Source organism: Pelagibius sp. (assembly GCF_028289705.1).
Lineage (GTDB): Bacteria > Pseudomonadota > Alphaproteobacteria > Kiloniellales > Kiloniellaceae > Pelagibius.
In genome coordinates this window covers 1-41,756 of record NZ_JANQOI010000040.1, presented here as the reverse complement: position 1 = coordinate 41,756, position 41,756 = coordinate 1, and the positions used below count along the sequence as shown (strand labels likewise).

Below are 41,756 nucleotides of genomic sequence, written 5' to 3'. Positions count from 1 at the left end.
GGCCATCGATACGATCTCTGAGGCGCGGGCCACGGCCGGTGCCCTGATCTCTCGTTTCGAGTTCCGCGGTCAGCAGATCGCCACCTCGCTCGAGAACATCGATGCCGCCAAGTCTGCGATCATGGACGTCGATCTGGCAGCCGAGCAGAGCACCCTGGTCTCGAACCAGGTGCTTGTGCAGGCGGCCGTCTCGGCGGTCTCGCAGGCCAACCAGATCCCGCAGTCTCTGCTGCGGGTGCTGCTGTAGGCCCGGCAATCGGGATTGGGGACGGCGCGGCCAGGCGCCGTTCCCACCCGCCCGGCCTGGAATTCAAGCCCGCTTAAGGAGGGCTTAGACAATGGACACTAAACTCTTGGTTTCAACTGCGCTGGTGACGCCTCAGGGCGGCGGCCAGACGCGCTCCAGCACTCCCGTGCAAAACCAGCCCACTGCCGGCCGGACGGCACAGGCGGCCACCGTCGCTCCACCGGAGTCATCGTCGGAGGCCAAGCCTGTCCAGCCTGTCTTCACTGAGCGGAACGCTCAGCAGGCGGTCTTGCGGCAGAGTGCGCCCAACTCGGCCTTGACCACCTACCGCGACCAGGACAGTGGACGCCTGATCGTAAGGGTCTATGACCGCGAGAGCGGCGACGTGCTGGTCGAGTTCCCACCGGAGAAGACCTTCCGTCCTGCCGTCGCGCCGGCCACGGCGACGCCGGCAAAGGCCCGGACGAGCTTCTCGGTTTAAGGTTAACTCGTTGATAATCAACAATTATTAACGAAATTTAAGCGATTGGGGCGCTAGCATTGGACCGATAGGAGGAGTCTGATGGTTGCAGGTACCCAAGGCACGGTTTCCTTTATCGGAAACTCGCCGCTTCTGACCGGTTCGTTTTCCGGTCTGGACACGGCTGCCATCATCGAGGCCTCGATCGCGGTCAAACGCATTCCGATCGACCGGCTCAACAACAGTATCTCCCAAAACGATACCCGGATAGCTGCCTTCAACGAGTTCAAGGGGTTGCTGGAGACGCTGCAGTCGAGCGTCAACGCTCTGCGCAATCCGCCCGGTACCGCCGGGGTGTTGAGCAATATCTTCGAGCAGAAGTCCGCTTTCATCTCCTCCAATACCTCGACGCCGGCGACCGACATCCTGGGGGCCACGGCAACCAACAATGCCGCACACGGCACCTATGAGATCGAGGTGTTGCAGATCGCCGAGGCGCACAAGGTCTCCGGCAGCACCCTGGCGGACGTCAGTACCGCGCTCGGCGTGACCGAGACCCTGACCGTCAAGCTCGCCGGCGCGGCCGCGGAAAAAACCGCGACCATCAACATCGATGCGACCATGACGGCTACCGACGTGGTCTTCGCCATCAATGCGGTGACCGGAACCACCGGCATCCGTGCTTCTGCGCTGAAGATCGCCGACAACGACTATCGCATCGTCTTCACCGCCGAAGACACAAACAAGGACATCGAGGTCACCGGCGACAACGGCGGTGCGACCCTGAATGCCTTGGGGGTTTCCGCCGACAACGGTGCCACGTATACCACCGTCCTCCAGGCCTCCCAGCCGGCGCAGCTCCGTCTCGACGGCATCGCCACGACGATCGAGCGCGATTCCAACGAGATCGACGACCTGATCGACAACGTCACCTTGGATCTCTTCAAGGAAGACACGGCCAACAACACCATCGTCACCCTGGAGATCGAGGCCGACCTCTCCGGTGTGAAGGCCCAGATCGAGTCCTTTGTGACGGCCTACAACGACGTGAAGCTGTTCCTCAACTCCCAGCAGGTGGTCACGGAGGAAGGCGAGGTGGATGCCTCGGCGATCCTTTTCGGCGACAACCTGCTGCGCTCCCTGGGCCGTGATCTCGGCACCGATCTGGCCGATTTGGTCGACGGTCTGGACTCCACGGCCCTGGCCACGCTGCGCAACGTCGGGATCGAGATCAACGAGGACGGCACCCTGAAGATCGACAGCGGCACGCTGGACTCCAATCTGGTGGACAAGCTGGACGAGGTGCGCGACGTCTTTGAATTCAGCTTCGAGGCCAGTTCGCCGGATATCCGCCTGATTGCCCGCAACGAGCTGCTGAACGTCGGCGACTTCACCATCGTCGACCCCGGCGGGGCCATCGATGGGACCAACCTGCAGGTCGGCGGCGTCGACGCCTTTGAGGTCGACGGCGGCGTGCTGCGCGGGCTGACGGGGACGATTTACGAGGGCATGACCCTGGCCTACACCCGGGATACCAGCGATGCCGGGGCGGCGGCCCAGAACATCGATATTTCTACCAGTCTCGGCATCGCCGAGCGGCTCTACCAGCGCCTTGACGACTATATCAATCAGGGCGACGGGCTGATCACTGAAGAGGTGCTGCGGCTCACGTCGCAGAATGAAGACTATGTGGATGAGATCGAGTCGCTGGAGGCGCGCCTGGTCATCTTCCAGAACAAACTGATCGAAAAGTATGCTGCCATGGAACGGGCGGTCGCGGCGGCGGAGGCGGCAGCCAGTCAGCTTGAGGCCTTCCTCAAAGGCGGCGACGACTAAGTGGTCAGCGCGGCGCGCCCCCTTTCTGACAGTCGAGGTTCGGGAACTTGACGCAGCCCAGTAACGCCTTTTCCGCCTATCAGGCGGCATCGAAGATGGTGACCTCCCTTGGCGCCGTCGTCTTGCTCTACGACGCGATGATCAAGGCGGTCGCGGAAGCGAAAGCGGCCATCGAAGAGGATCGGATCGAAGACCGCTTCAATGCGACGCAGAAGGCCTGCAAGATCCTCGTTGGCCTGCAGTCCCACCTGGATTTCGAGAAGGGTGGGGAAGTTTCGCTGATGCTGGACCAGTTCTATCACACCATCTTCCGCGACCTGCAGCAGGTCAACATGAAGAACTCGGCCGCGCTCTGCGAGGGGATCATGACCGCCCTGGGCGAGGTGCGGGCGAGCTGGGCGGAGCTGGCGCGCAACGAGGAACGGACCGGGTCCCCCGACGGCAAGCAGCGCCAGCAGGCCCAGGCCCCCAAGAAGGCCGAACAGGCGCCGGACATCTCGTCCTTGACCCTTTCGATCTGACCCCTGCGGGCCATGGGCTGCCCGGGCGCTGCAGGCCGCGGCCGCGGCAAAGCCGGCGCTTGGAAAGGTTCTCTTAGTAAATGCCGGATTAACTTGTTCGCAAGGGGTTTGGCCCCGGCCCACAAAGGCCGGGCGCCGGGCCGCGGGCATTCCGATGATCCGACGAGCAGGACAGCATGAGCTACGAGCCGGCAGCCGCCGAAGCCAAACAATCCTCTGAAGCCAAGAAATCCGGCAAGCGGGGGCGGCGCGGCGACGGCAAGAGCGGCAAATCCCTGCGCAATCCGGAAAAGATGATCACCGCGGCCCGGGAGAAGCTCGAGGCCAAGCGGCAGAAGGAAGCCGTGAACCTGCTCAAGCGGGCGCTCAGTGCCGACCGTAACAACGGCATTGCCATGGCGCTGCTGGGCAGGGCCTACCACGAGCAGAGAAAATTCCAGGAGGCCCGCAAGCTGGTCACCCGCGCACTGGGGGCCAGCCCCATGGAACCGGAGGTCCATGTCCAGAACGGGCGCCTGCTGCACAGCTATGGCGAGATGGATGCCGCGGCCAATGCCTTCACCCACGCGCTGCAGCTCGATCCGCAGTTCGCGCCTGCCTATCGCGAGCTGGCCATCCTGCTGATCGACGCCGGGGTCCTGGACCAGGCGACCGAGGCGCTGCTGATGGCCATCAAACTCAATCCGCAGGATGCTGTGGCCTTCTATCACCTGGGCCTGATCAAGAAGATGCAGGGCGAGGAGGGCGAGGCCATCGATGCCTATGCCATCGCCGTGGGGATCAAACCCGACTATGCCGAGGCCCATGTGAACCTCGGCAAGATCGCCATCGACCGGGGCAAGCACGAACTGGGCGAGAAGTCCTGCCGGCGCGCCATCGAGGCCGACCCGACCCTGGCCCAGGCCTATGTGAACCTGGGCATGGTGCTGCGCGAGCAGAAACGCCTCGACGAGGCCTATGAGTACGCGCGCAAGGGCGCGGAGCTCGACCCGCGCAGCGGCGCCGCGCAGAGCAACTACGGCAACGTCCTGATGGACCTCCAGCGCTACAAGGAGGCGGTGGTCGCTTTCCGCCAGGCCATGGAGTTCCAGCCGAGCTTCTCGACCAGCTATTTCAACTACGGCAACGCGCTGCGCCTGCTCCACGTCCTCGACAAGGCGCATGAATCCTACAACAAGGCCATCGATCTGGAGCCGGACCGCGGCGAGTTTCACCACAACCAGGGCCTGGTCTATCAGGAACAGGGCGACCATCCGGCGGCGCTGGAGAAGTTCCGCCTGGCCAACAAGCTGTCGCCGGAGCACCTGGGGCTGCAGTTCTCCCTCGCCCGCTCGCTCTGGAACAATGGATTCCGCGAGGAATCCTGGGACTACTTCGATGCCGGCCTGGCAGGTGACCTGCGCAAGCCGAACCGCAAGTTCCAGTTGCCGCGCTGGCGCGGTGAGGATATCTCCGACCAACGCATCTTGGTCTGGCGCGAACAGGGTGTGGGCGACGAGATCGATTTCAGCCGCCGCTACCGTCACATCATCGACTGCGCCGGCGAAACGACAATCGAGGCGGACAAGCGCCTGCTTCCCATCTTCCAGCGCTCCTTCCCGGAAGCGAAGTTCCTGCCGGAGCGCCTGGACGGCAAGCACGACTGGTACCGGGAAGACATGGACCTGCACCTGCCGACCGGCAACCTGATGCAGTACTTCCCCTACAGCCAGGAGGAGCTGGACCTGGCAACCAGCTATCCGACCGACGACATCGAGGCGGCCTTTGCCTGCGGCGAGCGCAGCAAGGACGAGAAGGGCTATCTGGTGGCCGACCCCGAGCGGGCGGCGGAGATGGCCGAGCGCCTCGCGGCCTTGCCGGACGGCATCCGGGTCGGCATCTGCTGGCGCAGCCAATACAGCCACCGCGACCGCGACATCCACTACACCAAGCTGGAGATGTGGGAGCCGATCCTGCGGATTCCCGGGATCACCTTCGTCAACGTTCAGTACGATCAGCGCGAGGACGAGATCAAGGCCGTGGAGGACGAGGTGGGGGTCTCCATCCACCGCTGGTCCGATCTCGACCTCAAGATGGATCTGGAGGGCGCCTTCGCCCTGACCTCCCAGTTGGACATGGTGGTCTCGACCTCCACCTCGCCAAGCCGGATCGGCGATGCCACGGGGGTGGAGGTCTGGATCATGACCGCCGGCGCCAGCTCCCCCCTGCAGCCGCCGCACGGCGAGTTCGGGATCAAGAACAGGCTGCTCTGGCAGCGCCATTGGACCGAACAGTGGTCGGTGCTCATCCAGCGCATCGCCAGGGCCCTGGAGGCGCGTGTGAGCGCTTAGCCTGCGGCAAGGGGGCCGGGACCAGAGAGACAGAATTCAACGCCGGGGAAGAGATTGGGGATCGAAGATGCTACTGACCACCGCAGACGGCTTTGCCACCGTCACCGAGAAGCCGACTCCCCAGGAGTTGGAAGCCTTCTATAACGACCTCTACTTTGGTGAAGACAGCAAGAATCAGTACGCCAAGGACTACACCGACAAGGAAATCCTTCACAAGTACATCGACTGCCGGGAAGCCGGCGCCGTCAGCGGCTTGAGCTCCGGCAGCCTGCTCGACGTAGGCTGCGGGGAAGGCTTTTTTCTCAAGTACTTCAGCGAGCGGGACTGGGCGGTGCGCGGCCTGGACTTCACCGCGCAGGGGGTCGAGCGGCATTTTCCCGAACTGATTGACAGACTCGAGACCGGCAACCTCTTCGAGTTGCTGACCCGCGAGGCGGAAGGCGGCGCGCGCTACGACCTGGTGGTCTGCAACAACGTGCTGGAGCATGTCATCGATCCGCTGAAGCTGCTGGAGGACCTGAAGGGCGTGGTGGCGCCCGGTGGCGTTGTGCGCCTCGCGGTTCCCAACGACGGCTCCTGGCTGCAGCAACTGGTGGTCGAGCTTGGCCATGCGCGCCCGGACTTCTGGGTCTGCCCGCCGGAGCACCTGAGCTACTTCACGGTGGAGAGCCTGCAGGCCCTGCTGGAGCGGGTCGGCTGGCATCTCCGTGAGATCCTGACCGCCTTTCCCATCGAGCTCTATCAGGTGAACGACGCCAGCAACTACGCCAGGGAGCGCAGCCTGGGCCGGGCGGCGCACTTCGCCCGTGTCGACTTCGAAGTGGCGCTCTGCGAACAGTCTCTGGAGAAGCTGCTGGCCTTCCGGTGCGGCTGTGCGGCCGCCGGGATCGGCCGCAATATGGCGGCCTACATGACCCTGGAAGCCTAGCGCATGGACATCGAGTACCTGGGCAACACCGGCTTCCTGGTCGGGCTGCAGTCCGGCGAGACCATCGCCCTGGACTGGTGGTTCTCGACCAACGCCTTCCATGGCGCCTGGGCGCTCTATCCGCCCATCAGCCCGGACTACCGGCGCCATCTGCTGAGCGAGAATCCGCCGGATTACGTTTTCATCAGCCATCTCCATGCCGATCATCTGGATCCCGAGGTTCTCAAGGAACTCGACAAGGAAACGCCGGTCATCATCGGCAAGCGCGCCCAGCCCCATCTGAGCCGCTGCCTGAAGGGCCTGGGGATGAGGAACATCGTCGAGGTTCCCTTCGAGGAAGAGCAGTCCATCGGTTCCTTTTCGGTCGTCCTGTTCGATGATTTCTCGACCGACAGCGACGCGCCGACCGATGAGGTCGGCTACCAGCTCGACAGCGCCATTCTCATCCGCGACCGGGACGGGGTCAGCTTTCTCAATCTGAATGACGACATCCCGACGCGGCGGCAGACCGAAGGCATTGCCAGCAGGTACGGCCAGCCTGACGCCGCCGCCATGGTCTGTTCATCGGCGAGTTCCTATCCGCAGTGCATGCTGAACTACGACGATGCCCAGAAGGCGGAGAAGCGCCGAGAACTGATCCGCAAGACGACGCTGCGCTTCTATGACGCGATGGCGGGGCTGGAACCGCGGATCGCCATTCCCTGCGGCGGCTGCACGCTGAACGGTGCGCTCGCGCCCTTGGCCGAGTTCGCCCAGATCCTGCCCGATGAAGCGGTGATGCAGGAACAGCGTCACCGGCTGCCCACGGGCACCGAGCTCCTATCCATGGAATCGCGGGACCGCCTGGAACTGCGTGACGGAACCCGGTCCCTGGCGCGGGGGAACGGAACGCCGGTTTCCTATCGGGAAGCGGCGGCGGAGGCCGCGGCGAGGCAGCTCGACCACGAGCGGATCTGCATTCCGGAGTCCTTCCGCATCCTCTTGCCCAACATGCTGCGCCGCGCCCGCCAGAACCTCTGGCGGCGGCAGGAGAGCCTCGATCTCTTTCCGGACTGGCTGGTGACGCTGCGGGTCGAGCCCCTGGGCTCGGTTCAGCCCGGCGACACCCTGGGGCCGGTCGAGCTTTCCTACACCTTCGATCTCGCCGCGCCGGAGGCGCCGGCCGAGGCGGACGAGAACCGCCAGCACATCGAGTTCGTTGTCGATGCCCGGCTGCTCTTCATGGTGCTCGTTTCGGGGACTGTCTGGGACAACGTCTACACGGCATCCCTGATTCAGACCCGGCGGCATCCGGATGTCTTCGATCCGAACGTCACCAAGCTGATGTCCTTCTTCGCCGTGTGATCCGCCTTCTGTCCTGGAAGACGGGGCGCCTGGAGGACGGGGCGCCTGGAGGACGGGGCGCCTAGAGGACGGGGCGCCTAGAGGACGTGGCGGACGTCGTAGCGGTCGTTCGGCAGGATATACTGCCAGGCCAGGCGGTTTGCCGTATCGATGAAGATCGGCGCGCGCATGTTGACCGAGGTCTCGAACCTGTCCCCCAGCTTGCGGAAGGTCGCGATCAGCATGATCGCGCAGTCTGCCGGCGCGATCCCGAGACTCTGCTGCGCAGCATCGACATCCTTGGCGTCGATCAGGGCTGTCGTCGGATCGTAGGGCAGCACGATGAAGGAGAGATCCGTCGGCTCCAGCGCCTGCAGCAGCATGAAGCTGGACTGGGTCTCGCTGGGGATCATCGCCAGGCCGAAAAGCTGATAGCCGATGAAGCCGGGGATGGCCTTCGGAAAGGTTAATGATTGGTCAAGGTCGAACTCGATGGTCCCGAAGCGGGTATCGACGGTTCGGGTCTTCCCCCCATCGGACAACGGCGCCGAGGCGGTCGCGTCAGGGGCTGCTGGTGCTGCCGTCCTGGCTGCCATTTGTTCGCGGGGCATGGTTAACTCCTTACTCTCGAAGGCCCTATTATCGCTCTGATGTGGTTACGAAATCGCTATCTCAGGTAATTTAATAGGCTGAGCTCGCTGACCCGAGACAGGGCCAAATAGGAGCCCTGGAGCTGCACCTCGTCCTGGGCCAGGCGGGTGGTTGCCTCGGCGACGTCGACGTCCTCCAGGACGGAGACCAGGTTGCTGGCATAGGTCAGATAGTCGTCGTGGCCGCTTCTGGCGGATTCCAGAACCTTGGAGCTGGCACCGATGCGGCCACGGATATCGCTCAGCCCGTCGACGGCGGACTTCATCATCGTATAGGCCTGCTGCAGGACGGCGCCGTCCAGGTTGGCGCCGGCATAGTCCATGTAGGAGAGGGCGCGCAGCATCTCCTCGAAAGCCGGCTCGTCGCCCGTGATGCCGTAATCCGTCTCGAAGGTCTCGTCGGTGCGGATCGCCATCACCAGGGTGTCGCCCTGGTAGTAGTCGAAGTCGGCGGTGAAGACGCCGGGCAGGCCGGCCTGCGGCGTATAGGCGACGTCGCTCAGGTCGACCGCCGGGGCATCGGTCTGCGATCCGGCAAAGAGGTAGCGGTCCTCGTGCTGGGTGTTCAGGAGCGATTCCATCTCCGCCAGAAAGGTGGCGGAGAATTCCTGCAGAGGAACGTCGCTGATGTTCTCGCCGGAGATGGCGGAGCTCATGATGGCCAGCACCTCGGTCGAGCGCTGCACCATGATCGCGACGGAGGATTCCATGATGCCGAGCCGGGTCAGAGCCTGGTCGATGTTGCGCGTGAACTGCTCGGTGCGCACCACCGAGCGCTCCAGGTTGACCAGTTCGCTGGCATCGGTGGCGATGGTCGAATACTGCTGAGCGCGCTTGCCGCTGGCGATTTCGATCTGCCGTTCGGCGACGCTGCCCTGGGTGCGCATGGTGTAGGACAGCGTCAGCTGGTGCTGGGCGTAGTTGGCGACGCGAAACATCACAAGACCTCCCGTCCTCAGCTCAGGTTCAGCAGGGTTTCGAGCATCTCGTCGACCGCCTGCACCAGCCGCGCCGAGGCGTTGTAGGCGTTCTGGAAGATGGTCATGTTGGCCAGCTCTTCGTCGAGGTTGACCCCGGCCTCCGAGAGGAACTTCGCTTCCAGATCCTCGAAGAAAAAGGACTGGAAGTTCAGCGTGTCGTCGGCCGCGGCCGTCGCCGAGGCGTTGAACGACAGGATCACCCCGGCATAACCGGAGAAGGTGGTGCTGGTGGCCGAGGGTCCATCGGTGATGCTGGCGTAGCTGAAGTTCTCACCGAAGGCATCGGCAAGCTGCTGGGCGATCTCGTTGTCGCCGACCCCCAGGGTCAATGCCGGCGATGTGCCCCGCAGCATGCCGCGAGAGAGATAGGAGGGATCGTCGATGATCGACTGGCGCACGGCCATGGTGCTGGAGATGCCGGTCTGGCTTCCCTGGTTGGCCAGCGCCGGCACGCCGGTGGCGAGCTCCGGGGTCTCGAAGAGGTCGTTCAGGCCGAAGAAGTTCGAGAAGCCCATATAGGTTTCCTGGACCAAGTCGCCGTCGGCATCGAACTGGATGGTGGCATCGCCCAAATCGGCGGCGGGGCCGTTGTCCAGGATGGCCAGCCGGTACCCGGGTTCCAGCTTGATCTCCATGCGGCTGTTGTTCCAGGCCGCGGTGCCGTAGCCGGGCGCCGAGGTCAGATGGCCGTTGATGGCGGTGATGATGGCGGTCGGCGTGGTGGCGCCGGCGGCGATGGTGAGCGGCGCGATGACCGCGTTACCGGTGGCGTCGAGGATTGCGAAGGTCACGTCCGAGCCGAGGGTCAGGGGGTCGCCCGGGGTGTTGATCACCCGCGTGCCGTACATGGCGGCCGCATCGCCGGCGGCCGTGCCAGAACCGAAGGGGGTGTTGGCGCCGCGATTATGGGCCCGGTTGACTTCGTCGCGCATCTGCCCGGCGAGCTGGTCGATCTGTGCGGTCATCGCCGGCAGGGTCTGATCGCGCATCTCGATCAGCGCCTGCAACTTGCCGCCCTGAATCTCGGTGGTCATGTCGCTGCTGGGCGGCGGTGCCGCGCCACCGTTCAGGTAGATGCCGCTGATGGTCGTCGGATAGGTCTCGTTGGCGGTCATGAAGGGGGTGACGGTGTAGGACAGGGTGCTGTTGGAGGTGCCGGAGACCAGCGAGCGCCCGGCGGAGGTGAACAGCCTGACCTGGCCGAAGGAGTCGGTGAACTCCTGCAGCTCCATGTACTCGGCAATGGTCTTGATGGCGACGTCGCGGCGGTCCTGCAGGTCGCCGACCGGTAGGCCCTTCAAGGTGTTGTTGCCGATCTGGGAATTGAGGTCGGAGATGATCTCAAGCTCGGCGTTGATGATATCGACGGCTGCCGCAATCTCCGAATCCGCCTGCGAACGCAATGTCTGAACATTGGTCGCCATATCATTGATATATTGCGCCATTTCCTCGGCTTCATTCACCGCGCCAAAGCGATGAGCGGCGACCTCCGGGCTGGTGGCGACGTCTTCCAGAGCCACCGCCAGATCGCTGATGGAGTTGCCGAGGGCGTTGTTGTTGCCGAGGGAGCCGAACATCGACTGCATGCGGTTGTAGTACTCCGAGGCAACTTCGATGTTGCCCAGGACCGTCGTCTCCCTGACCAGATCGCGGCGCAGGAACTGGTCGATCTGGCGCGCGATCTCCGCTGTTTCGACGCCCACGCCCTGGCCGCCAAGAACCCGGTTCCGCTGGTCGTGGATCTTGCGCGCGTAGTCCGGCGTATTGACGTTGGCGACGTTGTTGGAGGTCACCTGCAGGGCGGTCTGGTTCACCTGCAGCCCAGAGAGGGCGTTGGTAAGGGCGATGCTGAGCGACATGGGCGGCGTCTCGTTCCTGTCTGGTCCCCGGTTTGCGGTCTGTCGGCCGGCGGCCTAGAGGTGCTGGTCGAGCTGCACCGAGACCGGGGGCTGGGCGGCCTGGCGATTGAGGCTGCCGCGTTCGGAGTAGCCGCTGCTCTCGCTCTGCTGGCCCTGGACGGCATTGACGATCGCCGTGGCGATCCGCTCGTTGGCCTTGCGCGCCGCGTTGATCGCCATCTCGTTCTCGTTCATCACGCCGTGCATGCGTTCCATCACGTCGGTCAGTTCCTCGCGCAGCAGCGGGTCGATCAATTCGGCGAAGGCCGGGTTGCTGCGCAGCGGCGAGGTCTGCTTCTCATAGGACTGCACCAGGGACAGCTTGTGGTCCTGCAGCTCGCCGAACTCGCGCACGCGCATGGCCCGCAAGAGGTCTACCTCCCGGCTCATCACCGCGGTGAGGTCTTCGACCAGGCTGATGATCTGCCGCAACTCTTCCGGAGAGGGGGGAGCGGACTGGAGATCCTGCTCGGTCATGATTGCATCTCCTGCATCTTGAGCATTTCACTTTGAACGGCTTCGGCAATGCCCACGCCGCCAGCGCGGGCGATGGCCTTGCCGTATTCCTGAACCATCAGGGAGCGATAGATCTTCTCGCCGGAGCCGCCGCCGAACATGCCTTCGGAACTCAGGCCCTCGAAGACCGGGCCCAGCATCTCGGCGATGAAAAGGGCTTCGAACTCCTCGCCCGCCTTCTTGGCGGCGCGCTGCATGGCCTCCTGGCTCATCTGCCTTTGGCCGGGGCCGGCCTGTTGGACCGGCGCCAGCGGCATGGCGGGAATGACGGGGCTGTCGAGCATGGCTAGAGCACCTCGATTTCCGCCTGCAAGGCGCCGGCGGCCTTGATGGCTTGAAGGATGGAGATCATGTCCCGCGGGCCGATGCCCAGGGCGTTGAGGCCGTTGACCAGCTCCTGCAGGCTGACGCCCGCGGGGACCACCGCCAGGCGGTTGTCGGCGTCTTCGTCGACCTCGATCTGGGTCCGGTCGACGACCTCGGTGTCGCCGGTTGCGGAAAAGGCGTTGGGCTGGCTGACCTGGGGCGTCTCGGTGATGCGGATGGTCAGATTGCCCTGGGCGATGGCGACGGTGCTGATCCGCACGTTCTCGCCCATGACGATGATGCCGGAGGCCTCGTCGATCACCACGCGGGCCGGCTGGTCGGCGCGCACGCGGAGCTGCTCGATATCGGTCATCAGGGCGACGGTGTCGTTGTTGTAGCGGGCGGGGACCGAGACCCGCACGGTGGCCGGGTCGGTGGAGCGGGCCGCGTTCTCGCCGGTGAACGCGTTGATCGCCTCGGCGACCCGGCGGGCGGTGGTCAGGTCCGGATTGCGCAGGGAAAGCTTCACCGAGCGCATCTGCTCCAGTTCGAAGCCCAACTCGCGCTCGATGATGGCGCCGTTGGCGATGCGCCCGGAGGTCGGGACCCCCTTGACGATGGTCTCGGCATTGCCGGCGGCGCTGAAGCCGGCCACGGCGACCTGGCCCTGGGCGACGGCATAGACCTCGCCGTCGGCGGCCAGCAGGGGGGTCACCAGCAGGGTGCCGCCCAGCAGGCTGTCGGCGTCGCCCAGGGCGGAGACCTGAATATCGATACGCGTGCCCTGCCGGGAAAACGGCGGCAGATTGGCGGTGACCATCACCGCTGCCACGTTGTCGCTGTCCAGATCGTCGTCGCGCGCGTTCACGCCCAGGCGCTGCAGCATGCCGATGAGGCTTTCCCGCGTGAAGACCGCGCTGGCCAGGTCGTCGCCGGTGCCGTTGAGGCCAACCACCAGCCCGTAGCCGACCAGCAGGTTGTCGCGCACGCCCTCGAAGTCCGCCAGGTCCTTGATCCGTGACTGCGCCTGGGCCGCCGCCGTCCCGCTGCCGAGCAGCAGGCAGGCAAGGACCCACAGCAGCAGGACCAGGGACGCTCCGGCAGCGGCGAGGGCGCCGCGGGGCCGGGCAGGCTGGGACAGGGGCTGGGCACAGGTCATACGGGCAATCCCAAAGCAGGGTTCTTGACTCGGCCTCATCTATGCGAAAGGCATGCCAAGTAACGGGCCCCGGCCCGCCCGCGAAAAGTGGCGGAATTCCGCGGAATCTGCGTTCCGGCAGCGGCTGGGTGCGCCCGCGATGAGGCAAAAAGGGCTCCGCCGGTGTAGGAAATTTTTGCCGCGTTATCAGAGGTTTAACCGCTTGTTAACCGCCAGCACGCAGTGTCGGCCCAAGTGCACCGACACCAGGGCAAAGAATGAAAATCAACCGTCTCACGGGGCCAAGGACCACATCGAAGCCGCGATCGGCCGCTTCCGCCACCGGCGGCGGCGGCGGTTTCGCCCGGGCCCTGGAGGGGACCGCCACCCAGAGCGCCACCGCCGCCGGGTCGACGCCAGTCCAGGCCGTGAATGCCCTGCTGGCGCTGCAGGAGGTGGGGGATGCCACGGCAGGCCCCGGCCGGGCGCGGCGGCGGGCCGAAGATATTCTCGAAAAACTTGAAGAATTGCGTCTGGCACTCGTATTTGGGGAGATTTCGCCGGAGCGGCTTGAGCGTCTCACGGAGCTGCTGGCCCAGCGCCGGGAGCAGATCGAAGACCCGAAACTGGCGGAAATCGTCAACGAAATCGAAATTCGGGCAGCGGTAGAATTGGCCAAACGGGGCCGCTGACGGGCCTCGGCAGGCCTGACGCCGGGCCCGCGCGCCCGCCGCCGCAGGCGCAAGAAGATTTGATGATTTCAAAGGCTTGCCGGGCAAGGCAAATTCCATATACTCCCGGCGCGTTTTGGTACTCATTAACGGGACCAGGGATGACTGTCAGACTTCCGAAGAACTATCGTCCGAGCGAGGACGAAGTCTTCATGAACGCGCGAATGCGTGAATATTTCCGACGGAAGCTCCTGCAATGGAAGGACGAGCTGCAGCGCGAATCGGGCGAGACGTTGCAGCACCTGCAGGAGGTCTCATTGCATGAGCCCGATATCGCCGACCGCGCCTCTTTGGAAACCGACCGCTCGCTTGAGCTGCGGACCCGCGACCGGGAGCGCAAACTGATTTCCAAGATCGATGCCGCGCTGCGCCGCATCGAAGAAGATTCCTACGGCTACTGCGAAGAGACGGGCGAACCGATCTCGCTGCGCCGTCTGGAGGCCCGCCCCATCGCCACGCTTTCCATCGAATCTCAGGAACGCCACGAGCGCATGGAACGGACCCACCGCGACGACTGAACCGAATCTCCATGACCAGGGGCCAGGCCCCGGGGTAGAGAAATAGGCGAGGGGCCACCGATTGGCGGCCCCTCTTTCCTTTTCGGGCCATGGGGCCACAGGCGCGGCGGACCCCTCTTGCCAAGTCCTAGAACGGCCAGATGATATCGAAGACCTGCTGGCCGTAGCGCGGCTGCTGGATGTCGGAAATCTGGCCCTGGCCGCCATAGGCGATGCGCGCCTCGGCGATCTGGTCGTAGCCGATGGTGTTCTGCGAGGTGATGTCCTCCGGGCGGATGATGCCGGCGACCTGGAGCTCGCGCTTCTCGAAATTCACCCTCACTTCCTGGCGTCCGGCCAGCACGAGGTTGCCGTTGGGCAGGACCTGGGTGACCAGCGCGGCGATCCGCAGATTGATGGTCTCGTTGCGGTTCACGCCGCCGGTGCCCTCGGAGGAAGAGGTGCTGTCGAGGTCGACGAGGTCGGTGGGATCGATGGCGTCCGGGAAGATTCTTGCCAGCCTGGATTCGTAGCCCAGGAAGGCGCTGGCGGAGGCGTCCTCGGCATTGGTCCGGCTGCGGGTGGTGGTGTTGTTGATGGCCGCATTGTCGGAGATCTGGATGATCACGGTCAGCAGGTCGCCGACGTTGCTCGCCCGCTGGTCCTTCAGGAAGGCGCGGGACCCCGGCCGCCAGAGGGAGTTGGGCTGGCGGTCGATCTCGACCGGCGCCGGCATCGGCAGGGAGACCGCCTGTTCACCGGCGAGCGGCGCCGGGCTGTCGATCGTGGACAGCTTCGGTTCTTCGCCCACCTGAGAGAGGCGGTTCAGCATGTTGCAACCGCTCAGCGACAGCCCGATCAGGCTCACCAGCAGGCCGCGGTGGAGAAGGGTGCAGAGGGCCCTTGTCCGGCTTGTTTCTCGGTTGATCATGTCCTTGTCTCCCGTCAATTGCCGCCGGCCGCCGCAGGAGGCGTCACCACCACGGTCCCGGCATCGATCACCACGGCGTTGACGACGCTGTTCGAAGTGGTGTTCATCACCCGGACGACATCGGCCTGGGCCCCGTCCTCAAGCGCCCGTCCCCTGACCGTCAGCTCCATGCGCTGGGTCTGCAGGCGGATGGTGACCAGGCTGTTCTTGGCGACCACGATAGGGGTCTGCAGGTCGGTGGTGCGAATGATCTGCTGAGAGCGGATCGGCCGCCGCGGGCTCATGCCGATCAGACTGCCCTGGTCGCTGACCGTGCTGCGGGTCAGGCGGTTGACCCGCAGGGTGATCCACTCGATGTCGTCAGGCCGGATCACATCTCCCGGGTTCAGGTTGCGGCGCAGCACCGGAACTTCGGTGAGCTGCATGGCCCGGCCGGTCACGGAGATCCGGGCGAAGGGCTGTCCGTTCGCCGGGGCCGTGATGTGGGCGACGAAGCGCCCGCTGTCGGGATCGTGGCTCAGGCCGGTGACCGCGAGGCTCGCCTCGCTGGCGCTGGGCAACTGCAGGCTCAGGCCTGGATTGTCGAGCACCAGTTCCAGGCGGTGATCCATGGCCCTGTCTTCCAGGGCCACGCGGACGGCCGCTTCGATTTCCTCGGTTCCGATGGTCTGGCTCGCCCGGCGCAGGGTGATCCGCTCAAAGCGGGACCGGGGCTGCCAGTCCAGGTCGTGGGAGCGCGCCACGGCGAGCAACCAGCGCGCGCCGATGTCGACCTCCTGGCCGAGCTCGGGCGCCCGGGCCACCGGGGTTTCCGCCAGGCCCGGCAGCTCGATCCCGTCGAAGAGGTCGCCCAGCCGCACCACCGTATCGTCGACCACGGCCTCGGTCTTCAGGCGAATCAGCGGCGTGGACCCGATCTCGCCGGACTGCGCCAAGGCCGCCGGCGGCAGCGCCAGCACCAGGGCGGCCAGAAGAAGCATCAGTTTTCTATGCATCATTTCATCCCCGCCTTAGCGAAGCTGCGTCACGCTGCGCATCATCTCGTCGGAGGACTCGATGACCTTCGAGTTCATCTCGTAGGCGCGCTGGGCGGTGATCAGGTTGGTGATCTCCGCCACCACGTTGACGTTGGAGGTCTCAAGGGCGCCCTGGAGAATGGTGCCGTAGCCGGCGGACCCCGGCGTTGCCACGGAGGCTTGGCCCGAGGCGGCGGTCTCCAGCAGCAGGTTGTTGCCGATGGCATCGAGGCCGGCCTCGTTGGCGAAGTTGGCCAGCTCAAGCTGCCCGACCCGCTGCGGCGCGACCTGGCCGGCCAGATCGGCGAAGACCTCGCCGCTCTCGTTGATGGTAATCGACTGAGCGTCCTCGGGGACCGTAATGCCGGGCTGGACGACGTAGCCGTCGGCCGTGACGATGTCGCCGTCGGCGCTCAACTGCAGGGACCCGGCCCGGGTGTAGGCGGTATCGCCGTTCGGCAGCTCCACCATGAGGAAGCCGCGGCCGTTGATGGCCAGGTCGAGGGGGTTTTCCGTCTGCAGGATGTTGCCCTGGCCGGACAGCCGGTAGATGGCCGCCGACTTGACGCCGAGGCCGAGCTGAACGCCGGTCGGCACGATGGTGCCGGCGTCCGAGGAGGCCGAGCCGACGCGGCGCATGTTCTGGTACAGCAGGTCCTGGAACTCGGCCCGCTGGCGCTTGTAGCCGGTGGTCGTCATGTTGGCGATGTTGTTGGAGATGACCTCGACATTGAGCTGCTGAGCCAGCATGCCGGTCGCGCCGATGTTCAAAGATCTCATGGCTTCGTCCTCACCTATGTCCGCGTGGAGCCGCCGAGCGCCTGGATTGCCCGGCGCTGGCGCTCGTGTTCGTCGTTGACCATCCGGCCCGTGGAGCTGTAGCTGCGTACGGTCTGGATCATCTTGGTCAGCTCGATGATCCCGGCGACGTTCGAGCCTTCGACCATGCCCTGCACGACCTCCGAGCCCTCTGCCGGCTGGGGGTCCTGCCCGTCGGCGTCGTATAGGCCGCCGGCCAGCTTGATCAGCGCCTGCTCGTCCTCAAAGCGGACGACGCGGATCTTGCCGGCAGGCCCCTGGTCGGTGGTGACCGTGCCGTCGCGGGTGATGGTCACGTCGCTGCTGTCGGGCGGCAGCACGATGGGGTTGCCGCCGTCATCCAGCACCTTTTCTCCGGAGGCGGTGATCAGGGCCCGGTCCGCATCCAGGCGAAACACGCCATTGCGGGTGTAGCGCGGCCCCAGGGGGGTCTCCACCTCGTAGTAGCCCTCACCGGAGATGGCGGTATCGAGGGGATTATCGGTGGCGTTCATGGTCCCCTCGGTCAGGTTCCTGACCAGGGCGATGTCCTGAACGAAGCTCATCTTCTCGCCGGAGTCCGTGGATTCCAGATACTCGACGAAAAGCATGCTCTGGCCCTTGTAGGCGGGGGTGTTGAGGTTCGCCATGTTGTTGGCGATCACATCCATCTCCCGCCGCAGGGTCATCTGGCGCGACAGCGCGATATAACCGGCATTCTCCATAGTTCTACCTGATCGCTTTACTCGTTGGGCAGTTGGGCGCCGGGCCGGCCTTCGACCGCCATTCCGGCACGGCATTCGAAGCAAGGCCCATGCCAGGGGCGGAATTTCGCCCTTTCCGCCGGGCCACAGGCCGCGGCGCGCGCTCCGGGGGCCGATTTCGGGCAGAGCTTGCCCGGCAGAACTTGCCCTCGGCGACAGAACTCCGCGCGGAAACCACTCCCCTCAACCAAGTCTTAACCAACCATCCGTAGGCTCTAGGCAGTCGAAAACTCAAGATAACTGAATAGGTTGACTGCAATGGCCGATGAGGCGGCTACTCAGGACATCGCTGACGTCGAGATCGAAGCGACCCCGAAAGGGGGCATGAACGGCAAGAAGCTGGTTCTCTTCATCATCCTGCCGATCCTTCTGCTGATCGCCGCCGGTGCCGGCGCCTTCATGGCGGGTCTGCTCGACCCTCTGCTCGGCAAGGAACCGGAGCCGGTGGTCGAGGAAGTGATCGAACCGGTTGCCAGCAAGGCGGTCTTCTACGACCTGCCGGAGATGCTGGTGAACCTCAACTCCAGCGGCCGCAAGAAAAGCTACCTCAAGATTTCCATCAGCCTGGAGCTGACCAACGAGGCGGACCGCGACGAGATCACGACCCTGCTGCCACGCGTCGTTGACAACTTCCAGGTCTATCTGCGTGAGCTTCGCATCGAAGACCTCCGTGGCTCGGCAGGTCTGCAGCGGCTGCGCGAGGAGCTGCTGATCCGGGTCAATACCGCAGCACAGCCGATTCAGGTCCGCGACGTGCTCTTCAAGGAGATGCTCGTCCAGTAGCGCCTGTCGGGAGCGCCTGTCGGGGCGCCGAGGAAGCCGCGGGCGGCAGGTCAAGAAAGACTGAGTCAGATGGCCGACGAAGAAGCGATGATGGAGCAGTGGGAGGCCATGGCCGAGGAGGGCGAGGCCGAGGCCGATGGCGACGACGCGGCCCCCGCTGGCGGTGCGGGCGGCTCCACACGGGTTCTCGATCAAAGCGAAATCGACAGTCTTCTGGGCGTTGCCGGGGTCGGCGACGACGACGGTGAAGAATCCGGCATCCAGGCAATCCTCAACTCGGCCCTGGTCTCCTACGAGCGCCTGCCGATGCTGGAGGTGGTCTTCGACCGTCTGGTCCGCATGATGTCCACCTCGCTGCGGAACTTTACCTCCGACAATGTCGAGGTCAGCCTCGACAACATCACCTCGGCGCGTTTCGGCGATCACATGAACTCGATCCCGCTGCCGGCCATGCTGTCCGTCTTCAAGGCCGAGGAGTGGGACAACTACGGCCTGATGACCGTCGACAGCGCCCTGATCTACTCCATCGTCGACGTGCTGCTCGGCGGTCGGCGGGGTACAGCGGCCATGCGGATCGAGGGCCGACCCTATACGACCATCGAACGGAACCTGGTGGAACGCATGGTCCATGTCGTCCTGGCGGACCTCTCGGCAGCCTTCGACCCGCTTTCGCCGGTGACCTTCCGCTTCGACCGGCTGGAAACCAATCCGCGCTTCGCCACTATCGCCAGGCCGGCCAACGCGGTCATCGTGGTGACCCTGCGGGTCGACATGGAAGACCGTGGCGGCCTGATCGAACTGCTGATCCCCTATGCCACGCTGGAGCCGGTGCGCGAGCTGCTGCTGCAGATGTTCATGGGCGAGAAGTTCGGCCGCGACTCCATCTGGGAGGGGCACCTGACCGCCGAGCTCTGGCAGACCGACATCAGCATCGACGCGGTCCTGGATCAGGTTGAAATGCCCCTGGGCGAAGTCCTGGAATGGATCGAAGGCAGCCAGTTGGACCTGAACTGCAACCCCAGCTCCAAGGTCGAGCTGCGCTGCGGTGACGTCGCGATGTTCAAGGGGCGCATGGGCCGGCGCGGCGGCCACATCGCCGTCCAGGTGGCGGAAAAGATCGTGCGTGAGGGAGAATCATGATGACCTGGCTGCAAGACTACGGTCTTGTCCTCGACGTCGCCATTTGCGTCTTGTTGCTGACCACCATCGGCTTTGCCGCCGTGCTGAACCGCAAGCTCAGCGAGCTGCGCGCGGCACGTGGCGAGATGGAGAAGCTTGTCGCCGACTTCGCCGCGGCGACCGACAAGGCCGAAAACGGCCTTCAGGCGCTCAGGGACAGCAGCCAGGACGTGGGTGAGGGCCTTGCCAAGAAGGTCGACGACGCCTGCCGCCTGGCCGACGAGATGGCCTTTCTCCTGAAGAAAGGCAACGAGATTGCCGACCGGCTGGAAGTTTCCATCGCGGCTTCCCGCAAGCACGACCGCGAGGAACCCAAAGCGGCCGCGGGCCTGACCAAGCAGTCCCTGCACCGCGCGCCCATGAGCATCACCAAGATGGAACGCAAGGCGATGCAGGACGACCCGGCAGCGCCGGTGTCGGAACCGGCCAAACCGTCCAACGGCATCGCCAAGCTGGCCAAGCGAAAGCTCTCCCGTTCGGATAGCGAGCTGATGCGCACGCTGCAGGCGATGCGCTAGAGCGAAACCGCCCGCGAGCCCCTGAAATGCGTCTGCGTCTTCTCCCCGTCTTCGCCCTGGCCGCCGGCCTGGCCATGACCGCCAAGCTGGCCGGTGTCTGGCATAGCGCCAACGGCTTTGCGCCGGCCCTGGCGGCCGAGAATGCGGAGACGCCGCCCCTCACCACGGAGGCCGGATCCGATACGGCGGGCGAGACCGCGGGCGAGCCGGCGGCCGAAATGGCCGAAGCCACCGCTGCGGAGGAGGCTCCGGTCCCGGAGGGCCAGATCACCGATCTGTCCTCGGAAATCTTCGATCTGACCGACGAGGAACTCAGCCTGCTGCAGGCGCTCTCCCAACGCCGTGAGGAACTGGAGCAGCGGGCCCGCGAGGTCGACGAGCGCGAAGTGCTGCTCAAGGCGGCGGAACAGCGGATCGAGCAGAAGATCCGCGAATTGGAGGGCCTTCAGGAGACCATCGAGGCGCTTTTGGTCCAGCACGACGAGCAGACCGAGGCACAGATGAAGAGCCTCGTTAAGATCTACGAGAGCATGAAGCCGAAGCAGGCGGCGCGGATCTTCGAAGAGCTCGACATGGATGTGCTGCTGGAGGTGATCGAGCGCATGAAGGAGCGCAAGTCGGCGCCCATCCTGGCCCAGATGAATCCGCAGCGCGCCAAGACCGTCACTCTTGAGCTGGCGCAGCGGCGAGAACTTCCCATCCCCCGCGAGTGATTGGAATTATCAGCTTTTTCAACGGTTTTTACTGACTATTAACGCCGATTGACTAGCTTTTCCGTCAGACGATTTGGCACCTTCTGCGGGCACGATTTCTTACAGGAGTGAGTAATGTCGACAGTCGACATGGGCATGCCGATCCTCATCGTGGACGACTACAAGACCATGCTGCGGATCATCCGAAACCTGCTTAAGCAGCTCGGCTTCAACAACGTTGATGAAGCCACCGATGGTAGCGCCGCCCTGCAGAAGCTGCGCGACAAGGACTATCACCTGATCATCTCCGACTGGAACATGGAACCGATGAGCGGCATGCAGCTGCTCACCGAGGTCCGGGCCGACATCAAGCTCAAGGAGCTCCCGTTCATCATGATCACGGCGGAGAGCAAGACCGAGAACGTGATCGCCGCGAAAGAAGCGGGTGTGAGCAACTACATCGTCAAGCCGTTCAACGCGGCGACGCTGAAGACGAAGCTGACTGCCGTCCTTGGTAATTTTTAAGCGCCCCTTCCAGAGCAAGGAGCCGCACTATGGCTGTCGCGGCCGTCAAAGAAAAAATCGCATCGCAGCTGCAGGAGCTGCGGAAGGCGGACGCATCGCTTGATCCGGAGGAAATCGTCTCCATCGTCGAAGCGATCGTCGAGACCATCGAAGGCGACATGTCGGCGGTCAGCCTCAAGGTCTATTCCGACATCGAGGCGCTGGCCCGCTACATCAATACCGCAAGGTCCGAAATCGCGGACCTGCGCCCGGACGACATCAACGCCGAGCATCTGCCGGCGGCCACCGACGAGCTTTCCGCCATCGTCGGCTCCACGGAACAGGCGACCAACACCATCTTCGAGGCCGTCGAGTCCATCGAGGCCCTGGCCGAGAAGATGCCGGAGGAGATCGCCGACCAGGTTTCCACGGCGATCACCTCGATCTACGAGGCCTGTGGCTTTCAGGACATCACCGGCCAGCGCATCACCAAGGTGGTGACCGCGCTGCAGAAGGTCGAAAGCAAGGTCGACGCCCTGCTGCATGCCTTCGGTGACGATCTCATGCCCTCCGATGCGCCGAAGAAGCCGGAAAAGAAGACCAAGGCCCCCAGCGGTGATCCGGCGCGTCCTGATGAGGATCTGATGAACGGGCCGCAGCTGCCCGAGGACGCGATCAGTCAGGACGATATCGACGCCCTCTTCGGGTGATCCCACCATGTCGGACCCTCAGCTCCGACCCGGCCAGCAGCAGAGCAATAGCCACATCATGGCGCTGCTGAGCCTGAAGGTGCTGCTGCTGGCCTTCTTCATTCTGCTGAATGCCCTCTCGAACTTTGAACACGAGCGCAGCACGGCGGTTCTCGAAAGCGTGCGGGAAGCCTTTCGCGGCATCGTACCGGCGGATCACAGCCGTTCCTCCGAAGCTGCCGCCCTCGATATCTTCGAAGGACAGGAAGACATCGCCGAGGCCCTCGGCCGGCTTTTCGATGATACCCTTCCGGTGGTCCAGCGCAGCGATGCCGCCAACACCCGGACCCTGCAGGTGGACATGCCCGCCGGCGATCTCTTCGCCGACAACAGCCCGGTAGTGAGCGGGCAGGGCCTGGACACCCTCAAGGCCATCGCCGCGGTCCTGACGGACGAGCGATACGCCGACCAGGACTATCAGGTCGACTTCCTCTACGGGCTCGAGGCCGGCGATGCCGCCACGCCGGGCCATTTGCTGGAGCTGCGCCGGGCCGGCGCCCTGGTGCGGACGCTGGAGCAGGATGCGGTGCCCTCCGCCCACCTCTCGACCGGCTTCATGCCGTCCTTTTCCGGCCAGGTCCGCATTCATTTCACCTTGCCATTGCCGAACAGCGACGGGCGCCCGGCAGCCGCAGGGGGCGGGTGACCGATGCCGCAGCGGGCCAAGTCAAAGAGACCCAAGGCCAGCCCCTGGCAGGGTCTGAGCCTGGGCGGGCCCGCCTATCGGGGCAGGATCGACAACGGCGGCCAGGCCTGGCTGCTCACCTTCACCGATCTTACCGCCCTGCTGCTCACCTTCTTCGTGCTGCTCTATTCCATGTCGACGATCAACGATGACGACTGGCAGAACCTGGTGGATGCCCTCTCGCCGCGGCTCTCCGGTCTTCAGGAGGTCACCGTCGCCATGCCCAGCGCCGATGAGGACGCTGAGGAGGTGGAGCGCATTCCCGGCACCGATCTGAACTATCTCTTCAGCCTGCTTCAGGAGCAGATGGCCGAAGATCCGATCCTGGCCAAAGCCACGGTGGCCCATGCGGACGAGCGGATCACCCTTGCCTTGCCGGGGGACCTGCTCTTTGCCTCCGGCTCCACGGATCTCGGCGAGGCTGCCAGCGGTTCGATCTTCGCGCTGGGCGCGGTGCTGGGCAATCTGCGCAATGTCGTCGAGATTGCCGGTTATGCCGATCCCTTGAAGCCGCGGCGGACCTACGCGACGAACTGGGAGCTCTCGCTGGCCAGGGCCACGGTCCTGTCCGCGATGCTGGGGGAGGGTGGCTACGAGGGTGAAATCCTGGTCCGCGGCTATGGGCACGCGCAGTACCGGGCCCCCGCCGATCCCGCGGACAGCCAGGCCGCGATGGCCGCGGCCCGGCGGGTCGAAATCGTGATCCATGCCTATGCGGCGGAGCTGCGCTGATGCTGCGCCGGCTGGTCCTGCTGATCCTCCTGGTCTGGGCACCCTCGGCTCAAGCCGCCGAAGAGGTCACCCTGCGCGGCGGCCTGCACGAGGACTACGGGCGCCTGGTCTTCGACTGGCCGCGAGAGGTCGGCTACGAGGCGCGCATCTCCGAAGGGTCCCTGGTCGTCACCTTTGCCGAGCCGGCGGATTTTTCCGGGGCACCGCTGCGCGGCGGGCTGCGCGGCTACGCGGCGGCTCCACAACGCGCCGAGGATGGCCGCGGGCTGATCTTTCCGCTCAATGGCGATGCCGAACTGAAGCACTTCCGCATCGGATCCAAAGTGGTTCTGGACCTTCGCGCCAAGCCGGCTTCCTCCGCCGGCGCCGTGCCGGCGGAGGCCGAGCAGGCGGCTGGCAGCTCAAACGAGAGCTTGCCGAAGGTAACGGTGCGCGGGGGCCGGCATCCGGATTACAGCCGCCTGGTCTTCGACTGGCCGGAGCCGGTGGAAAGCCGTCTGGAGGAAACGCCGGGGCGCCTGCGCGTTGTCTTCGACCGTAAGGCGGCCTTCGACCTCGCGGCGGTGCGGCCGGAAGGCCTGCCCCAGATCGCCGCGGTGACCCCCGAGGAGGACGGTGTTGCCGTCATCCTGCCGACGAAGGCCAAACCGAAGCTTTCCCGCAGCGGCACCAAGGTCATTCTGGATGTCTTCGGCGCGGAGGACGCCGGCACTGCCTCCGCGCCGAAGCCTGCCGGCGACCCGCCCGCGGTCGTGGACCTGACGCCGCGGCCAGAGCCAAAAGACGCGGCGCAATCCGATCCGACACCCCCGGCGGATGCGGCTCCGCAAACCGAGGCGGCGGCCAAGGTGCCGGATGCCGAGGCGGAGACTGCGCGGAAGCCCTCCGACGCGACCCCTGGCGAGGCCCCCGACGAGGCCGCACCGACGCCCTTGGTTCCTCAATCCATGGGCGGCACGGCCGAGGACGCACCGGCTGTGGCGGATCAGGTGTCGGAGGCTGCAAGCGCACCCTCCTCAGAGGCCGTAAAGCCGGCTCCAGAGTCACCGCCGGATACCGCTTCGGCGGTTGAGGCGGCGCTCAAGGCCGGGGCGGATCCGGCCGCGTCACCCGGCGCGGCTCCGGCGGCGGCGGTGATCCCCGAGGCCGAGCGCGGCCGTCTGGAAGCTTCGGTTGAACCGGTCCTGACCTTCGACAGCTCGTCGGCCCAGGGGCCGACCGCCGAGCGCTTCGACCCCGTGGTCCTGACCTTCGAATGGGACCGGCCTGCCGGCGCCGCCGCGTTTCGCCGTGGCGAGAATCTCTGGCTGGCCTTCGACCGGCCGCCGCCGCGCGATCTTGAAAAGGCCGTCGCCGCGGTGGCCCCGCATCTGGGCAGTGTGCGCCTGCTGGACGTGCCCGGGGCGACGGTTGTGGCCATCAATGCGCTTCCGACCGTGGCGCCGCGGCTGACCCGTGAGGACAACCGCTGGATCGTCGATCTCCGCCCGCGCAGCGCCTTGCCGCAGAGGGCGCTGGCGGCGCCCGTGGTGGAAAGCGGCGACTACAACCGGGTTCGCTTCCCGATGTCGGGCGCGGACCGGCTGCTTTGGGCCACGGATCCGGATGCCGGCGACCGCCTGGTCATCGTGCCCACCCGCGGCGCCGGCATGGGCTTGACGCTGCCCTACAACTATCCGCAGTTCCGCAGCCTGCAGAGCCAGCAAGGTGTGATCTTGCAGCCCCTCAGCGCCGGCCTGGAGGTGGCTGTCACCCGCACCGGCGTCCTGGTGCGCGATGCCGGCGGGTTGCTGGTCTCCGATGCCGAGCAGCGGCGCCAAGCGCGCCGGCCCGGCGATGCGAGCGCGGCGGAACCGCGGCTCTTCGATCTCGTCGCCTGGCGCCGCGGCAGCCTGGAGAACTTCCAGGAGAACCGCGGCATCCTGATGAACGAGTTGCTCGATCTCACCGGCGAGCGTCTGGGCGTCGGCCGGGTGGCGCTCGCCCGCTTCTATTTCGCCCATGGATTTGCCAGCGAGACCCTAGGCTCGCTGCGCCTCATCGAGGCCGAGCATCCGCGTCTGGCCCTGGATCCCGAACTGCGGCTGATGCACGCGGCCAGCCAACTGATCATGCAGGACTTCCGCGGCGCTGCCGCCAGCCTTGCCCATCCCTCTCTGCTGGGCGAGCGCGAGGCTTTGTTGTGGCAGGCGGTGCTGGCCGCTCAGTCGGAGGACTGGGAGGCCGCCGCCAGCGGATTTGCCGTTACCGAAAGCCTGATCGACAGCTATCCGCCCCGGGTCAGGTTGAAGCTGCGCCTGGCCGCCGCCGAGGCCTTCCTCAGGGCGGGCGACACGGGCAACGCCACGCTGCAGCTCGGCCGCCTGCGCCGGCATGGGCTGTCCCCGAGCCAGGAGGCCCAGCTTCAGGTCGTTCAGGGCGAACTCCAGCTTGCAAAGGGCGAGGCGGGTGAGGCCCGGGCCCTATGGACCGCAGCGCGCGACAGCCGGCACCGCCCGTCGCAGGCGCGGGCGCGCCTGGCGCTGATCGACCTCGGTCTGGAGGACGGCACGCTCACCGTGGAAGAGGCGATCGCCGAGTTGGAGCGCCTGCGCTTTGCCTGGCGCGGCGATCAGTTCGAGTTCACCCTGCTGCGCCGCCTGGCACAGCTCTATGAAGACGAGAACCGGCATCGCGAGGCGCTCTATGCCCTGCGCCAGGCCGTGACCAGTTTCCCCGACAGCCCCGGCGCCCGCGATTCGGCCCAGCGCATGCGTGCGCTCTTCGCCGAGATCTATCGCGGGGCCGGCGATCCGGCGGTGCCCCCTCTGCGCGCCCTGGCGCTCTACCAGGAGTTCAAGGAACTCACCCCCGCCGGAGCCGAAGGCGACCGGCTGATCGCCAGCTTGGCCGATCGGCTGGTCGAAGTCGACTTGCTGGACCGGGCGGCGGAGCTGTTGGAAGGGCAGGTGCGCTATCGCCTGGAAGGCGAGGAGAAAGCGCGCATCGGTGCCCGTCTTGCCTTGGTCCATCTTCTCGACCGCAACCCCGAGGGCAGTCTCGCCGCCCTGGATCTCAGCGCCGTTGACGAAGTTGACCGGGGGCTCGGCATGCAACGGCGCCAACTGCGGGCCCGCGCCTTCTCCGATCTCAACCGGCCGGAGGATGCCCTGGAGCTACTGGAGGGCGACGACAGCCTGGATGCGGAAACCCTGCGTGCTGACATTCATTGGCGCCTGCGGCAATGGCCTGAGGCTGTCGACTCGCTGTCGCAGTTGGTGCCCCTGTTGCCGCCGCGCCGTCCCATGACCCTGGAAGAGAGCCAGTTGGTCGTGAATCTGGCGGTGGCCCTGATGCTCTCGGAGAAGGCCGTCGAGTTGGAAGACCTGAACCGGCGCTATGGTGCGGCCATGGCCAAGGGCCCGCACGGCGACACCTTCACCCTGCTGGTGGGGGACGGCGAGAAGTCGGCGATCACCACCATCGCCGACGAGCTGAGCAAGGTGGTGAAGGCCCAGGACTTCATGGCCAACTACCGCGAGCGCCTGAAAGACGGTGAACTGAGCCAGTTCAATTAGGAGAGATTCAGCAGGATAATTTCGTAAAATAGATAATCTTCGATCTATAATATATTGATATAACACAATTTATCGTACGGAGGCCATAAGGCTGCTGTGAGGGCCATCCAGGGCCCGGCCATAGAGGACCGTCGCCAGAGCTGCCACGCCATCCTGCTGGTCGACGGTCAGGCATCCGGCGACGATCGCCTCCCGCTCGCTCTCGCCGAGGACGGGGGCGGCCAGTTCATGGAACTTCTCTATCAGTCTGCTGTCGCTGAAGGGGCGCTCCGGGTCGCCGCGCGCGGTGCAGGGTGCCGATACCAGGCGCCGGCCGTCCTTGAGTCTGAGGACCGCGTGGGCCCAGCGCTCAGCGGGAAAGCTGTCGTCGTAGAGCGGCTCGGCGACCATGCGGACGCTATCGCTGAGCTTCAGCACCTCCAGGTCAGCAAGGTCGGGGCCGTCGATTTCCGGCACGCCGAGTTTGCCGTGGACAACCGCCGCGGCAACGGGGAAGGGCAGGGAGTACTGGGCCTCGTCGGTGGTTTTGGGGTGGCGCAGGACCAGACGGGTGGCCTCCGTGAAGCTGTGAATGGTAATCCCCGCGATCTGGCTGGCGGGGATCGGCGCTTCGCCTTCGGCACGGACCAGGGACAGCACCGCCTCCACTGCCGGCTGGGCCCACCGGCAGACGGGGTAGGCCTTGAAGTACTGCTCTTCGACCCGCCAGCGGCGGCCCAGGTCCGCCCAGACCTCGTCGACCTCTTCGTCCATCACGGTAATCGCCGGCGCGCCGGTGAAACCATCTTGCGCCAACAGAGCGGCAGAAACGCCGTTGAAGGCGCCCATGGCAGAGCCGTCCTTCACCATGCTGGGATAGTCGATCACCCGCATCATCTGGCTGCGCGGACCATAGTACTCGGCAATGCCCAGCGCATGGGCGCTTTGTTCCTCAGTCAGGTTCAGGGCCCGGGCGCCGATGGCCGCCGCGCCCAACGTGTTCCAGGCGCCGGAGGTATGGTAGTCGGCGACCGTGGCATGGAGAGCGATGCCGGCACGGGTGGCGATTTCATAGCCGACGACCAGGCGCGTCAGGAACTCCTTGCCGCCGCAGGGCGCCAGCTCATCGCAATAGGCCAGGAGCGCGGGAACCACCGCCGCCCCGACATGGCCCTTGGTCAGCCTGTGGCCGTCGTGGGCATCGATGGCATCGATGGTGCCGGCACCGGCCATGGCCGCACCCGGCGGTGCGGTGCGGCGGCCATCGAACAGCAGAGTCGCCCCTTCCGCACCTGCGGCGTGAAAGCGAACGGCATGGTCTCGCAGAATTCGGCTGGCTTCGGTCACACTGCCTGCGGCGGCCACGCCCAGGCTGTCGAGCAGCGCCCGACGGGCGGCGTGGCGTGCGGTCGCCGGAATCTCGGCGTAGCGGAGGCTGTGGATGAAGTCGACGGAATCGCTGCGCATAATCAAGGCATTCTCCCATACAGCCATCTTGAGCCTGCGCCGCGCACGACGCCACCGCCGTTCCGAATTCGCCACTCTTTGTCGCTTCTTCGCCAAGCGCCGGAACCTTCGATACGGGAGTGTGCGGAACGGCTCGGCGCTTGCGCACGATGGTCTTCAGCGGCGGAATCCGCTGTCTTGGAAAGAGGCTGCGGCCCCGCCCAGATGGCGGGAGACGACGCGGCAGCTAGCCGCCGCCGTAGCTCTGCACCAGGCTGCCGGCGACCATGTACCAGCCGTCGACCAGCACGAAGAAGATCAGCTTGAAGGGCAGGGAGATCATCACCGGCGGCAGCATCATCATGCCCATGGACATGAGGATCGAGGCCACCACCATGTCGATGATGAGAAAGGGCAGGAACAGCAGGAAGCCGATCTCGAAGGCGCGGCGCAGCTCGCTGATCATGAAGGCGGGGATCAGCGCGCGCATGGGCGTTTCCTCGGGGTCTTCCACCGCCTCGGTTTCGGTGAGGTCGAGGAACAGCCGCAGGTCGGATTCGCGGACATGGGCCAGCATGAAATCGCGCACCGGCCCCTGGGCGCGGTCCAGCGCCTCGAACTCGGTGATGTCCTCGGCGATCAGCGGCTCCAGCGCCTCGTCGTAGACCGCCTCCAGGGTCGGCATCATCACGAACGCCGTCAAGAACAGTGCCAAGCTGACCACCACGGAGTTGGGCGGCGTCTGCTGCAGGCCCATGGCGGTGCGCAGGAAGGAGAGCACCACGACGATGCGGGTGAAGGAGGTCATCATCACCAGGATCGAGGGCGCCAGCGAGAGAATGGTGATGAGGGCGACAAGCTGAATGATCCGCCCGGTGGTGGTGCCGGCGGTCTCGCTGCCAAGATCGAAGGTCAGCGCCTGGGCGAGGGCCTCGCCCGGGAACAGAAAGACAAGCGCCGCAACGCTTGCGAGGCCGCCGAAGAGCAACAGCATCCGGGTCTTCATGACGGTGCCCTCCGCAGCCTGGCGCGCACGCGGCCGACCAGGCTCTGATCGTCGCCGCCGGCCGCTTCGGCCTCCGCTGTTTCGGTGAAGGCGCTGCTACGTGCCGGGGCGGCGGGAATGTCGCTTTCGATCAGCAGATCGCTGGTGTTGCCCAGCAGCACCAGATGTTCCCGGTCGTCGCGGCGCAGCAGGACAAGTTTGCGTTTGGCATCGAGCGGGCGCACCTCGATGAGATCGAGCCGCCGCGGTCCGTTGGATTTGGCCACCGCCAGACGGTCGCCCAGCCCGGAGCGGCGCACCACAGCGGCCAGCCCTGCGATGAGCAGGAGGACCACGCCGAGGGCCGCAAAGAACCGAAGGTACTCGGCGAGTTCCATCGAGGCTCTCCTGGCTCCCGCCGACCTAAGGCTTGTTGGCTTTCTGAGAGGCGTAGGCCGAGAGCGCCTTGCGCCGGTCGCTGGCAGCACCCAGCAGCTGCTTCAGCTCGTCGATGCCGGCGCGCAGGTTCTCGCCAAGATAGGTCACCTCTTCCAGCAGGCCCATGAGGCGCGGTCGCAGCTCGCGGCGCTCCTCATTCGGAAGCGCCTCGACCTCGCTGCAGAGCCAGCGCACATCCTCTTCGATAGGCGTCAGGTCGACGATCGTGCCCTGCGCGAGGCTTTGCCGCGCGGCGCGGAGCCGTGCGCCGAGGGCGCTCAGCTCCTTTTCGATGACGATTTGGACCGCGGTGCCGTCTTGGCTCATAAACTCGTCTCCTCGAAGGCGGCGCTGTCGGCCTGGCTTTGGGTCTCCGTCGCTTCGCCTGCCGCATCGTCGGTCTGATAGAGGTAGCGCAGGATCTCGGCGACGCCGGCCAGGGCCGCCAGAGGGATCTCGCTGTCGACCTCGACCACCGAGAGGATTTCTGCGAGATCGCTGTCCTGGCGCACCTTGACGCCCCGGTCGAAGGCGATCTGGAGGATCTGTTCGGCCACCGCGCCGCGGCCCGATGCGGTAATCCGCGGCCCTCTGCCGGCACCGGCCTTGTCCGACGCCGGCCCGCCGGCGGCCGTGAAGTCACACAGCGATTCGGGGGTAACGTCTTCCAGGGCGATGGCCAGGCTGGCGGAGTCGGCGCCATCGCTGCGGCCCGCCCCGGCCTCTGCCGGGGGCTGTTTCGGCTGCCCCCTCTGCTGGTCTGCGCTCACACCGGCTCCCGTCTCGCTGCTCTCTCTGCGCCACAGCCGCGGCTGACGGGTTGAGGCGACAAGTCTCGCCAGCAAAGCGTGCTTCGCTGGTCGGGCGATGGTGCCTGACCATGCTTAATGAATGGTTAGATTTGATCTAAAGACGCCTAAAAAAAGCGATATTCTATAGCGTCTTAGGAGCCGGTTTCGCTTTTCGGGGGCGGGGCGGGAGCGGCCGGCTGGCCGGCATCGCGGATGGCGTCTGCCAGGGCGTCGCTGCCCACGGCGGCGGCGGCCCGATTTTCTTCCTGGATCCGCTCGAATATCTCCCGGCGGAGCACCGTTGCGGAGCTTGGAAAGGTGAATCCGAGCTTTATCGACTTGCCGCGGATATCAACCACGGTGACCTCGATATCATCGTTGATGATCACAGATTCGCCGATCTTGCGCGTCAGATAGAGCATTGCTCTTTTCGGCTCCCCGGCCCCCCGACCATGGTTAATAGATACAATTTAGCGCGTTTTACGGATTCTTAACAAGGCAAGCCTGATCATGATGATTGCAGATCTTGGATTTTTGAGGGGGGCTGGGATCTGCAGGTTGTCGATGCTTGATCAGGACTGTCATGGACGGGAAACCGGGGCTCTTCAGTTTGCTCGGCAAACGGATGGACTGGCTTGGCCAGCGCCAGACCGTATTGGCGCAGAATATCGCCAATGCGGATACGCCCGACTACGTGCCCCATGACCTGAAGCCGCAAGAGTTCCGCCGCATGATCGAACGGCAGGCGATGCCGTCGCTGAAGCCGGAAGTGACCCAGACCGGCCATATCCAGAACTCGAGCCTGAGCGACGAGCAGCGCAGCGTCGAACAGAAGCAGCGCTACGAGACGGCGCCGTCGGGCAATGCTGTGGTCATCGAGGAGCAGTTGATCAAGGTGGCTCAGACGCAGAACGACTACAACGTCATCACCAATCTCTACCGCAAGCAGGTGGCGATGATGAAGATGGCGTTGCGCGGGCGCCAGTAGAGACCGGCCCGACCCGCAAGAACCGGAGGCCTGAACAGCATGGATCTGGACAAGTCCTTGAACATCTCCGCCGCCGGCATGCGTGCCCAGGGCACGCGCCTGCGCGTGATCGCGGAGAACATCGCCAACGCCAATTCCACCGCGCAGACGCCGGGTGGCGAGCCCTATCGCCGCAAGCTGGTGACCTTCGAGAACGAGCTCGACCGCGCCATCGGCGCCGAGATGGTCAGAGTCGATTCAATCGTCGTCGACCGCGGCGCCTTCGGCCGCCGCTTCGAGCCCGGCCATCCGGCCGCCGACGAGGACGGCTACGTGCTGACGCCAAACGTCAACTCGCTGATGGAAATGTCCGACATGCGCGAGGCACAGCGCAGCTACGAAGCGAACCTGAAGGTGATCGAGTCTTCGCGCAGCATGCTGCAGAAGACCATAGACATTCTGCGCTAGACGCGCAGCCCGGACCTGCCGCCAGGAAGGTAGCGCAGTACGCCAGGATGGCCCCTGAGGCAGCTAAGGCCTCAAGGAGAGAGCCATGATTACCAATCCGAGCGGGGCCGTCGAGGCCTACGACAAGATGCTGCGCCAAGGCGCTTCGCCGGGCCTGGAGGCGCGCGATCAGGGCGGCGGCGATTTCTCTTCGATGCTGCGCCGCGCCGCGGAGCGGGCCGCCGACACCATGCTGGAAGGCGAGCGCCAGACCCTGCAGGCGGCCGCGGGAACCGCGGATCTAACCGAGGTGGTGATGGCCGTCTCCAACGCGGAGATGACCCTGCAGACCGTGGTGACCCTGCGCGACAAGGTGGTGCAGGCCTACCAGGACATCCTGCGCATGCCGATCTAAGGCCGGCGCCGAAGGCAAGCGAGCAGAGCCAGTGGGGAGCTTCGGGTGAACGGCACGGAAGCCATCGAGATCGGCCGGGAGACGATCTACGTGATGCTGAAGGTCGGCGCGCCGATCATGCTCATGGCGCTGATCGTCGGCCTGGCGATCGCGCTGTTTCAGGCGCTGACCTCGATCCAGGAGATGACCCTGACGTTCGTGCCGAAGATCATCGTGATCTTCGTCGGCGTCATGCTGATGCTGCCCTTCATGCTGACCAGCCTGACCACCTTCTCGCAATCGCTCTTCGACCGCATGATCTCCCTGGGGTAGCCGGCCGTGCTGGCAGAGCTGCTCCCCGCCCAGGTTTTCGCGCTGCTACTGATCTTCACGCGGATCGGCACCGCCATGATGCTGATGCCGGGTTTCGGCGAGAACTACATCTCCATCCGCATTCGCCTCTTGCTCGCCCTGCTGGTTTCGCTGGTGGTCCATCCCACGCTGATGGACGGCCTGCCGGACCTGCCGGCCAGCCCTGCGGCGCTTCTGATTCTGATTTTCGGCGAAGCCTTCATCGGCCTCTTCCTGGGTTCGCTGTCGCGCATCCTCATGGCGGCCCTGTCCATTGGCGGCATGATGATCGCCACCGTCACGGGGCTCGCCAACGCCCTGACCAACGATCCGACGGCGGCCCAGCAGGGCTCCATCGCCGGCTCGTTCCTCTCGACCCTGGCGCTGCTGATCATCATCCTGCTGGACCTGCACCACCTGCTGCTGCGCGGGGTGATCGACAGCTACCAGCTCTTCGTGCCGGGCCAGCCGATTTTGACTGGCGACATCTCCCAGATGATCGCGCGGGTGGTCGCCAAGGCCTTTCTGCTCGGTTTTCAGATCGCCTCGCCGTTCATCGCCATCGGTCTGATCTTCAACCTGGGCCTCGGCCTGCTGTCGCGGCTGATGCCGCAGATGCAGGTCTTCTTCATCGCCATTCCCCTGCAGATCCTGATCGGACTTTCGATCCTGATGATCGCCCTGCCGGTAATCATCGGCTGGTTCATCACCGGATTTCAGGAGGTCACGCTGCCCTTCGTGGGGCCGCAGTGAGGGGCTTGCCCGATGGCCGGTGAAGACGACGACTCACAAAAAACAGAAGAACCGACAAGCAAGCGGCTGAGCGATGCGCGCGAGAAGGGGCAGGTCGCCCGCTCGCAGGAAGTCTCCCACTGGTTCATGATCCTGGCTCTGGCCATGGTGGTCGGGATCTTCTCCGAATCGCTGATGGCAGACATGGGCGGGATCCTGCGCCCCTATCTGGAGCAGCCGCACCGCATGCACCTCGACAACGGCATGCTGCGGCAGGTCCTGGAGGGAACCGCGGTCGACCTGCTGCGCGTCGCAGCCATACCGCTGGCCATCATCGTGCTGGCTGCCCTGCTGGCCGGGACGATCCAGAACGGCGTCATCGTCACCACCGAGCAGATCACCCCGAAGCTCTCCAAGATCGGCCTGAAGAAGGGCTTCAAGAAGATGTTCTCCAGCCGCGCGCTGGCCGACTTCCTCAAAGGGCTCTTGAAGCTCTGCATCGTCGGCACCGTGGTCGGGCTGATCATCTGGCCGGACCGCGACATGGTGCTCGACATGCCGAGCATGGAGGTTCAGGACCTCCTCGCCTTGGTGCGGTGGGAGGCGGTGAAGATTGTGATCGGCGTGCTGTCGGTGATGAGCGTGATCACCCTCGCCGACGTGCTCTACCAGCGCTACCAGCACCACAAAGAGCTGCGTATGACCAAGCAGGAGGTCAAGGACGAGCACAAGCAGTCCGAGGGCGATCCGATCATCAAGAGCCGCCTGCGCCAGATCCGCACCGAGCGGGCCCGCAAGCGCATGATGGCGGCGGTCCCCGAAGCCGACGTGGTGATCACCAACCCGACCCACTACGCCGTCGCGCTGAAATACGACCAGGCCACCATGGAGGCGCCCAAGCTGCTGGCCAAGGGCGTGGACAACATCGCCCAGAAGATCCGCGAGCTGGCGGAGGAGAACGAGATCCCCATCGTGGAGAATCCGCCGGTCGCCCGCGCGCTCCACGCCGCGGTGGAGATCGACCAGGAAATCCCGCCGGAACACTACAAGGCGGTTGCCGAGATCATCGGTTACGTGATGCGTCTCAAGGGCGGACTTGGGGGCCGGGCGCGGCGCTAGCGCCGTAGATCGCCTTCCGCGGCGAAACCGTCGCCGCCAAGCGACTTGCCGAAGACTCCGTTGACATGGTTAATCTTGGTTAACCATTGGCCGCTAGGATCGCGAAGATGATCCGAAACCGCTTCTGTTCGCCGCGTCTCGGCAGCGGCCCGCCTGTCCCCGCAGCGGCGGAGGGCCGCTAGTGCTGGAACTGCTCTGCCTTGTCCTCGGCGGGCTCCTCGGGGCCATCGCCGGTGGCGTGGGGGTCTGGTACTGGCTGCGCCGGCGCAATCTCTGCCAGTCCGTCTTCGCGGCGGTGCCGAAGCCTTGGCAGGTGGTGGCGCCCGACGGGCGGGCGCTGCTGTCGAACCCGGCCCTGGAGGATTTCTTCGGAGGGGACCAGCGTTCGATTCCGGCGCTGTTGAGCGAGCAGGTCAGGAACGACCCGGAAGCCAGCCAGCAGATCAAGCGGCTGGAGGAACAGGCGCACAAGGGCATCGCCGGCCAGTGCGAGATCCGGGTGCCGCCGAACCATGCCGCCCCCGGTGCAGGGTCCCAGGGCGCAGGGCCCCAAGGTAACGCGGAGCAGGGCTACGACTGGCGCTTCGTCGCCGCCTATCCGCTGCCCGGGCGCCCGGGCTGTGTCTACTGGATGGTCGACGACATCACGCCGCGCCGCCAGATGGAACAGATCATGCGCGGGGAGCAGGAGCGCTTCGTCGACCTGCTGGAGAACGCGCCGGTCGGCTTCTACTCCTGCGACGCGGAGGGGCGTTTTCTCTTCGCCAACCATACGCTCTGCGAGTGGCTGGGGCTGTCGCAGAACGATCTCGAACTGGGCCGCATCCGGCTGCACGACGTGGTGCAGAGCGCCCTGCCGCCGGGGGCAGCCCCCTATGACCCCTTCGGCGATGCGGAGCATTCCCAGGGCGAGGTGGTGCTCAAGGGAGCGAGCGGCGCCGACTTCCGCGCCTCCATTCGCCAGGACGTGGTCCGCGACGCCGAAGGGCAGGTCCGGCGCACCCGCTCCGTCGTACGCGATCTGTCGCGCGAACAGGCCATGGCCGCGGCGCTGGAGGAATCCGAACAGCGCTTCGAGCAGCTCTTCGCCAAGGCGCCGGCCGGGATCGCCCTGGTGGACCCGGAAGGGGCCATCCAGGAGTGCAACGACGCCTTCGCCCGGCTGATCGGCAGGCCCGCCGAGGAATTACGTACCGTTTCGATCTTCCGCCTGGTGGCCGAGGACGACGTCGCCGCGCTGCGCGGCGTGCTGGCGCCCCCCGCCAAGGCCAACGGTGCCGGCGGCGCCGGGCTCGCCGGTCCCCTGGAAGCCCATCTGGCGGGGGAGGGGCGGCCGGTCTGCGCCCTCTACGTCAACCGCACCCAGGCCAGCGACGGCTCCCTGGACGGCTTCGTCATCCACTTCGTCGACAGCACCGAGCAGAAGAATCTGGAACGGCAGTTCGCCCAGTCGCAGAAGATGCAGGCGGTGGGCCAGCTTGCCGGCGGCATCGCCCACGACTTCAACAACCTGCTGACGGCGATGATCGGCTTCTCCGATCTGCTGCTGCTGCGCCACCGCCCCGGCGACCAGTCCTTCGCCGATATCATGCAGATCAAGCAGAACGCCAACCGGGCCGCCAATCTGGTGCGCCAGCTTCTGGCCTTCTCACGCCAGCAGACCTTGCAGCCGCGGTTCCTGAACATCACCGACATCCTCGCCGAGCTGTCGCACCTGCTGCGCCGCCTGATCGGCGAGAACATCGAGCTGAAGATGAGCCATGGCCGCGACCTGGGCGTGGTCAAGGCCGACCAGGGCCAGCTCGAGCAGGTGATCATCAACCTCGCGGTTAATGGCCGCGATGCCATGCCGGAAGGCGGCGTCCTGACCATCCGCACCGAAACCGTCCAGGTGGAGCAGGAGCGCAAGCTCAAGGACGAATCCATGCCGCCCGGCACCTACGCCCTGATCGAGGTGGAGGACAGCGGCTGCGGTATTCCACCGGAACACCTGGACCGCATCTTCGATCCCTTCTTCTCGACCAAGGAGGTGGGCGCCGGCACCGGGCTCGGCCTGTCGACGGTCTACGGCATCGTCAAGCAGACCGGCGGCTACGTCTTCGTCGAGAGCCGGCTGAACCAGGGCACGGTGTTTTCCATCTTCCTGCCCCAGGCCGCCGAAGAGGAGGTGGCCGAGAGCATCGCCGACGCCGAGGCCCAGGACCGCCGCGACCTCACCGGTGCCGGAACCCTGATGCTGGTGGAGGACGAAGACGCGGTGCGCGCCTTCAGCGCCCGGGCCCTGCGCAACAAGGGCTACAACGTACTGGAAGCCAACTCCGGCGAGACCGCGCTGGAGATGCTGACCGCCGAGGAGGACGCCATCGACCTGCTGGTGACCGACGTGGTGATGCCGCGTCTGGACGGCCCCAGTCTGGTCAAGGAGGTGCGCTCGCGCCGTCCGGACCTGAAGGTGATCTTCATCTCCGGCTATGCCGAGGACAGCTTCCGCAAGCGCCTCGACGAGGATGCCGGAATCCACTTCCTGCCCAAGCCCTTCAGCCTCAAGCAACTCGCCGGCAAGGTGAAGGAAGTGCTCGGCGAGTAGCCCGCTGCCGGGCTTCATGCACCGCTTCGCCTGCGTCTCGGCGCAGACCAGGCGACCCGCCGTCCGGTTGTGAGGCGTGTCCAGTTTTAGGCAAATTTGCCCTAAATTATTTTGAATGTTCTCATTTTGATCCAGTTCTTTCTTGGCGAAAAAGAACAAACATGGTACATAGTGCCGCGTTGCAGTCCCCGAACCCCTATGAGATAAGGAAGCAGATTCATGGTTCAGAGCGCTTTGCGGTTGGTGGAGACAGACTCGGTGGACAAGAAGAAAGCCTTGGATTCCGCGCTCAGCCAGATCGAACGGGCCTTCGGCAAGGGTTCGATCATGAAGCTGGGCGAAAACGAGGTCGTGGAGACCGAGGTGATCTCGACCGGGTCGCTGGGCCTCGACATCGGCCTGGGGATCGGCGGGCTGCCGCGCGGGCGCATTGTCGAGATCTACGGGCCGGAAAGCTCGGGCAAGACCACCCTGGCGCTGCATGTCGTTGCCGAGGCGCAGAAGGCCGGCGGCACCTGCGCCTTCGTCGATGCCGAACACGCGCTCGACCCCGTCTATGCCAACAAGCTGGGGGTCGACGTCGAGGAGCTGCTGATCTCCCAGCCCGACGCCGGCGAGCAGGCGCTGGAGATCGCCGACACCCTTGTGCGTTCGGGGGCGATCGACGTGCTGGTGATCGATTCCGTGGCCGCCCTGGTGCCGCGGGCCGAACTGGAAGGCGACATGGGCGATTCCCTGCCAGGCCTGCAGGCGCGGCTGATGAGCCAGGCCCTGCGCAAGCTGACCAGTTCGATCTCCAAGTCCCAGACCCTGGTGGTCTTCATCAACCAGATCCGCATGAAGATCGGGGTGATGTTCGGCAACCCGGAGACCACCACCGGCGGCAATGCCCTGAAGTTCTATTCCTCGGTGCGCCTGGACATCCGGCGCATCGGCGCCATCAAGGACAAGGACCTGGTGGTCGGCAACCAGACGCGGGTGAAGGTGGTGAAGAACAAGATGGCCCCGCCGTTCCGCGTGGTGGAGTTCGACATCACCTACGGCGAGGGCATCTCCAAGAGCGGCGAGCTCCTCGACCTCGGGGTCCAGGCCGGCATCGTCGACAAGGCCGGGGCCTGGTTCTCCTATCAGAGCCAGCGTATCGGCCAGGGCCGCGAGAACGCCAAGACCTTCTTGAAGGAAAACCCCGAGGTGGCCGCGGAGATCGAGCACCGGGTGCGGGAGAACGCCGGCCTGGTCTCCGCCGCGATGCTGGAAGGCGGCCCGGAAGGCGAGGGTGAGGACGGCGCGGGCGCAGAGCGCGTCGGCGAAAAGGCGGCCTCTTCCTAAAGAAGACGCCATACCGGAGAAAAAGGCGGGCCCTCTCGGGGGCCCGTTTTTTTGTGTCCTGCACCGCGCCCGCACGGCATATGGCAGCCTGGCAGGCGCCTAGAGCGGATCATGTTTAGACGGAAACACCATGGTGTTTGCGTCTAAACATGTGAATCCGCTCTACACTTGAGAATTAGAGCAGATTCACCAGGCTCGATGGATCGCTCCCGCGATTCCATCGAACCAGGATCTGCTCTAGGCCGCTATTCTATTGAATGCGGGCGTAGCCCTTGGTGAAGCCTCTCAGGGAGAAGGGCATGTTGAGGGCCTCGCCGCGCCCCAGGGGCACGATCGCGGCCGCCTGGTTCCCGGCCCTGAAGGCGTTGAGCACTTCCTCGTTCAGGCGGACGAAGGCCTGGCAGCCGTTGCGGCGGCAGAACTCGAAGGGAACGGTGCGGATGGCCCTGCCGTCGACGCTGATCTGCACGCCCCGGGCCAGAGGGATGCCCAGCGGCATGGCAATGACCGCGCCGGCCAGGTTGTCGCCCCGGAAGAAGCCGACGGTCACCTTGAGCACCGGCTGCTGGGAGCTGGGATCCAGGAACTGTTGGGAAATGAAGCATTGCTGGGGCTGTGCGGGGCTGTTGGCGGCATCGGCGACGGCACAGATCACCTGCCAGTCCCCGAAGGTTTCGCCCGTCGGCGCCAGGCGCGGCGGCTGCTGATTGATGCCCGGCTGGGGTTGGATCTGGGGCTGAACCTGGGGCTGGTTCTGGGCCTGGGTCCGAACGGGATGCAGGGCCGTCAGCAATGCCAGGGCACAGAGAACAGCGCCGGCTAATCGCGGCCGTACCGCGGACACCGCCCGAGCGGAGCGGCAGCCGCCGAAAGAAACGGAATTTAGGGCCATAAGAGGAGTTTGTCTCCGGCAGTAAAGGGAACCGCCAGCGCGCGGCTGCGATCCGGAAAGGCTCTTTCTGACATAGTCGGCCAGCCACGAAAAGGCCAGGGCGAAGCCTAGGGTCCCGACCCTCCGGCCAGGAGCCGGGGCCGGGGGCTTTCGGTGGACAGTGCCGGGGGTGCGCGCTACAACCCCCTGCTTCGGGGGCCTGCCCCCGGGCGGGGCCGTGCCCGCCCATAGTTTTCCTTTGGAAGGATTCCAACTTGAGGCGCAAGCCTCTGGTGAATAGATATAGCTTATGAACTCAGGCAACGACATCCGGTCGGCTTTCTTGGACTATTTCGGGCGCAACGGCCACGAGATCGTCGACTCTTCGCCCCTGGTCCCGCGCAACGATCCCACGCTGCTGTTCACCGCGGCGGGGATGGTGCAATTCAAGAACGTCTTCACCGGCAACGAGACCCGCCCCTACAGCCGGGCGGTGACCTCGCAGAAGTGCCTGCGCGCGGGCGGCAAGCACAACGACCTGGAGAACGTCGGCTACACCGCGCGCCACCACACCTTCTTCGAGATGCTGGGGAACTTCTCCTTCGGCGACTACTTCAAGGATCTGGCCATCGAACTGGCCTGGAACCTGGTGACCAAGGAATACGGCCTGCCCGAGGAGAAGCTGCTGGTCACTGTCTATGCCGAGGACGATCAGGCCGCTGAACTGTGGAAGAAGATCGCCGGACTGCCCGAAGACAGGATCATCCGCATCGCCACCTCGGACAACTTCTGGGCCATGGGCGACACCGGTCCCTGCGGCCCCTGCTCCGAGATCTTCTACGATCACGGCGATCATCTTCCCGGCGGCCCCCCGGGCAGCCCCGACGAAGACGGCGACCGCTTCGTCGAGATCTGGAACCTCGTCTTCATGCAGTACGAGCAGATCGACCTGGACAACCGGGTCGAGCTGCCGCGCCCCTCGATCGATACCGGCATGGGGCTGGAGCGCATCTCCGCGGTGCTGCAGGGCAAGCACGACAACTACGACACCGACCTGCTGCGGGCCATCATCGAGGCCTCCGCCGAGCTGTCCGGGCAGGCGGCGGACGGCGCGCACGCGGTCTCCCACCGCGTTATCGCCGATCATCTGCGCGCCAGCGCCTTCCTGATCGCCGACGGCGTGCTGCCCTCCAACGAGGGCCGCGGCTATGTGCTGCGACGGATCATGCGCCGCGGCATGCGCCATGTGCACAAGCTGGGCTGCAAGGACCCGCTGATGTGGCGCCTGGTGCCGAGCCTGACGTCGCTCATGAACATGGCCTTTCCCGAACTCGGCCGCGCCGACGCGCTGATCACCGAAACCCTGAAGCTGGAGGAAACCCGCTTCAAGGAGACCCTGGACCGCGGGCTCAGGCTGCTGGAGGAGGAGACCGGCAAGCTGGGCGAGGGCGCGGCCCTGGACGGCGAAGTGGCCTTCAAGCTCTACGACACCTACGGCTTTCCCCTCGATCTGACCCAGGACATTTTGCGCGGTCAGGGCCGCAGCCTCGACAACGCCGGCTTCGATGCGGCGATGGAGCGCCAGCGCGCGGCGGCGCGCAAGGCCTGGGCCGGCTCCGGCGATGCCGCCACCGAGACCCTCTGGTTCGAACTGCGCGAGCGCCTGGGTGCGACGGAGTTCCTGGGCTATGGCACCGAGACCGCGGAGGGCCAGGTGACGGCCCTGCTGGTCGACGGCCAGGAGGTGCAAGAGGTCTCCGCCGGCCAGGACGTTCAGCTGCTGGTCAACCAGACCCCCTTCTACGGCGAGTCCGGCGGCCAGGAGGGCGACAAGGGCGCCATTTTCAGCGCCGAGGGCGGTGAACTGCAGGTCCGCGACACGCAGAAGAAACTGGGCGATCTGCACGTCCACTACGGCACCATGGGCCACGGCAGCCTGAAGGTGGGCGACGCGGTGGAACTGCGGGTCGACGGGGCGCGGACCTGCAGTTCACCGCCCTCGGCGCTGAAAATGGCGCCCTTGTCGCCCTCCTGGCCGCCGGACTCGCCGT

General features: G+C 65.3%; 44 protein-coding genes. 27 read left to right on the top strand and 17 right to left on the bottom strand.

All coding sequences use genetic code 11. The features are described 5' to 3' along the window. The 7 genes from Q0996_RS05450 to Q0996_RS05420 all read left to right on the top strand — a co-directional run. The coding region (locus Q0996_RS05450; protein ID WP_299616740.1) for a flagellin at nucleotides 1-247 on the top strand (247 nt) is incomplete at its 5' end. 91 nt (nucleotides 248-338) lie between these two features. After that, nucleotides 339-728 (top strand): flagellar protein FlaG, encoded by a 390-nt coding sequence (locus tag Q0996_RS05445; RefSeq protein ID WP_299616739.1) that lies wholly within the window; start codon nucleotides 339-341, stop codon nucleotides 726-728. A gap of 81 nt (nucleotides 729-809) precedes the next feature. Next, nucleotides 810-2,543 carry a flagellar filament capping protein FliD gene (gene fliD, locus Q0996_RS05440; protein ID WP_299616738.1) on the top strand — a complete coding sequence of 578 codons (1,734 nt, stop codon included), beginning with the start codon at nucleotides 810-812 and terminating at the stop codon, nucleotides 2,541-2,543. Nucleotides 2,544-2,590: 47 nt separating this feature from the next. Next, complete coding sequence (fliS, locus tag Q0996_RS05435; protein ID WP_299616737.1) at nucleotides 2,591-3,064, top strand: flagellar export chaperone FliS; 474 nt, start codon at nucleotides 2,591-2,593, stop codon at nucleotides 3,062-3,064. A 176-nt stretch (nucleotides 3,065-3,240) separates the two neighbouring features. Next, complete coding sequence (locus tag Q0996_RS05430; RefSeq protein WP_299616736.1) at nucleotides 3,241-5,394, top strand: tetratricopeptide repeat protein; 2,154 nt, start codon at nucleotides 3,241-3,243, stop codon at nucleotides 5,392-5,394. Nucleotides 5,395-5,461: 67 nt separating this feature from the next. Next, nucleotides 5,462-6,322, top strand: coding sequence for a bifunctional 2-polyprenyl-6-hydroxyphenol methylase/3-demethylubiquinol 3-O-methyltransferase UbiG (locus tag Q0996_RS05425; protein WP_299616735.1), 861 nt, complete (start codon nucleotides 5,462-5,464; stop codon nucleotides 6,320-6,322). Between the two features lie 3 nt (nucleotides 6,323-6,325). After that, the gene (locus tag Q0996_RS05420) at nucleotides 6,326-7,666 is read left to right on the top strand and encodes an MBL fold metallo-hydrolase (protein WP_299616734.1); all 1,341 of its coding nucleotides are present in this window, start codon (nucleotides 6,326-6,328) and stop codon (nucleotides 7,664-7,666) included. Between the two features lie 77 nt (nucleotides 7,667-7,743). On the opposite strand, the gene fliW is transcribed toward Q0996_RS05420, so the two are convergent. The 6 genes from fliW to Q0996_RS05390 are packed head-to-tail and all read right to left on the bottom strand — an operon-like array spanning nucleotide 7,744 to nucleotide 13,154. After that, nucleotides 7,744-8,256: a flagellar assembly protein FliW gene (gene fliW / locus Q0996_RS05415; RefSeq protein ID WP_299616733.1), complete on the bottom strand. Its 513-nt coding sequence runs from the start codon at nucleotides 8,254-8,256 to the stop codon at nucleotides 7,744-7,746. 56 nt (nucleotides 8,257-8,312) lie between these two features. Beyond that, nucleotides 8,313-9,233: a flagellin gene (locus tag Q0996_RS05410; RefSeq protein ID WP_299616732.1), complete on the bottom strand. Its 921-nt coding sequence runs from the start codon at nucleotides 9,231-9,233 to the stop codon at nucleotides 8,313-8,315. Between the two features lie 17 nt (nucleotides 9,234-9,250). After that, complete coding sequence (gene flgK, locus Q0996_RS05405; protein ID WP_299616731.1) at nucleotides 9,251-11,134, bottom strand: flagellar hook-associated protein FlgK; 1,884 nt, start codon at nucleotides 11,132-11,134, stop codon at nucleotides 9,251-9,253. A gap of 54 nt (nucleotides 11,135-11,188) precedes the next feature. Further along, complete coding sequence (locus tag Q0996_RS05400; protein WP_299616730.1) at nucleotides 11,189-11,650, bottom strand: hypothetical protein; 462 nt, start codon at nucleotides 11,648-11,650, stop codon at nucleotides 11,189-11,191. Next, nucleotides 11,647-11,973, bottom strand: coding sequence for a rod-binding protein (locus Q0996_RS05395; protein WP_299616729.1), 327 nt, complete (start codon nucleotides 11,971-11,973; stop codon nucleotides 11,647-11,649). Before Q0996_RS05395 ends, Q0996_RS05400 begins: the two co-directional genes overlap by 4 nt. A gap of 2 nt (nucleotides 11,974-11,975) precedes the next feature. Further along, the gene (locus Q0996_RS05390; protein ID WP_299616728.1) at nucleotides 11,976-13,154 is read right to left on the bottom strand and encodes a flagellar basal body P-ring protein FlgI; all 1,179 of its coding nucleotides are present in this window, start codon (nucleotides 13,152-13,154) and stop codon (nucleotides 11,976-11,978) included. A gap of 257 nt (nucleotides 13,155-13,411) precedes the next feature. Here Q0996_RS05390 and Q0996_RS05385 point away from each other — a divergent pair, with 257 nt between their 5' ends. After that, complete coding sequence (locus Q0996_RS05385; RefSeq protein ID WP_299616727.1) at nucleotides 13,412-13,825, top strand: flagellar assembly protein FliX; 414 nt, start codon at nucleotides 13,412-13,414, stop codon at nucleotides 13,823-13,825. Between the two features lie 140 nt (nucleotides 13,826-13,965). Continuing rightward, nucleotides 13,966-14,382 carry an RNA polymerase-binding protein DksA gene (gene dksA / locus Q0996_RS05380; RefSeq protein WP_299616726.1) on the top strand — a complete coding sequence of 139 codons (417 nt, stop codon included), beginning with the start codon at nucleotides 13,966-13,968 and terminating at the stop codon, nucleotides 14,380-14,382. Between the two features lie 127 nt (nucleotides 14,383-14,509). Here dksA and flgH read toward each other — a convergent pair whose 3' ends face one another. The 4 genes from flgH to flgF are packed head-to-tail and all read right to left on the bottom strand — an operon-like array spanning nucleotide 14,510 to nucleotide 17,831. Beyond that, entirely contained in the window at nucleotides 14,510-15,292 is a 783-nt protein-coding gene (gene flgH, locus Q0996_RS05375; RefSeq protein ID WP_299616724.1) for a flagellar basal body L-ring protein FlgH, read from the bottom strand. Nucleotides 15,293-15,306: 14 nt separating this feature from the next. After that, nucleotides 15,307-16,287: a flagellar basal body P-ring formation chaperone FlgA gene (flgA, locus tag Q0996_RS05370; RefSeq protein ID WP_299616722.1), complete on the bottom strand. Its 981-nt coding sequence runs from the start codon at nucleotides 16,285-16,287 to the stop codon at nucleotides 15,307-15,309. Nucleotides 16,288-16,302: 15 nt separating this feature from the next. Further along, entirely contained in the window at nucleotides 16,303-17,088 is a 786-nt protein-coding gene (gene flgG / locus Q0996_RS05365) for a flagellar basal-body rod protein FlgG (protein WP_299616721.1), read from the bottom strand. A 14-nt stretch (nucleotides 17,089-17,102) separates the two neighbouring features. Further along, entirely contained in the window at nucleotides 17,103-17,831 is a 729-nt protein-coding gene (flgF, locus tag Q0996_RS05360) for a flagellar basal-body rod protein FlgF (protein WP_299616720.1), read from the bottom strand. 297 nt (nucleotides 17,832-18,128) lie between these two features. Between flgF and Q0996_RS05355 the strand changes: the two genes are divergently transcribed. The 9 genes from Q0996_RS05355 to Q0996_RS05315 all read left to right on the top strand — a co-directional run bounded on the left by Q0996_RS05355 (nucleotide 18,129) and on the right by Q0996_RS05315 (nucleotide 27,269). Continuing rightward, the gene (locus Q0996_RS05355; RefSeq protein ID WP_299616719.1) at nucleotides 18,129-18,653 is read left to right on the top strand and encodes a flagellar basal body-associated FliL family protein; all 525 of its coding nucleotides are present in this window, start codon (nucleotides 18,129-18,131) and stop codon (nucleotides 18,651-18,653) included. Nucleotides 18,654-18,722: 69 nt separating this feature from the next. Further along, the gene (fliM, locus tag Q0996_RS05350) at nucleotides 18,723-19,793 is read left to right on the top strand and encodes a flagellar motor switch protein FliM (RefSeq protein WP_299616718.1); all 1,071 of its coding nucleotides are present in this window, start codon (nucleotides 18,723-18,725) and stop codon (nucleotides 19,791-19,793) included. Then, nucleotides 19,793-20,350, top strand: coding sequence for a DUF6468 domain-containing protein (locus tag Q0996_RS05345; protein WP_299616716.1), 558 nt, complete (start codon nucleotides 19,793-19,795; stop codon nucleotides 20,348-20,350). The genes fliM and Q0996_RS05345 overlap by 1 nt, the downstream gene beginning before the upstream one ends. Nucleotides 20,351-20,376: 26 nt before the next feature. After that, the gene (locus tag Q0996_RS05340; protein WP_299616715.1) at nucleotides 20,377-21,063 is read left to right on the top strand and encodes a MotE family protein; all 687 of its coding nucleotides are present in this window, start codon (nucleotides 20,377-20,379) and stop codon (nucleotides 21,061-21,063) included. Between the two features lie 114 nt (nucleotides 21,064-21,177). Further along, the gene (locus Q0996_RS05335; RefSeq protein WP_299616714.1) at nucleotides 21,178-21,567 is read left to right on the top strand and encodes a response regulator; all 390 of its coding nucleotides are present in this window, start codon (nucleotides 21,178-21,180) and stop codon (nucleotides 21,565-21,567) included. Between the two features lie 29 nt (nucleotides 21,568-21,596). Beyond that, nucleotides 21,597-22,256 (top strand): protein phosphatase CheZ, encoded by a 660-nt coding sequence (locus Q0996_RS05330; RefSeq protein ID WP_299616713.1) that lies wholly within the window; start codon nucleotides 21,597-21,599, stop codon nucleotides 22,254-22,256. Between the two features lie 7 nt (nucleotides 22,257-22,263). Then, on the top strand, nucleotides 22,264-22,941 hold the full coding sequence (locus Q0996_RS05325; RefSeq protein ID WP_299616712.1) for a hypothetical protein: 678 nt from the start codon (nucleotides 22,264-22,266) through the stop codon (nucleotides 22,939-22,941). A gap of 3 nt (nucleotides 22,942-22,944) precedes the next feature. After that, nucleotides 22,945-23,712 (top strand): flagellar motor protein MotB, encoded by a 768-nt coding sequence (locus tag Q0996_RS05320; protein WP_299616710.1) that lies wholly within the window; start codon nucleotides 22,945-22,947, stop codon nucleotides 23,710-23,712. Further along, a complete protein-coding gene (locus tag Q0996_RS05315; protein ID WP_299616709.1) occupies nucleotides 23,712-27,269 on the top strand; it encodes a hypothetical protein in 3,558 nt (1,185 codons plus the stop codon). The genes Q0996_RS05320 and Q0996_RS05315 overlap by 1 nt, the downstream gene beginning before the upstream one ends. A 69-nt stretch (nucleotides 27,270-27,338) precedes the next feature. Here Q0996_RS05315 and Q0996_RS05310 read toward each other — a convergent pair whose 3' ends face one another. The 6 genes from Q0996_RS05310 to csrA all read right to left on the bottom strand — a co-directional run bounded on the left by Q0996_RS05310 (nucleotide 27,339) and on the right by csrA (nucleotide 31,330). Beyond that, entirely contained in the window at nucleotides 27,339-28,715 is a 1,377-nt protein-coding gene (locus Q0996_RS05310; RefSeq protein ID WP_299616708.1) for an MmgE/PrpD family protein, read from the bottom strand. Nucleotides 28,716-28,941: 226 nt separating this feature from the next. Further along, complete coding sequence (gene fliP / locus Q0996_RS05305) at nucleotides 28,942-29,700, bottom strand: flagellar type III secretion system pore protein FliP (protein ID WP_299616707.1); 759 nt, start codon at nucleotides 29,698-29,700, stop codon at nucleotides 28,942-28,944. After that, entirely contained in the window at nucleotides 29,697-30,077 is a 381-nt protein-coding gene (locus Q0996_RS05300; RefSeq protein ID WP_299616706.1) for a flagellar biosynthetic protein FliO, read from the bottom strand. Before Q0996_RS05300 ends, fliP begins: the two co-directional genes overlap by 4 nt. A 25-nt stretch (nucleotides 30,078-30,102) precedes the next feature. After that, nucleotides 30,103-30,444: a hypothetical protein gene (locus tag Q0996_RS05295; protein ID WP_299616705.1), complete on the bottom strand. Its 342-nt coding sequence runs from the start codon at nucleotides 30,442-30,444 to the stop codon at nucleotides 30,103-30,105. After that, the gene (locus tag Q0996_RS05290) at nucleotides 30,441-30,887 is read right to left on the bottom strand and encodes an EscU/YscU/HrcU family type III secretion system export apparatus switch protein (RefSeq protein ID WP_299616704.1); all 447 of its coding nucleotides are present in this window, start codon (nucleotides 30,885-30,887) and stop codon (nucleotides 30,441-30,443) included. Before Q0996_RS05290 ends, Q0996_RS05295 begins: the two co-directional genes overlap by 4 nt. Nucleotides 30,888-31,060: 173 nt before the next feature. Continuing rightward, nucleotides 31,061-31,330: a carbon storage regulator CsrA gene (gene csrA / locus Q0996_RS05285; RefSeq protein ID WP_299616703.1), complete on the bottom strand. Its 270-nt coding sequence runs from the start codon at nucleotides 31,328-31,330 to the stop codon at nucleotides 31,061-31,063. Nucleotides 31,331-31,491: 161 nt separating this feature from the next. On the opposite strand from csrA, the gene flgB reads away from it, so the two are divergent. The 8 genes from flgB to recA all read left to right on the top strand — a co-directional run bounded on the left by flgB (nucleotide 31,492) and on the right by recA (nucleotide 38,834). Beyond that, nucleotides 31,492-31,896 carry a flagellar basal body rod protein FlgB gene (gene flgB / locus Q0996_RS05280; protein ID WP_299616702.1) on the top strand — a complete coding sequence of 135 codons (405 nt, stop codon included), beginning with the start codon at nucleotides 31,492-31,494 and terminating at the stop codon, nucleotides 31,894-31,896. 39 nt (nucleotides 31,897-31,935) lie between these two features. Next, nucleotides 31,936-32,343 carry a flagellar basal body rod protein FlgC gene (gene flgC, locus Q0996_RS05275; RefSeq protein WP_299616701.1) on the top strand — a complete coding sequence of 136 codons (408 nt, stop codon included), beginning with the start codon at nucleotides 31,936-31,938 and terminating at the stop codon, nucleotides 32,341-32,343. An 85-nt stretch (nucleotides 32,344-32,428) separates the two neighbouring features. Beyond that, nucleotides 32,429-32,737 (top strand): flagellar hook-basal body complex protein FliE, encoded by a 309-nt coding sequence (gene fliE, locus Q0996_RS05270; protein WP_299616700.1) that lies wholly within the window; start codon nucleotides 32,429-32,431, stop codon nucleotides 32,735-32,737. A 45-nt stretch (nucleotides 32,738-32,782) separates the two neighbouring features. Next, entirely contained in the window at nucleotides 32,783-33,049 is a 267-nt protein-coding gene (gene fliQ / locus Q0996_RS05265) for a flagellar biosynthesis protein FliQ (protein WP_299616699.1), read from the top strand. 6 nt (nucleotides 33,050-33,055) lie between these two features. Further along, nucleotides 33,056-33,820 (top strand): flagellar biosynthetic protein FliR, encoded by a 765-nt coding sequence (fliR, locus tag Q0996_RS05260; protein ID WP_299616698.1) that lies wholly within the window; start codon nucleotides 33,056-33,058, stop codon nucleotides 33,818-33,820. A gap of 12 nt (nucleotides 33,821-33,832) precedes the next feature. Continuing rightward, a complete protein-coding gene (gene flhB / locus Q0996_RS05255) occupies nucleotides 33,833-34,918 on the top strand; it encodes a flagellar biosynthesis protein FlhB (protein ID WP_299616697.1) in 1,086 nt (361 codons plus the stop codon). A 181-nt stretch (nucleotides 34,919-35,099) separates the two neighbouring features. Further along, nucleotides 35,100-37,505: a PAS domain-containing sensor histidine kinase gene (locus tag Q0996_RS05250; RefSeq protein ID WP_299616696.1), complete on the top strand. Its 2,406-nt coding sequence runs from the start codon at nucleotides 35,100-35,102 to the stop codon at nucleotides 37,503-37,505. 219 nt (nucleotides 37,506-37,724) lie between these two features. After that, nucleotides 37,725-38,834 (top strand): recombinase RecA, encoded by a 1,110-nt coding sequence (recA, locus tag Q0996_RS05245; protein WP_299616695.1) that lies wholly within the window; start codon nucleotides 37,725-37,727, stop codon nucleotides 38,832-38,834. A gap of 250 nt (nucleotides 38,835-39,084) precedes the next feature. Here recA and Q0996_RS05240 read toward each other — a convergent pair whose 3' ends face one another. Beyond that, a complete protein-coding gene (locus tag Q0996_RS05240) occupies nucleotides 39,085-39,627 on the bottom strand; it encodes an invasion associated locus B family protein (protein ID WP_299616693.1) in 543 nt (180 codons plus the stop codon). Between the two features lie 388 nt (nucleotides 39,628-40,015). Between Q0996_RS05240 and alaS the strand changes: the two genes are divergently transcribed. Then, the coding region (gene alaS, locus Q0996_RS05235; protein ID WP_299616692.1) for an alanine--tRNA ligase at nucleotides 40,016-41,756 on the top strand (1,741 nt) is incomplete at its 3' end.

Coding starts and splice junctions, on each gene's coding strand:
- Q0996_RS05385 (WP_299616727.1), top strand. CDS start 13,412: ATGAAAATCAACCGTCTCACGGGGCCAAGGACCACATCGAAGCCGCGA.
- csrA (WP_299616703.1), bottom strand. CDS start 31,330: ATGCTCTATCTGACGCGCAAGATCGGCGAATCTGTGATCATCAACGAT.
- flgB (WP_299616702.1), top strand. CDS start 31,492: ATGGACGGGAAACCGGGGCTCTTCAGTTTGCTCGGCAAACGGATGGAC.
- flgC (WP_299616701.1), top strand. CDS start 31,936: ATGGATCTGGACAAGTCCTTGAACATCTCCGCCGCCGGCATGCGTGCC.
- Q0996_RS05390 (WP_299616728.1), bottom strand. CDS start 13,154: ATGACCTGTGCCCAGCCCCTGTCCCAGCCTGCCCGGCCCCGCGGCGCC.
- Q0996_RS05445 (WP_299616739.1), top strand. CDS start 339: ATGGACACTAAACTCTTGGTTTCAACTGCGCTGGTGACGCCTCAGGGC.
- Q0996_RS05425 (WP_299616735.1), top strand. CDS start 5,462: ATGCTACTGACCACCGCAGACGGCTTTGCCACCGTCACCGAGAAGCCG.
- flgG (WP_299616721.1), bottom strand. CDS start 17,088: ATGAGATCTTTGAACATCGGCGCGACCGGCATGCTGGCTCAGCAGCTC.
- fliM (WP_299616718.1), top strand. CDS start 18,723: ATGGCCGACGAAGAAGCGATGATGGAGCAGTGGGAGGCCATGGCCGAG.
- Q0996_RS05315 (WP_299616709.1), top strand. CDS start 23,712: ATGCTGCGCCGGCTGGTCCTGCTGATCCTCCTGGTCTGGGCACCCTCG.
- flgA (WP_299616722.1), bottom strand. CDS start 16,287: ATGCATAGAAAACTGATGCTTCTTCTGGCCGCCCTGGTGCTGGCGCTG.
- Q0996_RS05345 (WP_299616716.1), top strand. CDS start 19,793: ATGACCTGGCTGCAAGACTACGGTCTTGTCCTCGACGTCGCCATTTGC.
- Q0996_RS05340 (WP_299616715.1), top strand. CDS start 20,377: ATGCGTCTGCGTCTTCTCCCCGTCTTCGCCCTGGCCGCCGGCCTGGCC.
- Q0996_RS05395 (WP_299616729.1), bottom strand. CDS start 11,973: ATGCTCGACAGCCCCGTCATTCCCGCCATGCCGCTGGCGCCGGTCCAA.
- fliE (WP_299616700.1), top strand. CDS start 32,429: ATGATTACCAATCCGAGCGGGGCCGTCGAGGCCTACGACAAGATGCTG.
- fliW (WP_299616733.1), bottom strand. CDS start 8,256: ATGCCCCGCGAACAAATGGCAGCCAGGACGGCAGCACCAGCAGCCCCT.
- flgF (WP_299616720.1), bottom strand. CDS start 17,831: ATGGAGAATGCCGGTTATATCGCGCTGTCGCGCCAGATGACCCTGCGG.
- Q0996_RS05295 (WP_299616705.1), bottom strand. CDS start 30,444: ATGAGCCAAGACGGCACCGCGGTCCAAATCGTCATCGAAAAGGAGCTG.
- Q0996_RS05335 (WP_299616714.1), top strand. CDS start 21,178: ATGTCGACAGTCGACATGGGCATGCCGATCCTCATCGTGGACGACTAC.
- Q0996_RS05310 (WP_299616708.1), bottom strand. CDS start 28,715: ATGCGCAGCGATTCCGTCGACTTCATCCACAGCCTCCGCTACGCCGAG.
- flgK (WP_299616731.1), bottom strand. CDS start 11,134: ATGTCGCTCAGCATCGCCCTTACCAACGCCCTCTCTGGGCTGCAGGTG.
- dksA (WP_299616726.1), top strand. CDS start 13,966: ATGACTGTCAGACTTCCGAAGAACTATCGTCCGAGCGAGGACGAAGTC.
- Q0996_RS05430 (WP_299616736.1), top strand. CDS start 3,241: ATGAGCTACGAGCCGGCAGCCGCCGAAGCCAAACAATCCTCTGAAGCC.
- fliD (WP_299616738.1), top strand. CDS start 810: ATGGTTGCAGGTACCCAAGGCACGGTTTCCTTTATCGGAAACTCGCCG.
- recA (WP_299616695.1), top strand. CDS start 37,725: ATGGTTCAGAGCGCTTTGCGGTTGGTGGAGACAGACTCGGTGGACAAG.
- Q0996_RS05420 (WP_299616734.1), top strand. CDS start 6,326: ATGGACATCGAGTACCTGGGCAACACCGGCTTCCTGGTCGGGCTGCAG.
- fliP (WP_299616707.1), bottom strand. CDS start 29,700: ATGAAGACCCGGATGCTGTTGCTCTTCGGCGGCCTCGCAAGCGTTGCG.
- Q0996_RS05330 (WP_299616713.1), top strand. CDS start 21,597: ATGGCTGTCGCGGCCGTCAAAGAAAAAATCGCATCGCAGCTGCAGGAG.
- Q0996_RS05320 (WP_299616710.1), top strand. CDS start 22,945: ATGCCGCAGCGGGCCAAGTCAAAGAGACCCAAGGCCAGCCCCTGGCAG.
- Q0996_RS05355 (WP_299616719.1), top strand. CDS start 18,129: ATGGCCGATGAGGCGGCTACTCAGGACATCGCTGACGTCGAGATCGAA.
- flgH (WP_299616724.1), bottom strand. CDS start 15,292: ATGATCAACCGAGAAACAAGCCGGACAAGGGCCCTCTGCACCCTTCTC.
- Q0996_RS05410 (WP_299616732.1), bottom strand. CDS start 9,233: ATGTTTCGCGTCGCCAACTACGCCCAGCACCAGCTGACGCTGTCCTAC.
- Q0996_RS05300 (WP_299616706.1), bottom strand. CDS start 30,077: ATGGAACTCGCCGAGTACCTTCGGTTCTTTGCGGCCCTCGGCGTGGTC.
- Q0996_RS05325 (WP_299616712.1), top strand. CDS start 22,264: ATGTCGGACCCTCAGCTCCGACCCGGCCAGCAGCAGAGCAATAGCCAC.
- Q0996_RS05400 (WP_299616730.1), bottom strand. CDS start 11,650: ATGACCGAGCAGGATCTCCAGTCCGCTCCCCCCTCTCCGGAAGAGTTG.
- flhB (WP_299616697.1), top strand. CDS start 33,833: ATGGCCGGTGAAGACGACGACTCACAAAAAACAGAAGAACCGACAAGC.